This is a genomic window from Petrotoga sp. SL27, from assembly GCF_002924605.1.
Taxonomy (GTDB): Bacteria; Thermotogota; Thermotogae; order Petrotogales; family Petrotogaceae; genus Petrotoga; species Petrotoga sibirica.
The window spans coordinates 57,672-115,342 of sequence record NZ_JAIP01000001.1 but is presented as its reverse complement, the minus strand read 5'-3'; the positions used below and the strand labels follow the sequence as shown (position 1 = coordinate 115,342).

Annotated in this window: 53 protein-coding genes, 1 pseudogene and 1 CRISPR repeat array (2 of these 55 cut by a window edge); of the genes and pseudogenes, 13 read left to right on the top strand and 41 right to left on the bottom strand. The window is 32.0% G+C overall.

From position 1 onward, the window contains the following. Together wecB (AD60_RS00550) and AD60_RS00545 are read right to left on the bottom strand one after the other, a co-directional pair. Positions 1-643: the 5' portion of a non-hydrolyzing UDP-N-acetylglucosamine 2-epimerase gene (gene wecB / locus AD60_RS00550; protein ID WP_103875929.1), read on the bottom strand. Its footprint begins 425 nt before the window's first position; 643 of the gene's 1,068 nt are visible here — the first part of the coding sequence; the start codon lies at positions 641-643; its stop codon lies off the left edge, out of view. After that, positions 640-1,836, bottom strand: coding sequence for a glycosyltransferase (locus AD60_RS00545; RefSeq protein WP_103875928.1), 1,197 nt, complete (start codon positions 1,834-1,836; stop codon positions 640-642). The genes wecB (AD60_RS00550) and AD60_RS00545 overlap by 4 nt, the downstream gene beginning before the upstream one ends. A 226-nt stretch (positions 1,837-2,062) precedes the next feature. On the opposite strand from AD60_RS00545, the gene AD60_RS00540 reads away from it, so the two are divergent. Together AD60_RS00540 and AD60_RS00535 are read left to right on the top strand one after the other, a co-directional pair. Further along, complete coding sequence (locus AD60_RS00540) at positions 2,063-2,578, top strand: hypothetical protein (protein ID WP_103875927.1); 516 nt, start codon at positions 2,063-2,065, stop codon at positions 2,576-2,578. Next, entirely contained in the window at positions 2,575-3,576 is a 1,002-nt protein-coding gene (locus tag AD60_RS00535; protein ID WP_103875926.1) for a Kiwa anti-phage protein KwaB-like domain-containing protein, read from the top strand. Before AD60_RS00540 ends, AD60_RS00535 begins: the two co-directional genes overlap by 4 nt. Here AD60_RS00535 and wecB (AD60_RS00530) read toward each other — a convergent pair. Further along, a complete protein-coding gene (gene wecB / locus AD60_RS00530; protein WP_103875925.1) occupies positions 3,567-4,670 on the bottom strand; it encodes a non-hydrolyzing UDP-N-acetylglucosamine 2-epimerase in 1,104 nt (367 codons plus the stop codon). The two genes, AD60_RS00535 and wecB (AD60_RS00530), sit on opposite strands and share 10 nt — an antisense overlap. A 260-nt stretch (positions 4,671-4,930) precedes the next feature. On the opposite strand from wecB (AD60_RS00530), the gene uvrA reads away from it, so the two are divergent. After that, on the top strand, positions 4,931-7,777 hold the full coding sequence (uvrA, locus tag AD60_RS00525; RefSeq protein WP_103875924.1) for an excinuclease ABC subunit UvrA: 2,847 nt from the start codon (positions 4,931-4,933) through the stop codon (positions 7,775-7,777). Positions 7,778-7,804: 27 nt separating this feature from the next. Here the strand turns inward: uvrA and AD60_RS00520 are convergent, their stop codons facing one another. The 4 genes and pseudogenes from AD60_RS00520 to AD60_RS00510 all read right to left on the bottom strand — a co-directional run bounded on the left by AD60_RS00520 (position 7,805) and on the right by AD60_RS00510 (position 12,285). Then, positions 7,805-8,581: a carboxylesterase gene (locus AD60_RS00520; RefSeq protein WP_103875923.1), complete on the bottom strand. Its 777-nt coding sequence runs from the start codon at positions 8,579-8,581 to the stop codon at positions 7,805-7,807. A 31-nt stretch (positions 8,582-8,612) separates the two neighbouring features. Continuing rightward, entirely contained in the window at positions 8,613-9,437 is an 825-nt protein-coding gene (locus tag AD60_RS10640) for an ABC transporter ATP-binding protein (RefSeq protein ID WP_370445625.1), read from the bottom strand. An 87-nt stretch (positions 9,438-9,524) separates the two neighbouring features. Beyond that, positions 9,525-10,382: pseudogene (locus AD60_RS10635) on the bottom strand (ABC transporter ATP-binding protein); the annotation flags it as partial. A gap of 172 nt (positions 10,383-10,554) precedes the next feature. After that, on the bottom strand, positions 10,555-12,285 hold the full coding sequence (locus tag AD60_RS00510; protein ID WP_233186762.1) for an ABC transporter ATP-binding protein: 1,731 nt from the start codon (positions 12,283-12,285) through the stop codon (positions 10,555-10,557). 281 nt (positions 12,286-12,566) lie between these two features. Here AD60_RS00510 and AD60_RS00505 point away from each other — a divergent pair, with 281 nt between their 5' ends. Beyond that, positions 12,567-13,295: an MBL fold metallo-hydrolase gene (locus AD60_RS00505; protein WP_158248339.1), complete on the top strand. Its 729-nt coding sequence runs from the start codon at positions 12,567-12,569 to the stop codon at positions 13,293-13,295. 8 nt (positions 13,296-13,303) lie between these two features. Here the strand turns inward: AD60_RS00505 and AD60_RS00500 are convergent, their stop codons facing one another. The 23 genes from AD60_RS00500 to AD60_RS00390 all read right to left on the bottom strand — a co-directional run bounded on the left by AD60_RS00500 (position 13,304) and on the right by AD60_RS00390 (position 35,848). Next, on the bottom strand, positions 13,304-13,942 hold the full coding sequence (locus AD60_RS00500) for a hypothetical protein (RefSeq protein WP_103875919.1): 639 nt from the start codon (positions 13,940-13,942) through the stop codon (positions 13,304-13,306). After that, a complete protein-coding gene (gene fliY, locus AD60_RS00495) occupies positions 13,939-15,063 on the bottom strand; it encodes a flagellar motor switch phosphatase FliY (RefSeq protein WP_103875918.1) in 1,125 nt (374 codons plus the stop codon). Before fliY ends, AD60_RS00500 begins: the two co-directional genes overlap by 4 nt. Before the next feature lies 1 nt (position 15,064). Beyond that, complete coding sequence (fliM, locus tag AD60_RS00490; protein ID WP_103875917.1) at positions 15,065-16,144, bottom strand: flagellar motor switch protein FliM; 1,080 nt, start codon at positions 16,142-16,144, stop codon at positions 15,065-15,067. An 18-nt stretch (positions 16,145-16,162) separates the two neighbouring features. After that, a complete protein-coding gene (gene fliL, locus AD60_RS00485) occupies positions 16,163-16,690 on the bottom strand; it encodes a flagellar basal body-associated protein FliL (RefSeq protein ID WP_103875916.1) in 528 nt (175 codons plus the stop codon). Between the two features lie 26 nt (positions 16,691-16,716). Next, positions 16,717-17,589, bottom strand: coding sequence for a flagellar motor protein MotB (locus AD60_RS00480; protein WP_103875915.1), 873 nt, complete (start codon positions 17,587-17,589; stop codon positions 16,717-16,719). Between the two features lie 17 nt (positions 17,590-17,606). Further along, entirely contained in the window at positions 17,607-18,386 is a 780-nt protein-coding gene (locus AD60_RS00475; RefSeq protein WP_103875914.1) for a motility protein A, read from the bottom strand. 69 nt (positions 18,387-18,455) lie between these two features. Continuing rightward, positions 18,456-18,641 carry a flagellar FlbD family protein gene (locus tag AD60_RS00470; RefSeq protein ID WP_103875913.1) on the bottom strand — a complete coding sequence of 62 codons (186 nt, stop codon included), beginning with the start codon at positions 18,639-18,641 and terminating at the stop codon, positions 18,456-18,458. A 222-nt stretch (positions 18,642-18,863) separates the two neighbouring features. Further along, a complete protein-coding gene (locus AD60_RS00465; protein ID WP_103875912.1) occupies positions 18,864-20,978 on the bottom strand; it encodes a flagellar hook protein FlgE in 2,115 nt (704 codons plus the stop codon). A gap of 39 nt (positions 20,979-21,017) precedes the next feature. Beyond that, positions 21,018-21,680: a flagellar hook assembly protein FlgD gene (locus AD60_RS00460; RefSeq protein ID WP_103875911.1), complete on the bottom strand. Its 663-nt coding sequence runs from the start codon at positions 21,678-21,680 to the stop codon at positions 21,018-21,020. Beyond that, complete coding sequence (locus tag AD60_RS00455; RefSeq protein ID WP_103875910.1) at positions 21,673-23,622, bottom strand: flagellar hook-length control protein FliK; 1,950 nt, start codon at positions 23,620-23,622, stop codon at positions 21,673-21,675. The genes AD60_RS00460 and AD60_RS00455 overlap by 8 nt, the downstream gene beginning before the upstream one ends. A gap of 2 nt (positions 23,623-23,624) precedes the next feature. Then, positions 23,625-24,296 carry a hypothetical protein gene (locus AD60_RS00450; RefSeq protein ID WP_103875909.1) on the bottom strand — a complete coding sequence of 224 codons (672 nt, stop codon included), beginning with the start codon at positions 24,294-24,296 and terminating at the stop codon, positions 23,625-23,627. A 301-nt stretch (positions 24,297-24,597) separates the two neighbouring features. Beyond that, positions 24,598-25,434, bottom strand: coding sequence for a mechanosensitive ion channel family protein (locus AD60_RS00445; protein ID WP_103875908.1), 837 nt, complete (start codon positions 25,432-25,434; stop codon positions 24,598-24,600). Positions 25,435-25,450: 16 nt separating this feature from the next. Then, positions 25,451-26,149: a 16S rRNA (uracil(1498)-N(3))-methyltransferase gene (locus AD60_RS00440; RefSeq protein ID WP_103875907.1), complete on the bottom strand. Its 699-nt coding sequence runs from the start codon at positions 26,147-26,149 to the stop codon at positions 25,451-25,453. A 6-nt stretch (positions 26,150-26,155) separates the two neighbouring features. Continuing rightward, on the bottom strand, positions 26,156-27,430 hold the full coding sequence (gene serS / locus AD60_RS00435; RefSeq protein WP_103875906.1) for a serine--tRNA ligase: 1,275 nt from the start codon (positions 27,428-27,430) through the stop codon (positions 26,156-26,158). Positions 27,431-27,483: 53 nt separating this feature from the next. After that, the gene (locus AD60_RS00430; RefSeq protein ID WP_103875905.1) at positions 27,484-27,702 is read right to left on the bottom strand and encodes a DNA-directed RNA polymerase subunit omega; all 219 of its coding nucleotides are present in this window, start codon (positions 27,700-27,702) and stop codon (positions 27,484-27,486) included. An 18-nt stretch (positions 27,703-27,720) separates the two neighbouring features. Next, complete coding sequence (gmk, locus tag AD60_RS00425; protein ID WP_103875904.1) at positions 27,721-28,335, bottom strand: guanylate kinase; 615 nt, start codon at positions 28,333-28,335, stop codon at positions 27,721-27,723. A gap of 1 nt (position 28,336) precedes the next feature. Next, a complete protein-coding gene (locus AD60_RS00420; protein WP_103927197.1) occupies positions 28,337-28,624 on the bottom strand; it encodes a DUF370 domain-containing protein in 288 nt (95 codons plus the stop codon). A gap of 113 nt (positions 28,625-28,737) precedes the next feature. Further along, entirely contained in the window at positions 28,738-29,622 is an 885-nt protein-coding gene (locus tag AD60_RS00415; protein ID WP_103875902.1) for a YicC/YloC family endoribonuclease, read from the bottom strand. Between the two features lie 37 nt (positions 29,623-29,659). After that, the gene (locus AD60_RS00410) at positions 29,660-30,793 is read right to left on the bottom strand and encodes a cysteine desulfurase family protein (RefSeq protein ID WP_103875901.1); all 1,134 of its coding nucleotides are present in this window, start codon (positions 30,791-30,793) and stop codon (positions 29,660-29,662) included. Positions 30,794-30,806: 13 nt separating this feature from the next. Next, entirely contained in the window at positions 30,807-32,162 is a 1,356-nt protein-coding gene (locus AD60_RS00405; protein WP_103875900.1) for a cell wall metabolism sensor histidine kinase WalK, read from the bottom strand. Next, positions 32,125-32,799 carry a response regulator transcription factor gene (locus AD60_RS00400; protein ID WP_103875899.1) on the bottom strand — a complete coding sequence of 225 codons (675 nt, stop codon included), beginning with the start codon at positions 32,797-32,799 and terminating at the stop codon, positions 32,125-32,127. The genes AD60_RS00405 and AD60_RS00400 overlap by 38 nt, the downstream gene beginning before the upstream one ends. A 170-nt stretch (positions 32,800-32,969) precedes the next feature. Further along, a complete protein-coding gene (locus tag AD60_RS00395) occupies positions 32,970-34,316 on the bottom strand; it encodes a hypothetical protein (RefSeq protein ID WP_103875898.1) in 1,347 nt (448 codons plus the stop codon). 20 nt (positions 34,317-34,336) lie between these two features. Next, entirely contained in the window at positions 34,337-35,848 is a 1,512-nt protein-coding gene (locus tag AD60_RS00390) for a hypothetical protein (RefSeq protein WP_103927196.1), read from the bottom strand. A gap of 113 nt (positions 35,849-35,961) precedes the next feature. Between AD60_RS00390 and AD60_RS00385 the strand changes: the two genes are divergently transcribed. The 9 genes from AD60_RS00385 (at position 35,962) to AD60_RS00345 (ending at position 44,736) form a co-directional block, all read left to right on the top strand. Continuing rightward, complete coding sequence (locus AD60_RS00385) at positions 35,962-36,552, top strand: DUF2179 domain-containing protein (RefSeq protein WP_103875896.1); 591 nt, start codon at positions 35,962-35,964, stop codon at positions 36,550-36,552. A 114-nt stretch (positions 36,553-36,666) separates the two neighbouring features. Further along, a complete protein-coding gene (locus AD60_RS00380; protein ID WP_103875895.1) occupies positions 36,667-37,137 on the top strand; it encodes a YbhB/YbcL family Raf kinase inhibitor-like protein in 471 nt (156 codons plus the stop codon). A 74-nt stretch (positions 37,138-37,211) separates the two neighbouring features. Next, complete coding sequence (locus AD60_RS00375; RefSeq protein WP_103875894.1) at positions 37,212-37,703, top strand: adenosine-specific kinase; 492 nt, start codon at positions 37,212-37,214, stop codon at positions 37,701-37,703. A 39-nt stretch (positions 37,704-37,742) separates the two neighbouring features. After that, complete coding sequence (locus tag AD60_RS00370) at positions 37,743-38,267, top strand: class I SAM-dependent methyltransferase (protein WP_103875893.1); 525 nt, start codon at positions 37,743-37,745, stop codon at positions 38,265-38,267. Positions 38,268-38,278: 11 nt separating this feature from the next. Further along, positions 38,279-39,178: a cation diffusion facilitator family transporter gene (locus tag AD60_RS00365; RefSeq protein ID WP_103875892.1), complete on the top strand. Its 900-nt coding sequence runs from the start codon at positions 38,279-38,281 to the stop codon at positions 39,176-39,178. A 29-nt stretch (positions 39,179-39,207) separates the two neighbouring features. Next, positions 39,208-39,795, top strand: coding sequence for a hypothetical protein (locus tag AD60_RS00360; RefSeq protein WP_103875891.1), 588 nt, complete (start codon positions 39,208-39,210; stop codon positions 39,793-39,795). A 91-nt stretch (positions 39,796-39,886) separates the two neighbouring features. Then, on the top strand, positions 39,887-40,393 hold the full coding sequence (locus tag AD60_RS00355) for a ferritin family protein (protein ID WP_103875890.1): 507 nt from the start codon (positions 39,887-39,889) through the stop codon (positions 40,391-40,393). An 87-nt stretch (positions 40,394-40,480) separates the two neighbouring features. Continuing rightward, positions 40,481-41,605, top strand: a complete 1,125-nt coding sequence (locus AD60_RS00350; RefSeq protein WP_103875889.1) for an exonuclease SbcCD subunit D — start codon at positions 40,481-40,483, stop codon at positions 41,603-41,605. Further along, the gene (locus tag AD60_RS00345) at positions 41,602-44,736 is read left to right on the top strand and encodes an AAA family ATPase (RefSeq protein WP_103875888.1); all 3,135 of its coding nucleotides are present in this window, start codon (positions 41,602-41,604) and stop codon (positions 44,734-44,736) included. The genes AD60_RS00350 and AD60_RS00345 overlap by 4 nt, the downstream gene beginning before the upstream one ends. A gap of 19 nt (positions 44,737-44,755) precedes the next feature. Next, a CRISPR array of direct repeats spans positions 44,756-47,017; the repeat unit is 29 nt; unit sequence ATTTAAATTCCTCTTTGGTTGATTAAAAC. Between the two features lie 153 nt (positions 47,018-47,170). Here the strand turns inward: AD60_RS00345 and AD60_RS00340 are convergent. The 11 genes from AD60_RS00340 to recA all read right to left on the bottom strand — a co-directional run. Then, positions 47,171-49,585 carry a CRISPR-associated helicase/endonuclease Cas3 gene (locus tag AD60_RS00340; RefSeq protein WP_103875887.1) on the bottom strand — a complete coding sequence of 805 codons (2,415 nt, stop codon included), beginning with the start codon at positions 49,583-49,585 and terminating at the stop codon, positions 47,171-47,173. A 4-nt stretch (positions 49,586-49,589) separates the two neighbouring features. Next, on the bottom strand, positions 49,590-50,381 hold the full coding sequence (gene cas5b / locus AD60_RS00335; protein ID WP_103875886.1) for a type I-B CRISPR-associated protein Cas5b: 792 nt from the start codon (positions 50,379-50,381) through the stop codon (positions 49,590-49,592). Beyond that, positions 50,378-51,436: a type I-B CRISPR-associated protein Cas7/Cst2/DevR gene (cas7i, locus tag AD60_RS00330; RefSeq protein WP_103875885.1), complete on the bottom strand. Its 1,059-nt coding sequence runs from the start codon at positions 51,434-51,436 to the stop codon at positions 50,378-50,380. Before cas7i ends, cas5b begins: the two co-directional genes overlap by 4 nt. Continuing rightward, positions 51,433-52,800, bottom strand: coding sequence for a hypothetical protein (locus AD60_RS00325; RefSeq protein WP_103875884.1), 1,368 nt, complete (start codon positions 52,798-52,800; stop codon positions 51,433-51,435). The genes cas7i and AD60_RS00325 overlap by 4 nt, the downstream gene beginning before the upstream one ends. Further along, complete coding sequence (gene cas6, locus AD60_RS00320) at positions 52,797-53,531, bottom strand: CRISPR-associated endoribonuclease Cas6 (protein ID WP_103875883.1); 735 nt, start codon at positions 53,529-53,531, stop codon at positions 52,797-52,799. The genes AD60_RS00325 and cas6 overlap by 4 nt, the downstream gene beginning before the upstream one ends. A 39-nt stretch (positions 53,532-53,570) precedes the next feature. Continuing rightward, entirely contained in the window at positions 53,571-53,858 is a 288-nt protein-coding gene (cas2, locus tag AD60_RS00315; RefSeq protein WP_103875882.1) for a CRISPR-associated endonuclease Cas2, read from the bottom strand. 2 nt (positions 53,859-53,860) lie between these two features. After that, positions 53,861-54,832 (bottom strand): type I-B CRISPR-associated endonuclease Cas1b, encoded by a 972-nt coding sequence (gene cas1b / locus AD60_RS00310; RefSeq protein WP_103875881.1) that lies wholly within the window; start codon positions 54,830-54,832, stop codon positions 53,861-53,863. 12 nt (positions 54,833-54,844) lie between these two features. Next, entirely contained in the window at positions 54,845-55,345 is a 501-nt protein-coding gene (gene cas4 / locus AD60_RS00305) for a CRISPR-associated protein Cas4 (protein WP_103875880.1), read from the bottom strand. Positions 55,346-55,414: 69 nt separating this feature from the next. Beyond that, entirely contained in the window at positions 55,415-56,962 is a 1,548-nt protein-coding gene (gene rny, locus AD60_RS00300) for a ribonuclease Y (RefSeq protein ID WP_370445624.1), read from the bottom strand. 8 nt (positions 56,963-56,970) lie between these two features. Beyond that, positions 56,971-57,441, bottom strand: a complete 471-nt coding sequence (locus tag AD60_RS00295; protein WP_103875878.1) for a regulatory protein RecX — start codon at positions 57,439-57,441, stop codon at positions 56,971-56,973. Further along, a protein-coding gene (gene recA / locus AD60_RS00290; protein WP_103875877.1) for a recombinase RecA crosses the window boundary here: on the bottom strand, positions 57,419-57,671 show its 3' portion. Its footprint extends 854 nt past the window's final position; 253 of the gene's 1,107 nt are visible here — the last part of the coding sequence; its start codon lies beyond the right edge, outside the window — the gene reads right to left on this strand; it ends in the stop codon at positions 57,419-57,421. The genes AD60_RS00295 and recA overlap by 23 nt, the downstream gene beginning before the upstream one ends.

Here is a 57,671-nt window from a genome sequence, read left to right as displayed (position 1 = left end):
TCTCTAGTTTTATTTTATTGTCTGTATTAAAATCTCTATGAATCGTAGTCACTATATATTTGTTTTCTTCCAAATTCAATTCGTCGATAATATCTTCTTTGAAATATGGTCTCATCTTTAAAAAGAGATCGTACATTATATCTCCTGTGAAGGATACTCCCTCAGTGATACCTTCCTTTTTTAAGTTGTTTACAGCTAGTTCAGAAGGGCAAAATAGGTATTTTGATATTCTATCTGTTAATACTCTATTTATTTCTTCAGGCATGTCCTTTGGTTCTTGTCTTATCCCTGCTTCTACGTGGGCAACAGGGATCTTTAATTTAGCTCCTACTATTGCTCCAGCTAATGTTGTATTTGTGTCTCCGTATACTAATATAATACCAGGATGTTCTTTTAATACAACCTTTTCAAATTCTATCATTGTTTTAGCCGTCATCTGGGCATGAGTTGCTGAACCTACTCCTAAATTGTAATCAGCTTTTCTTATATTTAAAACTTTAAAGAATACATCTGACATATTGAAGTCGTAATGTTGCCCAGAATGAACTAAGATTTCTTTTATACCTTTTTTCTCAAATTCTTTATTTAGAATCGCTTCTTTTATTATCTGAGGACGAGCTCCTATTAAACTGATTAGTTTCATGTATTAATGTTCCTTTCTCTTGCTAATTCTTTGATTTTTTCTATTACAGGTTTCATCTTTGCATCCCAACTTAAATTTTCTTCAGCATATTTTCTCATCTCTAAAGAATAATCAGGATGTTTTTTCGATAAGTCTTCATACCAATTAATTACTTTATCAATGTCAACAGGACTATCATCTTGTGGAATTCTAAAAACATACTGAAAAGATTCTGGAAAATCCCAATCATCATAAGCAATTACAAAAGGAATTCCCCTGGCACAATACTCTCTAGCCTTTAAAGGGGAACCTCCCCTAAGGCCACTTCTATGAAATCCAAGACTACCCAAAGCAATATCTGATTCATCTACAATTTTATCTAATTCTTCACCAACTTTTGTCCCATGAAAAATAACATATTTCTCTAATTTAAGTTCTTTTACTAAATTCTTTAAATTCTCTAATACCGATCCTTCACCTACGCAGTGATAGTAGACCGCTTTTTTTGGATTTTTTTTGTAATATTCATACAGGCCCTTAATTATTCTATCGTATCCATGCCAAAAACGAAGATTTGCTATAGATAGCAAATGAATGGAGGCCTTTTTGTTCTGATTCTGATTTTTTATTTTGATGTCTTCTAATCGAATACCGTTACTTATTAGAACAAATTTTTTATCTACCTTCAACGTATTGTCTGATGAAATAGCAACAATTATATCTGCGAAATCTTCGACTTTTTTTTCTCTGTTTTTCCACAATAGGTTATATTCAATTTTATTTGTCGCCTTTTTAATTTCATTTTCAAATGGATACGTTGGAATTTCAATGATTTTTATTAATTTTTTTCTTTTCGACAATTTAATTAATTTGTTTGTAAGCTGTAAATTTCTAGAGTATAATGTATTTATTTCATATGAATTAATTATTTTATATAAAAAAGCTAAAAACGACCTATATCGGATAAAACCTTTAATTTTTCTAATTTTACTCTGTTCATTATAAGCTGCCAAAGTAGGATATGAAAAAGTTTTGATTTCTTTCTTTACGCCAAAATCTTCAATGCTATAAAGCACCGCTTCTGATTGCCTTGAAATATATAAGTAAACATTATCAAAAACCTTTTTAAAGGTTAAGCATTGACTGATCATTTTTGTTAAAATACCTTTTTCTTCAGATTCTTCTCTTATGAATCCTGCATATAATAGGTTCATTTTTGCTCCTTTCCTCAATGATTCGTTAATATTAACACTCGTTTCTTATTTTAGTTAACGGCTTTTGCTGTTTTTATTATCCACCGATTTATTATATCATAAGAAACAACTGCTTTCCACATAAAGCTGATATGAGATACAGAATTAAAAGATGGATTTATTTGTTATAATTATGAATATGTGATTTATTAAGATAAATAGATTTTCTCACTGGGGAGGTTTTTATATGATCAATACGTTGTTTAAATCGTTTTTGTTTTTACTTTCATATCTACCTCTTTTTGTTATCTTTGCCATTAATAATTTTGGGAACGTTTTGTTCTTATTTTTTAGTGTTTTTTCGATTTTTGTTTTTGTTGGTTCATTGATCCTTTTTATTTCTGCCAAGAAGAATGCCGAGGTAAAATTCATTCCATTTGAGAGAGTAGAATCGCAGAACGTGAGATTGTTGGATTATATTTTTGTTTATATCTTGCCTTTTATAAGTTTTGGTGGCATAAAAGAATTAATTTCTTTTGCTCTAATCGTTTTTATTGTAGGTAATATTTATGTAAAGACGGATTTAATAGCTATAAACCCTGTTCTTTCTTTATTTGGTTATAGTATTTACAAGATTTATTTTATGGATGGAAGTGAAAAAAGTATGCGACCGGTTTGGTTGATTTCAAAGTCAATAACCGAAGGAATGAAATTTAAAGAGTTTTCCAAGGATATTTATGTGGGGATGGCTGGCAAGAAATGAATAAAGTTAATTGGGATGAGATTTTAGAGAATATCTTTTTAAAAGAGAATTTAGAATCTCTTAGGGAGCTAATAGATACTTCAGGGGATTTCATAATGGATGTTTTTATCCAAAGTGAGAATAACGAGATATTTTGGTTAAAAAATGAGGATCCCTTGTTTTTCAAGAGCATTTTTCTGGCCTCTACTGACGAGTTTTTAAATGATTTACGCTTCAAAGAATCAAACAAGGTAGATAAGTACGAAACAGTCATTCATGATAAGAGTTTTTTGTATCTAAAAGATGTTAAAGAGAATGTAAGGGATATTGGAAATATTGTTGAGATTATTCGTGAAGGTAAATATATAAAAAATTATTCTAATAAAGACTTGGAAGCGATTAAGAAGTTCAAATTGATAGTAAAGTTGTGTAGTGAAGAGTTTAATGATTTTTTGTTGGGTATTCAATATTTAACAGCTTCCAAAATCTTTAAAGATAAAAGGATTTTAGCCCTTACTGCACGTAAAATTCAACCTTTTAAAGAACAGTTTTTTATAGTTCCAAAAAATACTTTTGATTACATTGTTGTTGGTGATACAGTCTTAATTAGAAATCTGACTTATTTTGAAAGAGATTTTGGGTTTTACAAGAAATATGAAGAGGCTAAAGATGAAGTTATCGAGGAAATAAAGAGAAAGGGGAATCTTTTTGGCAAGGATGTTAAATTAAAAGGTATCGACGATTTTAGTAGGAAAATCAAAAATAAACCATTGTATTTGAAGAGGTTTTATAAGGTTATCAAAAAAGGTAATTATAAGAAATTTGAATTTTCTAAAGTTAAGGGAGTGATAAAAGATTTTAATCTAAAAGTTAAGTTTGATGAGGATAATAAATGTATCAATTTGAGCGAAGAGACTTCTATTAAAGATTTTTTGCAACTTTACGACGAACTGTATTATAGGTCCGATTTGTCAGGGAATAGAATGGTGGCAAGTGAAAATAGTCCTTATCAAGAGTAATATCTTTCTTTCAAAAATTCAACGATTCTTTGAGATGCCTTTCCATCTCCAAAAGGATTGCTTACTTTGCTCATTTGTGCATATTTTTCTGTTTCTAGTTCTTTCATGGCCTGATAAACTTTTTCTTCTTGCGTTCCTATTAATTTTGCTGTTCCTGCTTCTATTGCCTCTGGTCTTTCCGTTGTTTCTCTTAACACCAATGTTGGTTTGCCTAATGTGGGTGCTTCTTCTTGTATTCCTCCTGAATCTGTCATTATGTAATAGCTTTCATCCATTAACGCTATGAATTCTAAGTATTCAACAGGGTCTATTAGTATAGCTTTTTCCTCGTTCCCAAGTATTTTATACACAGTTTCTCTCACTATCGGATTTAAGTGGACTGGAAATACTATATGCATTTCTTCGTTTTCGTGTAGATACCTTTTTATCGCTTTCATTACGTTTTCTATCGGTTTTTCCCAGTTCTCCCTTCTGTGCATGGTTATTAAGATAAACTTTTTGTTTTTTATGTTGTATTTTTCTTTTATCTTTTCCATATCTTTGTTTTTGTTTTCTTTTACCCATAGTAATGCATCAATAACCGTGTTGCCTGTTACTATTATTCTTTTCTCTTCTACACCTTCTTTTAGGAGGTTATCTTTTGCCTTTTGGGTAGAAGCAAAGTGGTGCTTTGCAATTGTGCCTGTTAGTCTTCTGTTCATCTCTTCTGGGAAGGGGTTGTATATATCGCTCGTTCTTAAGCCTGCTTCTACGTGCCCAACAGGTATTTTGTTGTAAAAAGCAGCAAGGCTTGCTACAAAAGTGGAGGTTGTATCGCCTTGTACTAATATGTAATCGAATGGTTCAATTTTTAGTATTTTATCTATCTCTGTAACTAGTTTTGAAGTTAGTTGTGGTAGGGTTTGATTTTTGGTCATTATATTTAAGTCATAGTCTGGTTTTATTTCGAAGAGATTCAACACTTGATCGAGCATTTCTCTGTGTTGAGCGGTTGCTATTACTTTTACCTCCATATTTTCTTCTTTCATCTTTATGTATAACGGTGCCATTTTTATTGCTTCTGGTCGTGTTCCAAATATCATCGCTGTTTTCATTTGGAGAGCTCCTTTTTTAGAAGTAGTGTCTTTAAAGGCTCTGAAACTTTAAATATAGCGCTTCCCCCGCTGCCCACCCAGTTGTTAATCATATAATGTAATTATATCATATGTGTTTTTTATGTGTGAATCTAGAAGAGAAGATACTTTAAAGCTTCTTTGTTAAAAAATATAAAAAATTCTTTTAGCGTTAATTTTTTGATTGTATAATATATATGTATAAAAAAGGTGAGAATATTTACCTTTCCAGGAGGATATATATGGATAATAAATGGATTAGGATAAAAGGTGCTAGAGAGCATAATTTAAAAAATATAGATGTTGAGATACCTAAGAATACGCTTTCAGTTATTACTGGATTATCTGGTTCAGGGAAATCAACTTTAGCACTTGATACTATATATGCGGAAGGTCAAAGAAGGTATTTGGAATCTGTTTCTTCATATGCAAGACAGTTTTTAGGCAATTTGAAAAAACCCGATGTAGAATTAATAGAAGGGCTTTCTCCTTCAATTGCTATTGAGCAAAAATCTGTAAGTCATAATCCGAGGTCTACGGTAGGTACCATCACAGAGATTTATGATTATATTCGGGTATTGTTTGCAAGGGTTGGCAAGGCTTACTGCCCAAAGTGTAACATACCATTGCAAAGTTCTACAGTGGATGAAATTGTGGATAATATTTTTAGGAATTTTAAAGAGAATGCAAGATTGTATATCTTTGCTCCAATTGCTAAGGAAAAGAAAGGTGAGTTCAAAAAAGAACTACATAACATGAAGATCTCTGGTTTCAAAAGGGTAGAAATTGACGGAGTTATATACGATTTAGATGAGATAGACTCACTTGAAAAGAGTTATAGGCATAATATAAACCTACTTGTTGATAGAGTTAAGTTGAGAAAAGATAATTTTGAAAGAATCTTCGAAGCCGTTGAATTGTCACTTAAAGAAGGTGATGGCTTTGTAGAAATTAGGGAAATGGATAGTGATGAGAACGTCATTTCTTCTCAAACTTTTTCTGAGAATTTAGCTTGCCCTAAATGTGGATATAGTTTTCCAGAAATTAACCCGAAATTGTTTTCATTCAATAGTCCTTATGGTGCATGTTCTGAATGTCATGGATTAGGTTTTAAATTAGAGATTGAACCAGAATATATATTTGATATAAATAAGTCATTAGAGGATGGGGCTGCTTTGAATATGGGGAAGGATACTTTCATGGTGAGCATGATGAAAGATGTTGTTAGAAGTTTGGGAGAGGAGCCATCAAAACCTTTAAAAAACATGCCTTCGAAAGTTTTAAATACCTTGTTGTATGGGACTGACAAAGAAATAAATTTTTCCTTTTCAAAAAGGAATGGGGACAATTATGAATTTACTAGAGAGTTTGAAGGAATGGTGAATTGGTACGAAAGAAGGTACAAGCAAACGGATTCGCGGGATATAAGGGAATGGATTGAAAGGAATTTCATGATTCAAAAGACGTGTCAAGCCTGTAACGGTAAAAGATTGAGGGAAGAGACATTAAGCGTTAAGATCGATGGATACAATATATATGATCTGACAGAAATGCCAATTAGTGAAGTAAAGCTTTTCTTTGATGCCTTGAAACTTACTGATTTTGAAATGGAAATTGCCCACGAACTTCTTAGAGAAATAAATAGAAGGTTAACTTTTTTGATCGATGTCGGACTTGATTATTTGACACTTGGAAGGAATGCAACAACGCTTTCTGGAGGAGAGTCTCAGAGGGTTAGATTGGCCACACAGATAGGATCAGGATTGACAGGGGTGACATATGTCTTGGATGAGCCGACTATAGGGCTTCACCAAAGAGACAACGATAGGTTGATAAATACATTGAAAAAATTGAGAGACCTTGATAATACGGTAATAGTTGTCGAACATGATGAGAACGTAATTAGATCCTCTGATTATATAATAGATCTCGGACTTGGCGCTGGTGTCAACGGCGGAAGAGTGATCTTTCAAGGTCCTACTAGTAAATTGTTAGAGAATTCTAATGGCTCCCTTACAGGGAAATATTTAAGAGGAGAAACAAGAATCAAAATACTTGACAAAAGGCGAGTTGAAAAGAACGGTAGTTTAAAGATAATCGGTGCCAGGCACAACAATTTGAAAAATGTGACGGTTGAGATTCCATTGGGTAAGTTTGTTGTTATAACCGGAGTTTCTGGTTCTGGTAAATCTTCATTGATTATGGATACATTGTATCCAGCTTTACAAAAGGAGCTGTATAATTCTAGGGTGAGACCTGGAGAATATGAAAAGATCGAAGGTTTAAACTACATAGATAGTGTGATCTCTATAGATCAAAGTCCTATTGGTAGAACTCCAAGGAGCAACCCCGCTACATATACTGGAGTATTCGATTATATTCGTGAACTGTTCGCAGCAACACCTGAGGCTAAGATTCGAGGATACGATAAGGGAAGATTTTCCTTCAACGTTAAAGGTGGAAGATGTGAAGCCTGTAAAGGTCACGGTGTTTTGAAGATCGAGATGCAATTCCTGCCTGATGTGTATGTAACCTGTGATGTATGTAAAGGTAAGAGGTACAACAAAGAGACATTGAAGGTGACTTACAGAGGTAAAAATATTTCTGATGTTTTAGATATGACCGTAGATGAAGCTTTGGACTTTTTCAAGAATTTGCCATTAATAAAAAATGTTTTAGAGCTATTGCAAGATGTGGGCTTAGGATACATAAGATTGGGGCAACCTGCAACTACCCTTTCTGGTGGAGAAGCTCAAAGGATTAAATTAACCTCCGAGTTGAGAAAGAAATCCACGGGTAATACCGTTTATATACTCGATGAACCTACTACGGGTCTTCATTTCGAAGATATAAAGAAATTAATAAAAGTTCTCAATATTCTCGTTGAAAAGGGTAATACTGTTATAGTGATAGAACATGAGATGGACATTATAAAAAATGCAGATTACATTATAGACTTAGGTCCAGAAGGTGGAGAAAATGGGGGCTATATTGTAGCTGCAGGCACCCCAGAAGAAATAGCTGAGAGTGGTACTTACACCGGGTACTATTTGCAACAGGTTTTCTCAAAAGAAAGAATTTCAAAGTAGAAATAATTGTGTTGTTTTGTACGTTGACTATTCTTTCTTAAGCCAAGTTATCGTTTGTTCTGCCACTTTTTCTTTTTCGATATCGTTTACAACCACGTGCCCACTTTCTTCCAATATCAGAAATTCGGTTTTTCCTTTAATATTGTTTTCAATAATTTCTTTTACGGAAAAAGGAACTGCTTCATCTTTTTTTGATAGTATTACATAAGTTTTAGATGTAACTTCTGAAAGATTCTTAAGAGCCATTTTTTGCAGTTTATAAAGATCTGCTGCCTTTGAGGGCCAGTCATAATTCCAGTATTGGCTAGCAAGATAAGCAAGCTTTTCGTCATTGAATGTCTGAGGATTTTTTCTTTTTATTTTCTTAACAAAAGCGCCAAAGAATGGAGTTAATTTTATTCTCCAATCTTTTGCTTCTAGTGCAGGAGCAGCTAAAACAATTTTTTCTGGATGAAATTTAGCTGCTAAAAGAGTTGCTATTACACCACCCATAGAGAGGCCTAAAATGTAGACTTTTTGGTGGTAGGTTTTTAAATTAATATAAGAATCTACTGATTTTCTGAGCCAATCTCTCCAATTAGAGTTTAAAAAATCGTTCGAATTCGTGCCATGCCCAGGAAGTCTAGGTATGTAAATAGAATAACCGGATTTATGAATCTGTCTTCCTATGTAGTACATATCATGAGGAGAACCCGTGTAACCGTGTAGAATCAAAACGGCAACATCTGAATCATTTTTTAAATAGAGTTCTTTTGATATAGGTGAAACAGATGTGCTTGGTGGTATATTATCAAAGAAGTTCAAGGTATAAACCCCCTTCATAGTCTGGTTATTATTAGCTATTTTCGAACTGAAGTCTGTAAAGATCGTAATAAATTCCGTGGTTGTTGATAAGTTCTTCATGTCTTCCTTCTTCAACAACTAGCCCTTTATGCACTACTATTATCCTGTTGGAGCTTTTCACAGTCGAAAGTCTGTGTGCAATGGAAATTATGGTTGAACGTTCAGATATTTTATTCAAAGCTTGTTGTATTAAAAATTCAGTTTCTACATCCACGTTTGCTGTTGCTTCGTCTAAAATTATGATCTTTGAATTAAAAAGTACCGCCCTCGTTAAGGCTACCAATTGTCTTTCACCAGATGATAAAGTTCCACCTCTTTCTGTAATGACTGTATAGTAATTTTGGGGCAACCGCGAGATAATTTCATGGGCATATACGGATTTGGCAACCTTTTTTACTTCTTCATCAGGAATGTTTTGATTAAATAATCTCATGTTGTCTAAAATAGTTCCAGAGAACAAGAATACGTCCTGAGGTACAACCGCAATTTTTTTGCGTAATTCGTTTAGATTGTATTCATATAATTCTTTATCGTCTAACAGTATTTTACCACTTTGGTATTTGTAAAGACCACTTATCAATTTAATTATTGTAGTTTTTCCTGAGCCTGTTTCTCCAACTATGGCTATTCTTTCATTAGGATTTATTTTGAAACTTACGCCTTTTAAGACTTCTGTATTTCCATCGTAGGAGAATTTAACGTTTTGAAATTCGACTTTACCTTCTTGAATAGTATCATACTTTTTCCTCCCAAAATCTTCCTGTTCTTGATCAAATATCTTAAAAATTTTTCCAGCTGATGCAAATGCGTTTTGCATTATGTCATACTTTTCTGCTAGGTCAAACAAAGGTCTAAAAAACATATCTATGTAAGAAGTGAAGGCATAGATAGTTCCAAAAGTTGTTTGTCCATCCGTTAATTGCAAGGAACCAAACCAAAGCAAAATACTAATCGTAAAATACTGCAAAAGACTCATCAGGGGTCTAAAGATTGCAAATACATATATTTGTTGCAGATTAGCACGATATACCTTGGTACTCATGTAATCAAATTCCTTTTTCTTTCTTTCTTCTTGATTGAATAATCTTGTAACATTACTTCCAGCTAAATTTTCGGCTAAGTAGGAATTTAAGGCAGATATTCTGGTTCTGACTTTGTCGTAGGCTTTTCTATCAAAATGTCGGAATAACACAACTGAAACGACAATAACTGGGAACATAGACATTGTATACAAGCTTAGTTTAAAGTCTAGGACCATCATTAAAATGATCACCCCAATTATTATGGCTATATCTTTTAGGAAACTTGTTACAACGTCACTGAAGAAATCTGATAAATTTTGGGTATCATTAACTACACGGGTTGTCACTTTGCCTGGAGGATTTTTTTCAAAATATGTATATTTGAGTTTTAATATGTGACTGAATAAGTCTTTTCTAAGATGGAAAATAACCTTTTGGCCAACTACGTTGGCAAAAAAAACTTGACCATAATTTAAAAGAAATTGTCCTACAAGTACTGATATAAAAATAAGGCTAAAAATCTGTATTTTTCGAATAGCTGTGTCAAAGTATTGGGAATATTGTTCCCCTGAGACTTGTATTCTTTCGCCTGTTTGATTGTTAACCATATAATAGTTGTTGTCTCTTTTTTCTAGATTATATGCTCCATTCTCCTGTTCAACAAATTGCGTTCGACTCTCAGGGACCATATCGAACGAATAATTTACATTTATTACATTATCAATCCCATACCGTATGAAAACTGGCAACGCTAACTCTATTATCGTTGCTATAGCCAAAGTTAAAAAGGTCAAAAAAAGGAGTAACTTGTATTTTTTTATATACACCCACAGCCTCAGGAATGTTTTGAGATCGCCTTCGCTTTTTTCTTTTTCTTCTAAAAATATTTCCTCATGAACAGAAGCCATTACTCTACTCCTCCAAATTTTTTTCTATTAATTGTTTCAGGTACATAGAATAGTAAATACCTTCTTGTGAGATTAACTGATTATGATTACCATGTTCAACGATTTGTCCATTGTCGAATACATAGATCTGGTCCGCATTTTTAACCGCTTTGAGCCTGTGAGATATAACAAGGATCGTTTTGCCTTCCGCTTGTTGCCTAAGTGTTTTGATAATTTCTTCTTCGGTCTCTGTATCTACAGCAGAAAGACAATCGTCCAATATTATCCATTTTGATCTTTTGGCTAGAGCTCTTGCTATGGTAACCCTTTGCCTTTGACCACCTGAAAGTGTGGCTCCTCTTTCTCCAACAATTGTGTCGTATTTATTTTCGAAGCTCATTATGTCATCATGTACGTGAGAAAGTTTTGCAAATTCTTCGACTTTGTCTTCCATTTCTTCATTTGCAAAAGCTATATTTTCTCTTATCGTCATTGAAAATAAGAAACTATCTTGTGGTACATACGAAACATAGTCTCTTATAAATTCACCATTCAAACCGTTAATATCCTTACCGTCTAAAAATATCTGTCCTCTTTCAACTGGGTATAGTTTTACAAGGAGCTTAGCTAATGTAGATTTTCCTGAACCTATTCTTCCAACAAAGGCTACCATTTCTCCCGGGTTTATATTCATGTTTATATCCTTCAAAACTTCTCTTTGTGAACCTGGATATTTGAAAGTTAGATGGTTGATTTGATAGTGGCCCTGAAATTCAAAATCTTCTCTTGGGGGTTCTTGAATAGAATTTTTTTGTTCTAAAACTTCATTAACCCTTTTTAAAGAAGCTCTTCCTCTTTGTATTAGGTTGATTAAGTTTCCAACCGCCATCATTGGCCATATCAACATTCCGATATATTGATTTGTCATTATGAAGTCTCCAAGGGTTATCTGGTTGTTTATTACCATGGGCCCACCAAAATTGAAAACAAAAATAGTCGCTAATTGTCCTACTAACATTGCTAAGGGAAACATCAATCCCCAAACTTTTACCAAGCGGATGTAAGAATTATAGAACTCTTGAGACTTGTTGTCAAATAACTCTTGCATCGTATCATAGTTAGAATATAACTTTACAACATCCACGCCAGAGACGTTTTCTTCGGTTATATTAGATAACTCAGAAGTTTTTTCTTGTAATTCTCTGAATCTTCTGTGAATGAATCTTCCAAAAAAGAGTGATATAATTGCTATTAAAGGAAGAGGCAGTACCGATATAAAGGTCAATCTCCAATTCACAAAAGTACCCATTGCAAAAACGGTCAAGGTTGTCAACACTATTGTATCAACAAGCATTATAACCAGAATTCCCAGCATACGCATCAACGTAGAAACATCAGAAGTGAACCTAGTCATCAAATCTCCAGTTCTCCATTTGTCGAAAAAATCTTGGTCTAAACCGATGATATGGTCGAACATTTTTTTCCATGTTTGATATTCAAAAAGTCTAGCGGCTCCAATAATTGAAATTCTCCAAAAAACTCTGCCAATTCCTAATCCTAAAGTTAACATGATTATTCCAAAGATCAGTGTTTTAACTTGATTAAGGTTCGGAGATTGAGTGTTTAGTATATCTACTATGCTTCCAATTTCTCTTGGAATAAATAGTTGAATAATGTCAACAATTATGAGAAAGAGAATCCCGATGAGGTATCTCCACCAGTACTTTTTTAAAAACTCTTTAATCAAAAGACTCACCGTCCCAAATTGATTAGTATTCCTAACAAAATTATATCACTTGGTTCAAGGAATATCAATTTTTTTTATAGAAAAAATATAATAGAACTTAAAAAATAATAAGATGATGGGTTGCAAAATGGGGCGATAAAATTTTTTGTCGTAATGGGTTGGGAGTGTTTGCCGCAGTGTGCACACAATGTTTTTAAATGGTTTTGATCTTGAATTTGGGGTTTTTAAGGGGCAACCCCCTTAACGTTCGGCAAAGGGGAGCTAACTGTTTACTTTTAGAGGTGATTTGTATGTTCGAAAGTTACGATAACGTTTACAATTTTTGGTTTGTAAATGGCGCAAGCTCTGTTACATTTTTGGAGTATGATGATGGATTGATAGCCTTCGATAGCTCTCTTTATCCAAGAAAATTTGAAGATATGGTCAAAATAGTTGAAGAGCGTACTTCAAAAAAATTAAAAAAGGTTTTTTTCACTCATTTTCACCCTGACCACACTTTTGGAGCTGTTTTTAGTAAACGCAAATTTGATCTGTATATGAACAAAAAAACGTTGGATTTTCTTAATACCTTGGATGCCACTTTTCTTAAAGAAAGTTCAAAGATTGCTGACTATAATTTTAACAATTTCAAAGAGGCTTTAAGAGAAAAAGATATCGTCATTTTTGAAAATTCTATTTTTCTTCTCCTAAGAGACCAAATTTTATCAGCAGAAAATATTGGTGGACATACTTTAGATTCAACAATCTATATCCTTAAACCGCAAGGATATTTGATAAGTGGTGATCTCGTATTTTCTAAGGTACACGCAGAAATACTCAATTCAAATGTTGATGAATGGATATCTAGATTAAATAACTTATCTTCCTTAGATATAGAAACTGTTTTTCCAGGACATGGGAAGCCAGAAAGCAAAAAGGTCCTAAAAGAACAACTAACCTATTTAAAAAGGAAGAAAAACGGAGAGAATTTGGAAAAAAGGTACGCAGATTACTCCCTGTCAGATTTAGCTCATTTATAGCAAAATTATCAAGATAACAGAACTTTTTTCAGTTCGGCATCTGCTTCTTCATCAGACAGAGGTCTTATTTCTTTGATGTTTATTATGATCTTTTTATTCTCTTGAGAATTCAAAATTTCTAGCTTTTCAAGAATTTTTATATTTTCAAAAGGTTTAAAATAGTAAATATTGAATTTGGTAAAGTCTATATTAACCAGTTTTAAGAAATTTCTGGTTTTTGGGAGGTACTCTTGAATTTCATAAACACCTTCTTCTATGACTATTACATCAAAATTTTCTGGATTAAAAAAAGGTAGGAATGATGAAATTAAATCAGGAATAGTAGCTGTACGTATAGATATTTGATCGTATTCATCTACTTCCTCACGAATATTTGTGTAAAAAACTGACTCGAAAAAATCGTAACAATAATAAATATCTTTAAATAAAGATGGTTTTTCGAAGGAAAAAATTAAATATCTGTTGTCAATATATCTTAGTTCCGCAGAAATTTCTTTACTCTCAGTTATTTGAAACTGAATATCAACTTCAAATTTTAATTTTTTGTATCCCAAATAACTCTCTAATAGGCTTTCTAAGTTTGGTTGTGCATAAATGAATGTGGAAAAAGCAAGAAAAGAAAAAAGTAAATATTTCTTAATTGTCATTTCAAAGTTTTCATCCTTTCTCTCAATGAGACGATTTCTGTTACCCTAATTCCAAAATTCTCATCGATAACCACGACTTCGCCTCTGGCAATTAATCTTCCATTGGCATATATATCCAAAGGTTCCCCAGCCAGCTTATTTAACTGTATCAAAGAACCTTCATGCAACTCTAAGATCTCTCTAAGATTTAACTTGGTTGATCCTAACTCAACTTTTAGTTCTAAAGGGACGTCAAGCAAAAGTTCCAACTTTGATAGATCTATATTTGGGGAAATAGGCTCCTCCTTTTTTTCAAATTCACCAAATTCTACTGGTTGAACCTTGACTTTTTTTTCTTTGATCACGTTAGAATTGCTTTTTTCTTTTACATTGGAACTTTTTGAGCTTTCTTCGCTCACTGTAATCTTACCAAAAGTTTTCTCCATAAGTTCTCTAATTTTTTGAGCAAATTTCATTGGTATAAATTGCCAGAACGTTGTCTCAGCTATTCCATTGATTTTCATGTTGAACTTTATTGAGATAACATAGGCTTCTTTGTCTGTTTCTATTGGAGGAAACTCAATATTGGGATCTGAAAAGTTCATTACCTTAGTATTGGGTGGGGAAATATCGATATTTGTTTTTAGAAAATCCGATAAAGCAGTTGAAGCTGTACCCATCATTTGATTCACTGCTTCAGAAACAGCGCTTAAACTAATATCATCTAATTCTCTTTCTTCGATATTTTCTAGATCTTTTCCTAGCATTAAGTCTGCTATTATATTAGTTAAATTCAAAGGTAAAACTAACGTGTTCAAACCATACAAACCTCTTTTGTACTCTACTGTAACAATAACATTTTCACCTTCAAAATTGGTTGAGATATTTTTAAATTTAATAATATCTGTTTGGGGATATTGGATTTCTATCTTTCTTCTTAGTAAAGTTGAAAGGGTTGTTGCCCCAGAACCCATTGTGATATTTGCAATTTCACCCATCATATCCAAAAGTGGATCTAATTTTTCATTCACAGTTGCGGCTTCCTCGCCTTCTTTTTGTTCTGGATCATCGGAGTTATTTATTCCTTTTAATAATGAATCTAATTCGTTTTGATTTAAAAATCGATCTTCATTTTCAGGCATTTTATTCATCTCCTGTTTTTTCTGTATCTTCACCTTTTTCAGAAGGATCTTGCTTTTTTGTCTTTTTTTTCATACTTTCTTCGACAAGAAGTCTTTCTAAAAGCTCTCTATTTTTGTCAACTATCTTTACACTGTAAAAACCTTTGCTCTTACCTACATTTACTTTGAATATAGGTCTTTCTTCAATTTCCAAATCTATTGGCTCATCGTAAAAAGAATCTAATCGGATTACATCACCAACTTCAAGGTTCAAAAAATCGTTTAAATATATCTCTGTTTTGCCAAGTATGACGGATAAATTTAACTTTGAAAGTAGTAAAGTTTGTCTTAGATTCTCTTTAAATTCTTCGGTGTGTCTGTAAAAGGTAGTCCACATTCTTGTTGACAATTTATCGTTCAAAGGTTCCAACGAAGATGACGGGAAACAAAGATTAACAAATCCTTGTACGTTTTTTATCGTAACGGACAGCGTTATAAGAATTGTCATCTCATTTGAAGGCGCAACTTGAACAAATTGGGGATTAGTTTCCAAATTTTCTAAATTGGCGTCAAACTCCTCTATGTTTGACCAAGATTTTGATAGCATTCTTAACATAACTGAAGCTTCTTTTCTTAAAATGTTCGTTTCTATCTCAGTAGGGGATCGCATCTCTTCAAGAGTGTTCCCCGAACCGCCTAAAAGTCTGTCTATTATGACGTATCCTAAGTCTAAGCCCATTTGCAAAATAGCGCTTCCTGAAAAAGCTTCGGACGAAAAAATAACGATAAACGTGGGCGAGTTCAAAGATTTTTGAAATTCTGAAAAAGTAATTTGATCAATACTAGCATATTTTACATCAACAAAAGTTCTACATCTGCCTGAAAGATAAGTAGATAGCTCTCTCGCAAAACTTTCATGGATTAATTGTAGAGTTCTTAGTTGCTCTCTGGAAAACTTCATTGGTCTTCTAAAATTGTAATCTTTGATTCTTCTTTCTTCTTCTTGATATTCTTCAAGAACTTCTTCGGCAGTCTCGCCAGAACTCATTGATTTTAAAATGCTATCTATTTCTTCCTGTGTAAGGGCTTCATCTTCAGGCATACAAACACCTCTTTTTCATTATTGACTAGTTGTTATGGTCATTATAATCATAGTCACTTTTATAACTCCCAAACTTTTCCTTTCACCAGTAAATCCCAGCATTTCATTTATAGAATCTTTAATTTGTTTCTTAGTTAACTCTATACCCTGTGGAGTTGATAGCTCACTTCGTGTTTTATTCATAAATATCATTCGTATAGCCTCTAATACCTCTAAGCGATTGGAAGTTATTAAATCTCTTGCCTGATTACTTCCAACATCTAACTGTAAAGAATCTACAACGGCAATATCGTATCCTCCTTTTAACATCATAGTATATCTGGAACCTTCCATAATTAATACCACTCTAGCAGGAGTTGTGGAGGATACTTGTGATGATTGATCAGAACTTGAAGAAACATTTGATGTTAAGATTCTCACTATAAAAAAGGACGTAATTCCCGATATTATCAAAGCAACAACTATGACTATTATTAAAGTCATTAAAAAAGATGACCTCGATTTTCTACTTTTTCCTTCTTCTGAATTTATATTTTCATTTTCCAAAATCTTTCGCCTCCGCTTTGTTGCATTTATCTTACCCTTTGTCTTAGTATAAGAATATCTATTCTTCTGTATTTTTGTCTTAATTCATACAATTTTGTATTGTATTCGCTTTCTAGTTCTTTTTCAATTTGCTGCAACTGAGCAGAATTTATTTCTCCTTTTGTGAATTGATCTAAAGCAAGGGATTTTCGTGAGTTAATTTCTGAACTCAGCAGGGTGATTTGTTTCATTATTTCACTATCTCCCAGACCAATTGGGAAGAACCTATCTGAATTGTAAAAATAATCTATATCAAACTGTCCAGAATTGATCTCAGGCATCTTTTCTACTAACCTTCTATTTTTCAACTCTCCAGTAAAAAAACTAACTACACTTGCTGCTCTGGCTGAACTCAAATGCCAATTAGAAGGATATACACTTGAAGGTAAAACTGGTCGATCATCCGTAAAACCATAAACTTCGATAGCGTTAGATGTGTGCTCTAATATTATTGTACCTATCCTATACAACAGCTCTTTTGCTTCGGCGGTTAATTCAGCACTACCCGTTCTAAAAAAGGCAAAGTCTTTCATAGATATTATCGTCCCTTTATCTGTGTCCTCAATAGTAATTTTTCCCTTATATCTTTCGTCTTCTATAATTTTTAATAATTCTTGCCTAATTCCAGGATTAGAAGTAATCAACGGTTCTTCGGAAATACTTCTTCCACCTACTAGTATCCCAATTGGTTGGCCTTCAAATATACTTTGTAAACTAACAACCGCCTGTTGAAATTTTCCAGGTGATATAGTTGCCATAGAAAACAAAGCGATAAACATTGTCAACAACAAAGTAGTCATATCGCTGAAAGTTGTCATCCATTTGGCTTCACCTTTTTTCTCTCTTTTCTTTCTGGGCATAAAATATCACCTCTAAATTACAAAACAGCTTCACCTTTTTCTGCCTCATAGGTACTTCTTTCTTCTTCACTGAGAAATGCCTTAAGTTTTTCTTCCATCAAATGTGGATTTTCTCCTTGTACTATCGATAGTATACCTTCCAACATCATTCGCATTTGATTGATATTTTTATCCACCCTTTTTTTTAGTTTTTCAGCAGGTGGTAGAGCGATGGTATTTGCAATAAGAGCACCGTATAACGTTGTAATAAGAGCAAGAGACATCCTTGGGCCAATAGTTGTCGGATCACTGAGAGTATCTAACAATAAAACTAATCCTATCAAAGTTCCTATCATACCAAAGGCCGGAGCCATGGCTCCCCAGGTGTCCAAAACTGAGATCTTATCTTCTTCAGTTTCTTGGTACATGTCCATTTTCACTTCTAATATCTTTTTTATTTCTTCTGGATCCGTACCATCAACGGCGGCTCTCAAACCGTCTCTTAAAAATTCACTTTGAACACTTGCTAAATCTTCTTCTAAAGATATCATTCCGTCACGTCTTGCTTTTTCAGAAAACGAGTACAAGGTTCTTAAGGTTTCAAGGTTGTCTATCTTAGGATTTTTAAAAGATTCAATGATAATATTAAACATTTTAAAAGACCTTGAACTTGGATGAGCAATGAAAGTTGCACCAATAGATCCCAACACGGTTATAAAAAAAGAAGGAATATCTATTAAAGTTGTAAATTCACTTCCTGTACCCACTACTATTGCAACTATTGCTAAAGATAATCCGATTATTGTTGATATATCCACAACTATCCCACCTCTTGCTTTACACTATTTCACTCATAAAAAGGTTGCACAAAATTTATAATGCTTACTTTATTTGCCAAAAATCTCTTTATTTAATTCTACCACTTTTTTATTAACTTCTTCAATACTTTCTTTAACGACGTAAACATGTCCGTTCATCATTGTTATTGTCGTATCAGGGTGACACTCTATTTTTTCAATTTGATAAGGGTTTATATAAAATTCTTCATCGTTTAATTTTGTGAGTTTAATCATCTTAACCTCCAAATATTATTCACTTTAGAAATCCTAAAACTTGCTTTACCGCCCCTTCGCCCAAACGTTAAGGGGTAAACCCCTTAAGATCCCCAAATTCAAAATCATACTTTATTAAAAAACCTTTTTGCATAAGACTGCAAAATGCGTAGCAAACAAAATTTTGGAAAACATATCTAAAGCATTGCAAACAAACCATTTTGCACAGTTCGGCAAAAATAATTATCTCTTGATGTTTACAAGCTCGTTAAGGATCGCATCTGCCGTGGTTATACTTCTTGAATTTGCTTGAAATCCTCTTTGAGCAATGATCATGTTGGTGAACTCTTCTGCCAAATCTACATTCGACATTTCTAAAGCCCCTGGATTAATACTTCCTCTTCCTCCAACACCAGAGACACCTATTTGCGGAAGTCCACTGTTTGAGCTCATAACGTACATAGAGTTACCTATAGCTGATAAACCTTCAGGGTTGTTAAAAGTGGCTAGAGCTACTTGTCCTAATGGGGCTGTTAAGCCGTTTGTGAAAGATCCTATAATCTGTCCATTGGTGTTTATAGCAAAAGACTCTAAGGTTCCTTGAGAGTTTCCATCTTGTTCAATAACAGCTATGGAATTTTCTGCAAAAAACTGAGAAAGTTCTTGAAAATTAATCGAAACGTTAACAGGGCCCGCACCAGCCGCTGATTGAGGGTCTACACTTGGATTTAAAGCAGCGCCCCGCTGAGCTGGGTCGAACCAGAAACCCGCTGCTCCATCGTTACCATCTCCGATAGTTTGATCTATGGTACCATCAGTTTTGACTCTCCATTGAGTGGCAGCTATGTTACCGTTTGAATCAAAAGCTATAACTCCTTCGGCGGGATCATTGAGTAATTGACCATCAGCGGTACTTTTATACAATGGGGTGCCGTCTTCTAACTCTGCCTTCCAATACCAAGTGTTAGCATCTATTTTTGTGAATTTTAAATAAGTATTGTAAGGGTTACCTAAAGAATCGTATACAACTGTGGATGTTGTTACAGATGGGCTGATATAGTTAGCTTCTGAAAAGTTGGTTGGATTGTTAAGATCGGTGAATCTTATAGCTCCTCCTGAAGGTGGTTGAATCATTTCTCTGACCGATTTTAAATTAGGAAAAGACTGAACGTCAATAGTATCAGTATCAGAGGCACCGGTTAAACGTAACCCTGTGAGGGTATGTCCAGACCCATCATCTATTCCAGTTGTTAGTAAATTGTTGAATTCACCAACTGTATTCCCAGTTGCAGTTCCAGTAAAATCTACTTGGGAACCATCGATATTCAAAGTTATTGTTAGATTTCCAGAACCATCAAAACTAATATCAATATCTTCTGGATCATAATAAACCGTTTCTCCCGTTGTATTATCTGTAACTCTAATGCTTCCTGTGAGAGTTGCGGGGGTCCCGGATGTAGTTACAGTGACAGGATCGCCATTAGTATCCACTATTTCACCGTTTATGTCGTATATAGAAATCTTACTTTCTACTAGTGGATCTCCGCCTCCATCGTAATTAACCCAATTAATTACATTTCCTGTGTCGTCAAGCTCTACTTTTCCACTAATTTGGGTAGTTGAAGTTAAAGCGCCCGAACCATCATCAACTGCAAATTTGTAATCAGAACCAACTACACTTGCCGTCCAATTGTAAACATTTTTATCCTTGTTGTTTTGACTCATATCTCTTTTGAAAGAAAACTTGACGGGTATATTTTCACCTGTTGTACTCTTAACCACAATTGTTGTGTCCTGAATACCTGCACCTGCATTTAAATTATGTGCAAGTCTGACAAAAGATGTTTGTTTTGCCGCCATTACTTGTCCACTAGATACTTGGATATCTCCTATAGGATCGTTGGTGTCAATAATTCTTTTTCCTTCTTGATCGATTTTTGCTGTCCAACCTTGTAATTTCATACCAGATGCAGGATCTACAAAGAATCCGTTGTAATCTCTAGTAAAGTTGCCAGCCCGTGTATAGTATTGACCTGTTCCGTCTGAGAGTATAAAAAAGCCTTCCCCTTGGATCATTAGGTCGGTAGCTTTACCTGTAGACATAGGAGAACCTTGTGTCATTAATTTGTCTATAGAAGCTAATCGAGAGCCTAAGCCAATTTGCATAGGGTTTGTTCCACCCAGTTGGTTTTGTGGTGCGTTTCCTGCACTTAATGTTTGAAAAAGAGTTGTTTGAAATGTTGCCCTTGAACCTTTGTAGCCTACTGTATTAACGTTAGCGATATTGTTTGCAACTATATCGAGTTGATCCTGAAAATTCCTTAAACCTGTGATTCCAGAGTACATTGATCTGAGCATGTTATACTCCTCCTATCTAGTCGTATTGATAATCAAAATTTAGGCGCTAATTTCATTCACTACTGAATAAGGATACATTTCACCGTTGATAAGTAGGTAAAGTTCATTGTCTAAGAACTTCACTGCTTCGACAGTTCCACTTTTTACACCGGTATTTGCTACCAATTGGCCATTTTCTACGGTGTAAATCCCATAAAGATATTCTCCATCAGGCATCATAGTTCCATCGTTGTTTCTTCCGCTCCAAACATATGAGTGTAACCCTGCTTCCTGCACGCCCAAATCTTCTGTGTAAATTACTTGTCCCTTTGAATCATAAATCTCTAAATATACTTGGGAGCTGTTATTTAATCCATAGTTTAATCCTTCTGCTACCCCACTTTGCAAGTCAATCGTGTTGTCATTCACCACAACGGTTTTTCCTATCAAGCTTGCAGCTTGCAATTTATTGAGTGACATTTGGAAGTTAACCATTTCTTGAATTGCTTGGCTCATATTTGTTATTTGTTCAGTGGTAGATAATTGGGAAAGTTGAGCTACAAGATCTTTGTTTTCCATCGGTTGAGTCGGATCTTGGTTTTGTAATTCTGCAACCAACAGTTGTAAAAAAGCTTCTTTGTCTAATTCTTTTTTTATTTCTCTGCCTTTTTTTGCTTCATAGGTACTTTGATATATAGAATCCATCGATACTGAGTTAAACACTCACATCACTCCTTAAATAATCATCAAAGGTGTAGTAAGTTCCTTCTTTTGGCTGATCGTCATTCTGGTTATCTTCATCGTATTTTTTCTGCTCTTGCTCTTGTTGATGTTGTTTATTTTGATCGGCTAAATAATGTTCTTCTTGTGTGACATTCACTTTTATATTGATGGGTTGGTATCCTTCATCCCTTAAATTTCCAATTAAAGACTGTAATGTTTTTGATATAATATTTTTTGCATTTTCTGTTTCCGTTGATATATTAACAGTTACAGCTTGCCCGTTTTTTAAGATTTGAATATCCACTTTTCCTAAGTCTGGAGGAGATATTTTGACTGAGAAACTTTCGTTTAAAAAAGTTTGAGTGTTTTTAGAGATAATTACTTCCTTTATTTGAACGTTTAAATCTTTTAGATTGGTTTCAGGGATACCGTCTTGTATACTATTTTTATTGATTTGTAGAGATTTTAAATCTATTTCATTAGTACTTTGATTGGTTTTTAGTTGTTCGATATTTAAATTCTTACTGACGTCTCCTAAATTGCTGGTTGGTATAAGTTTTACTGTATTATCTTTTTGTAATTCAGAGTTTTTATCTTTATTGATGTTGTTTTTTCTGGTTTCATATGGATCAAAATACACATTTTTTCCAAAGTTGTTTTTTGTATTTAAAAGATCTGATTTTTGATCAAATTCCATTGATTTTATGAAATTATTATTCTCAATTTTATTATTCTTTGTTTTATCAGTGTTTCCCTTAATCAAGGAATTGGTTATGAGAGTTGCTTCTTCAATTAGGTTTGACGAAGAATTTCCCATCTTTGAATTATTGTTGGTATTTATACCAAGAGCAGTTTTAATTATATTTAATTCATCAGGTGTAAACTCTGTTTTAAAAGATGAGAGTATTTTTTGAGCTTGCTCTAATGTATTGATTTCATCTTTGTTTTCTATATTTTTTGAGCTTTCTTGTATTGTGGATAATAATTTTTGGATATCAGAGTTGACAATCTGACCAGCTTCTTGTGAACCTTTTGATTGTAGGTTGTTTTGTGACAAAGTGGAGGGGGTTTCTTCTATAGATTTAGAATGCTTGATTAAGCCTACTAAAGGTATTTCACTATTACTAGCTTTACTTTCTTTCATGATAATACTAAAAGCTTTTTGCAATACCTCTTTATCTTCTTCTGTGAGTTCAGTTTTTGAAGAAATTAGAATTTTCTGAGCTTGCTCTAATGTATTGATTTCATTTTTGTTTTCTATACTTTTTGAAGTTTTTTCTATTAACTGTAATAATTTTTGAATGTCTGGGCTGACAATCTGATTTGTTTCTTGTGAACCATTTGAATGTATGTTGTTTTGCGACAGAGTGGAGGGGGTTTCATCTATGAATTTAGAATGCTTGATTAAGCCTTCTAAATGTATTTCGGTATTACTAGCTCTTTCTTTAATGATAATGTTAAAAGCTTTTTGTAATACCTCTATGTCATCCTCTGTAAACTCTGTTTTAGAGGAGGATAATATTTTTTGTGCTTGAATTAATAATTCCTTTTTATCTATGTTTTTAGCGTTTTTGATAGAAGTCTCTATGAGTAATAGTAATTGATCGACATCCAATTTGATGTTTTTGTTTTTTTTAGTGTTTGAAATTATTAAATCTTTCGAATCATTCACATTCAATGTGACTAATAAATTATTATTTGATTTTTCAATAGTTTTAATTAAAAGTTCGTTAGAACCGTTGTTTTTTTTATTATTTTTTAATACTTCTTTTTCTGGCATTGGAGAGTTTTTAAAACCGAGATTTTCTTCTATGTTGCTAAAGATATCTTGAAGTTTTTGATCGAAGGATTCCAATTTAGCATTAGATGCATATGTAGTAAAATTATTAATATTATTAGATTTAGGTAAATTTGTTATAAGATCAGTTAAGGCAATGTTCAAAATTATTCGCTCCTTTTTTCTCCCATTTTGGCTATTACTTCAGCAGCTTTTTGTGGGTTAACAAGCGCAAGAGCTTGCAGTATTTCTGCGGCTGATTTTGATTCAAGCGTTGCGAGTGCATCAACTAGTAATTCCACACTTACTTCTTCTCTACTTAAAGCATTGGCAATTTGTTGAGGGGTTGATCTAGCTAGCCAATTGGCTAGGGTGTTAATTCTGGTATTGTAATCGTTGTATTGGGCAATTTTTTGTTGATAGTCTTGATTCAGCTTTTCTAATTCTTCTCGCTGAACCATTAGACTTGCACTTTCTTGTGAAACTTGGTCTAAAAGTTTTTGTAATTCATTTTGTTCTGCAATTAATTTTTCTCTTTTGTCTTGTATAGCTTTGAGTTTGGTATCTAACAATTCCTTTTGTAAATAGAAAGGATCTGAAATCTCTAGATATTCATAATTAGATAAATTTCTTAATCCTGGTATAAAATCGATTAAATAAGCCAAATAACTTCTCCAACCATTTTGAAGATTCAAATTGAAGTACGAAAGTCTATTATATTCAAAGTAGATGTAACCAACTCCAAGCAGAAAAATAGCCACAATTAAGGAAATTAGTATAATCCTTAAGAATCTTTTTCCCGATCCTTTTTTTGGTTTTTCCTTTTGTTTATTTTCCATGGAAAAGTTCCTCCTTACACTCATATTTTTCTATATGAAGGTTAGATGTTCCTAAGTACAAACATCATTTGCTTCGCAAATGAGAATTTGGAAGTATTTCAAGGCATTATGAAAACACTTTTGCACAGAACAGCAAAAGACGTTTTGCAAAAGGCGGCAAACAATATTTTAGCGTCCCTTCGCCCCGCAACCCGCCCATTTAAGGAATGTTGGATAATGGTTTCGCCCCGCGTCCTACCCTGCATATGGTTGCAAAATTAAGAAAGGCGGTTTTCACCGCCTCTTTAAAAATTTGTACAATTTAAATTTTTTCTTTGTTTTTTGTTATTTCATTTGGGACATCTTTTATGTGAAGGTCTAATTGATTGAAAGGTATCTCGACTTTATTTTCTTCAAATTTTTGTTTAATCGACTTTGCTACATCCATCGACGAAGCAAGGAAATTTTCACGCTTTGCCCAGAACCTTACAATAAAGTTTATAGAAGAATCGGCGTATCCATCGAAAAGAATCATTGGTTGATGGTCATCATCTATATGCACTAATTTGGCTGATCGTACCGCTTCATCTATTACGTTTATTACCTTGTTCAGATCAGACGAATAAGATACCCCGACTTTTACCTCGTTTCTTCTTATGTTGGATGGCCAATAATGTATGATCTTGCTTGACCATACTTCTTTACTGGGAAGATTAATTCTTCTTCCATCCCACGTTCTTATGATGACATGATTAACGTTTATCTCTTCTACTGAGCCAGATATTCCGTTTATTTCCACAGCTTCACCATCTACTACTAGATGGTTCAACATTATTAAAAATCCACAGATTAAGTTACCAAGAGGTTCTTGTACTGCAAAGGCTACTATTATACCGCCAATACCTAACCCAGCTAAAAAAGCGCTTAGGTTGGTAAAAATTACGGAAATAATGATAAAACCACCTAAGGTATACATAGCTATATTTAATATTGTCATTAAAGATTTCTTGTATTGAAGAGTAACTTTTCCGCTTCTTTCTGCTGTGTTTATTATGATTCTATGTAAAAGTTTTGCTAAATACCTAGCTATAACAATGATTAAAATACTGATACCGATTCTTATCAAGTAGTTTATCGTTGTTTGTAACCATTCTGGCATTTTAACTACCCCCCCTTTAAATAAATAATCTATTGTATTCGTAGTTAATGATACTCATTGCATATATAACCGAGGTTTCAAAGCGGAAAATGCTTTTACCTAAATTAACAGTTTTGAATGAGTTTGTAGAAAAAAAGTCTTTTTCTCTTTTTGAAAATCCATACTCTGGGCCAACAACTAAGTTTATTTTTTGTCTACCTTTTAATTCTTTTAAGACTTTTTTTAAAGTATTATTTTTTCCATCTAAATCCAGTACTATAGTGTCTTTCTTAGGAATCTCCTCGAATTTTATAAAATTAATTTGAGGGATGTGGGCAAAAATAGTTTGTTTAGAAGTTTCTATTATAGTCCTTTGAAACTTGTGCAAATTTTTATAATTTATCTCTGATTTTTCTCCGCGGTAAAGATAAAAGCTATTTGCCCTTAATTCAACCATTTTTTCTAACAACAAATGCATTCTATCCCATTTACTCATGCCTAAATATACCGATACATATGGTTTATAATCTTCTCGTTGTTTTTCTTTGTCTATAATTTCAAGGATCGTTTCTTTTCTTCCAATTTTTACTATTGTTGCAGTGTATATTAACCCATCTCCCGTTATTACTTTTATTATTTCTCCCTCGACCTTTCTAGTTATTTTTATGTGCGCGGTTTCTTCTTCGTTTAAAATAATTTCTTTATTTGCTTTTTTTCCGTAAAACGTATTTGGCATTTATAATCAACCTATGAGCTCTTTTCCCATGTAAGGTACGAGTTTTTCAGGAATTTTTATCTTGCCATTAGCTATTTGATAGTTTTCCATTATCGCTACTAAAGTTCTTCCAACTGCTAATCCAGAACCGTTTAGTGTGTGAACGAAATGTAGTTTGTTCTCTTTGTCTCTGTACCTAATGTTTCCCCTTCTTCCTTGAAAATCTTTTGTATTCGAACATGATGATATTTCTTTATAATCATTGTAACTGGGTAACCACACCTCCAAGTCATAAGTTTTGGAAGCTGCAAAGCCTAAGTCCCCAGTGCATAGAGCAACCACTCTATATGGTAAATTCAATAGTTGTAGCACCTTTTCTGCGTGACTTGTTAATTCTTCCAAAGCTTGGGGGGATTCTTCTTGGTTGGTATACCAAAATAATTCTACTTTATCAAATTGATGTTGCCTGATCATCCCTCTTACGTCTTTTCCATAACTACCGGCTTCTCTTCTATAACAGGGTGTATAAGCTACATATTTTAAAGGGAGTGAATTTAATTCTAAGGTTTCGTTTCTATGTAAACCTGCAAGAGAAACTTCCGCAGTAGAAATTAGATACATTTGATCCAAAGAAGTTTTATATAGGTCATCTTCGAATTTTGGTAGTTGACCGGACGAGGTTATAGTTTCTTTTGTAACTAGATGTGGAGGTAGTATAAAGGTGTAACCGTGCTCTTTTGTATGTAAGTCGATCATAAAGTTGATTAAGGCTAACTCTAAACGGGCTATGTCTCCTTTTAAGATGGTGAATCGAGATCCGCTTAGTTTAGCTGCTCTATCGAAATCTAATAGGTCTAATTCAGTGCCTAAATCCCAATGAGCTTTTGGTTCAAAGTCAAATTCTCGTGGTTTCCCCCATTTTCTTAATTCAAGATTTTCGTTTTCATCCTTTCCAATGGGTACACTGCTGTCAGGGATATTAGGCACACATAACAATTTATAATATAAATTGTCTTCAATTTTTTTTAAATCTGATTCTAAATTTTTAATTTGTTCTGAGATTTCCTTTCCCTTTGTAATTATTTCATCGGCTTCATCATCTTTCTTTTGGGCTTTCAATTTAGCAACTAATTTTGAGTTTTGATTTCTTTGGGACCTTAGAGTTTCGATTTCTTTCAACAATTTTCTTCTCTCTTCATCGAGAGAGATGATTTCATCTATTATAGATGTTTCGTTGTTTCTTCTTATTAAAGCTTCTTTTATTTCTTGCGGATTTTCTCTGATATACTTTAAATCTAACATTTTACCCTCCCAAAATGAATGTTTTAAAAAGTATTATGAAAGTTAGAATTAGACTATTTACTTAAACTATCCAATAAAGTTGGATTTTTAACTTGTATCTTACCCTCTTCTAATTCTTTTAAGGCAATACTTACGTAGTCTTTTTTTTCAGTAACCCCTTTCAATTCATCTAAGTTTTTTAGGGTTTCGGCCCTTTTTGCTGCGATAATAGGAATAACATATTTGTAATTTATTCTTTTTGATATTTTATCGTAATTTATTCCTAAATTCATTTGATTTCACCTCTTATTTTAAAAATTCATATTTTTTTTAAAAAAAAACGGAGTACTTTCATTGAATCTTTCTCTTTTAAGTTGTTCTGCCACAAGGATTGATATCAATTGATTTGTCGATTCTTCGATTTCTTGATTTACAATTACATAATCGAAATATTTTATATGAGAAATCTCCCATTCTGCGTCTTTCAGTCTTTTTTCCAAAGAATTTTTTGATTCGGTACCCCTTTTTTTTAGCCTTTTTTCTAGGTCCTCGTGAGAGGGGGGTAAAATAAAAATGTATATAGCGTTTTCATAAATTTTTTTTATGTTTAGAGCTCCTTGAACATCGACATCTAAAACAAGGCCCCGGCTTTCTTTTAACGTTTCCTCAAGGGATTTTTTTGATGTGGCATAATAATTTCCATGAACCTCAGCCCACTCTAGAAATTCTCCGCCTTCTTTCATTTTAAAAAAGGTGTTTTTATCGATAAAAAAATAGTCTTTTCCGTCAATTTCTCCAGCTCTTTTTTCTCTTGTGGTATAGGAAACGGAGAAAGAAAAACCAATAACTTTGTCCAACGAATTTTTTATCAATGTAGATTTTCCTGCACCTGATGGGCCGCTAACAATATAAAGCAATCCATCCATGTTATAATACTTCCTTGCGTATTTTGTCTAAAACTTTTTCAATGTCATAATAGTTCTGCAAAAATCTATTGGTAATTGTTTCTGGTTGAATTGCACTGGCTATAATATGACCAGAGTCGGTTATTATAAAAGCTCTAGTTTTTCTTCCGTGGTTTACTTCTAGTAACTTCCCTTGCTGCTCTGCGATTTCTTTTAATCTTTTTAAGGGTTGAGAAGTAGGGGAAACAATGGCTATAACCCTATCACCAACAACAATATTTCCGAAACCTATGTTGATCAATCCATACATAAAGAGCACCTCCACCAACTAAAATATTTACCTTAGATCGTCATTCACTCAAACACCTTTAAAATACAATTTATAAATAGTTTCCTAACATGTTGTTAAATGCTTACAATAGTTCAATGAATATTTTGAGCCTGCTCCCGAATTTTATTAACTAAGGTTCTCCCTTCCAAGGAAAGGTTAGTTATATCTAAAATTTTTGATTTGGAGGCGATCGTGTTGAATTCCCTATGCATTTCTTGACAAATAAAATCTAGTTCTTGTCCTATACTGTCGTTATTATTTTCATTTTCTAAGAAGTTTTTGAATCTTCTAATGTGGCTTTTTAACCTGTCTATTTCTTCGCTAATGTCGGCTCTTTCTGCTAATAAGACTATTTCCATTTCCAATCTATTTTCATCGATATTATCTATATTACTAATCAAAGAATTAATGTTGTGTTTTAACTGTTCTCTGTATTTTTCTTTGATTTGGTGAGCATCTTCTTCTATTTTAATAACAATATCTTCAAGTTCATTCAAATAACTATTAAGAAAATCTTTTAGATCTTTACCTTCTTCTTTTTGATATCTCAAGACTGTTTCGATTACTTCTTCTAAAACTTCTTTCATACCTTTCCAAATATCATCGATAGTTTTTTCATCTATGGAAATTTTAACTATATCTTTGAATTTTAACAAATCTTCTAAATTAACATCATCAGCTAAATGCAATTCGTTTATCAAGTTATTGAGGGCATTGTAATAAGCCTTAGCTAATCCTAGGTCTACATCTATTATGTTGTCTGTTTTCAATAATTTTATATCTATAGAGATTCTCAAGGTTCCTCTTTTGAAGTATTTTTTTACAAGATTTTGAATATTTAATTCTAATGGAGAAAATAAAGGTGAGATTGAAGCGTTGATGTTTAGATTTTTGGAGTTGAGAGATTTTATTTCTACATTATAGCTGTAATCACCAATATTTTTTGTTATTCTCCCGTAACCGGTCATACTTCTCATATTTTCGCCCCCTTTATGTTTATTATACATTAAAAAATCAATAATTCAAAAATTTCAAGACATTTTTTAACTTAATCAAGAATAATTCTGCCTCATCGTCTTTATTCAAGTGAGATAAGCTAATACGTATCATACCACTTGCCTCGTCATTCTTGTATCCCATACTTTCCATAACTCTACTAAAAGATTTAATTTTACTTGAGCATGCAGAAGTGGTTGATACATAAATTTCTTCTTCTGAGAGGGCGTTTACAATAATATCTCCTCGTATATTAGGAAAGAAAAAAGCTAATGTATTGGGAACCGAGTTTTCTAAGGGAGTGACTATCTTTGCTCCTATTTTTAGTAATTCTTCGGCTAGATGATCCCTAATATTTTTTATATTCGAATTCATTATGTCAAGATTTTCAATAGATTTTTTCAAAGCCATAGCCGTACCAACGATTCCTGGAACATTTTGTGTTCCTGCTCTCATCCCATTTTCTTGGGGACCTCCTGTTATGAAGGGAAATATTCTTGTTCCTCTACGTTTGTAAAGAATGCCTACACCTTTTGGACCATGAAATTTATGTGCAGAAAAAGAAGCCAAATCACATTTGTATTTGTACAAATCAAAGGGTATCTTACCAATAGCTTGTACAGCATCAATGTGAAAGTATGTTTCTTCATTTTTTTCTTTTATTATTTTGTAGGCATCATCAACAGGTTGCAAGGTACCTACTTCGTTATTTGCAGCCATTAAGCTGACTAGTATGGTGTCCTGTCTTATATTTTTTGACAATTCATTTAGATCTATTACTCCTTTATCATTCACATTTATATAGGATACTTCAAAGTCTTCCCTTTCTAGTTGTTTGAGTGTGTTAATAACAGCAGAATGCTCCACGGTAGAAGTTATAATGTGTTTGCCTCTATTTTTGTTGGCTTTAGCAACTCCTCTTATAACCCAATTTATTGATTCAGTAGCACAAGAGGTGAAAAAGATCTCCGTAGGTAAAGCTTTAAACGCTTCGGAAATTTGCTCTCGAGCTTCTTCTAAATCGTTTTCAATATCTACTCCAAATTGATGAATAGAGTTGGGATTTGCATAGTATTCTGTCATATATTTCAAAATCAAATCAGCAACGTCTCTATCAACTTGGGTAGTTGCGTTGTTGTCGAAATAAACCACGTTAGCTTCCTCCTCACAGTTGATTCAAAAAGATCAAGGTAAAAGTACTACCTTTACCTAATTCTGAATAAGCTTTTAATTCAATATCTAACGCATCAGCTAGTTTTTTTGCTATTGATAATCCTAATCCATGGCCTTTATCGCTTCGAGAAGAGTCTACTTTGTAGAACCTTTCGAAGATGTTTTTTAATTTAGTTTGTTCAATACCGATACCATGGTCTTGTATACTTATACTCTTTTGATCTGGGTCTAATTTTATTGTTATTTCTTTTTGATTTGATGAGTATTTTATTGCGTTTTCAATGAAAATTTTGAGTATTAAAGAGAGATATTCTTTAGAGCTGTTCACTGAGAAACTTTTTCCTTGCATATCTATTTTGAATTCGTTCAGTTCTAATTTAAAAAGATTCAAAGTTTCTTTTACTACGTTTTTAATATCAATATTTTCTTTTTTGATTTGGTAATCGTTTTTAGTCAGAAGCAAGAGCTGTTCAACTAGATCCCTTAAATATTCGCTGGATGCTTCTATACTGTTCAGTGATTCTTCCATAATTTTGGGATCGTTTTTTCCCCATCTTTTCAGCATTTTAATGTAACCATTTATAGAAGTTAAAGGTGTTCTCAGCTCATGAGAAACATCGGAAACGAATTGATTTTGTATTTCAAAAGCATTTTCAATTCTATCCAACATAGAATTTAATTTTTGTGCGAAGATATCAAATTCTTGTGATTTTTGTTCTGATATCCTCTTATCTATGGTCTGGGCATCTATTTCAGATATTTGTTTTGCCATTTTCACCACTGGTTTGAGAGTGTTTTTAGCTAAAAAATACGATACTAATAATGATATAAAAAAACCAGTCGTTATTATTACAAAGACTGCTTTTTCAAAGTTTCTCAAAAGAGCTGTTAGCTCAAGAGATGGTCCGCCGACTATTAAAAGAGATGAACCAAATATAGGAACACCTGCAAAGATGTAGTACATTCCATCAGATTCATAAAGATACGGTAACCTAGGAATTTTAAAATTTTCCTTTATCAAACCATAAGGGTCTGAAATCAACTGTCCGTCTAGAATAACGATCCTGTTTGATAATAAACTTCTTCTCAATACACTTGAATCTTGCATAATTTGGTAAAGCAAATCTAGAGGTTTCTGAGGATTGTTAGCATTTCCCCTATTCAGTCCACTTACATTCAATTGTGCAATATATATGTCGTTGTAACTTTGAAGTGTGAATTGTACAAAAACGATCCTCACTATGCCAACAATTGTCAATACTATACTCATAGTAATGGCTGTAAAAACTATTGTTTGCCTAAAAATTGCACTATGTTTTACTTTCTTTCTCCCTAATAACGTAACCAACACCTCGCACAGTTTCTATATTTTGTGTGGAATCTTTCAATTTTTTTCTTAAATAATTGATGTATACTTCAACTAAGTTGTTGTTCTCTTCATCGTAGTATCCCCAAATCTTTTCTAAGATTTTTTCTTTTGAGACAACTATATTTTTATTGATAGCCAGTAACTTTAGTATGTTAAATTCCGTGAGGCTCAAATGAACATTTTTTTTGTTTACAAGAACTTCCATGTATTGAGGATAAATCTCTATGTCTCCGACTTTTATCAGTTCTTTAGTTTTTCCCATTCTTTTTAACAAAGCCTCTATTCTTGCCAATATTTCTTCTATTTCAAAAGGTTTAACCACATAATCATCTGCGTTTTTTAAACCTTTAACTTTGTTTTCTAGCTCTCCTCTGGCTGTGATCATTATTATTCCAATATCACTGTCATGGTCTCTAATTGCCTCAGCAACTTTAAATCCATCTCTTATAGGCAACATTATATCCAATAATATTATATCAGGCTTAAAATTTTCATAGAATTTTAAGGCTTCGTCTCCGTCTTTTGCTATTTCTACGTTGTAGCCGGCGTGAGATAATTCCAACTCTAAAAGCCTTGAGATGGATCTATCGTCTTCTACTACTAGAATTCTAAACATTTGTAATCCTCTCCAAAGTTGAAATTTATTTCAGCGCCCTTTCACCCTCTAACGTTAAGGGGTAAACCCCTTAAGATCCGCAAGTTCACAATCAAAATTTATTATAAAAAGGCCTTTTGCACAAGGCTGCAAAAACGTACTTTGCATACTGCAGCAAACGCTCACCACGGTTAAAATTCAATTGATAAATTTATAGTGTGTGAGTATTGATGGTATAAGTAAGAAAGCAAAATCGCGCTTTTTTGAAAAGGGAAAGCATACTGCACGCCGAAATTAAAATATATATTTGCTTGATCTTTCTTACTTATTGAGAGGCCAATTCCAGGGTATAAAGACAATTCGATTGTTTGTTTATCTCCAAAGGTATAAGTTTTTGCAGCAACTAAATCGTAGGTTAGTTGATTTAAATCTACTAAAATACTTCTGAGATTTTCTATCTGACTGTTTATCTGAAGAATACCGTATAGACCAAAATTATTGAAATCTTCGTAATCGTCTAATAAAAAAGATATATTTATCTGATCTTCTTCATTTTTCAGTACTGCTCCAATTCTTACTCTATCTTTCAACGCTGTTTTATATCCAAATTTAAAGTTGTTATTAAAATCAAAAGAGATATCAAAGTAAGATTTGTTGAATTGCCAAGAAATACTAGACATAATCTCGTTAGAATCGAATTGATAACTTACTCCAAATGACGTTTTTAGCTGTGAGAAAATGTTTGTTTTTTCTTCGACTGTTAGATTTTCTAAGTTAAATGTAGAAGTAACTAAAACAATGTACTCCCTATCTTTTTCTACCAAATAATAATTGTTAATGTTATCTTTAAAGTTAACACCTGTTTCATTCACATCAAAGCTTTCATAAAATTCAACTTTTTCTAGATCCGTAAGCAGTGAAAAGTTTGATTCTAGAAATCCAATAGCATCTTGATTTTCAATCGGAGAGCTTTTCTGGTTTTTTTCTAAGCCGAGTAAATAATCATAAACATTTTTTGAAATTTTATGTGAAGATGAATAAGTGATTTCCTTGTTTTCTCCTGCGTTATCTTCCAAAAAATTAAATAAATTTAATATTTCAAATGACAATTCGTCTTTACCAAACAAGATTATACTATTCGAGTTGGGAACTCTTCTAACTCTCTGGTTTAAAAGCTTCAAAATATTTGATATTTTTGTTATTTCTAAAATTTTGAAGTCAATCTCAGTAGCGTTTTGTACAGATCCCTGAATTATTAAATCGAAATCCCCTACTAAATACAAATTATGTCCTACTTTTTTGTATTCATAATCGGTAGAATGTAACACAATATCTAAAGCACTTTCCAAATCTAATGTATTTATTTCTTTGGTAATTTTCTCTGAAATATTGGCTTTTGTTAGAATAATACTTCCACTAACTTCCTCAAGTTTTTGTAGTACTTCTTGAAGAGGTGTTTCGTTAAAACTTAAGTGAATGTTTGAAAAGTAAAAAGAGGATGAAAAAACGACGAAAATTAATATTAGAGCTTTTTTCAACTTTTACCACCTTTCTTATTTTACCTTTCTATCTTTAATGAATAATTATCGACTTTAATTATTTCACTGGGATTAGTACCTTTACTAGTAACAACCTCTATTAAAATTTTATCTACTCCTAATTCGGTAACTAATTTCTCTGTAAATTCATCCGTTTGTTCAGCTAAGAGAGATTGTTGGGATTTTACTATAATTTTGTTTCCTACTTGGCTATTTGTTGTGGAATTCCATTTTTTCATGTAGATATCGTAATGAACAGATGAGTTTCCCGTATTTTTTATTTCAAAACCGATTGTTATATTGTTATAGAAATCGTTTAAAAGATTATTCTCTTTTATGTATATGTTTGATTCAGAGTTATATATATTATCTCCAAAATCTAATGTAATTGGAATATTAATTTTACTTTGCACCACTTGAGTTTCATCGTTGTTTTCTCCTATTAGGCTTAAGTTGGCGTAGTATTCGCCACTTAATTCTACCAAATTTGATCTTCGGTAATCTGCTATTAGTTTTGTTTCTACTTTTTGGTATTTAGGTATTGAAAATTCGTTAGGTGTAATAGATAAATACTTATCGTTTGTTTTTCTATTAAAAAAGTTTTGCTCCTCATCTTCCTCTTCAAAATCCAAAAAAACGTTTATATCTAAAAAATCATTATTAACTACATCCAAAGAAAATTCTAAGGGAGTCGTGATATACTCCCTAGGAGTCATTAGTTTAGGTATTTTTATATAAATTTGATCTGGATATGTATTTATATTTAGCATGTTTTTTTCTTTGTACAAATCCTCTGTTATCTTGAACTCTTTCTCATAAACATATTTTTCCTGAAAATAATTTTTATATCCATAATATATCTCTGCTCTAATCTTGTATTCTTCGGGAGCTAAATATTTTTCAATAAAAATATCGCCTTCTTTACTAGTATGAGGTAAAAGATTTATAGATTGGTCCTGAAAAAGGGATTTTTGAAAAATCAATTGGTTATTACTTAATTTATACAAAGAAAAAGTTCCCCAAACGTCAATTTCCCATTTGCTATTGTTAGCTAATTGTATAGGGAAAAAAGTACCTAGGTTCTTTTGATTTGAAATAAAGGGGAAATCACAATGCATATCTAAAGAAATTTGCATATTCGAAGTATTCAAATCCACAATTTTAATAATAATTGGGAAGCTAATTTTAGATACCTTCGAATCAACAGGTAAATTATCCTCAACCGTTATAGAAAAAGTAAGAATATGAGTACCTTCTGAAGATTTTGAACCTTTAACAAAAAAATCGGCTTTTTTTGCTTCATAGGGTAGTAAGCTAATTTCATTTGGATAAGATATTTCAAAGAGTGAATTCTCAAAAAACGAACTAATGTATATAATAATTTTCCTGCCGGAGTCATTAGTGAAATAAAATGATACAATCTCTTCTCTACTGTTTACCAGTTCAACAGACTTAAAGAATGAATCAACGTTCAAAGAAAACATCAAATTAAATATATTCAAAGAAATAATTAGTAAAATTATTTTTCTCAAAAGAATATCTCCTTTCCAAAATTTTATTTATTTTTCTATATTATATCATCTTAATATGATAAGATATTTTATATTATTAAAAAATAACCTATTTTAGAAGGAGTGAAGTTATAGTGCAAGTTTCTTCTTTTATGGATTCTACCTTTTTTTCTCTGGTAATTTTTCCCATTATAATTTTCGCCATGAGGCTTTGTGATGTAAGTTTGATGACTATAAGGATCATCTTCGTCTCAAAAGGGATCAAGTTTTGGGCATCCGTATTAGGATTTTTTGAAATAATGGTATGGCTTGTAGCTATTTCGCAAGTTATGAATAATTTAGATAAACCTCTTTATGCAATCGCTTATGCCTTGGGATTTGCTACTGGAAACTATCTAGGTGCTTTTTTGGAAGAGAAAATAGCTATTGGAGTAAATTTAGTTCGTGTCATAACCAATAAAGAAGCTCAGCCTTTAGTTGATTATTTGAATAAAGGTGGTTTTGGAGTGACAAGTTTAGACGCGGAGGGATCTAAAGGTCCTGTGAAAATTATATACAGTGTGGTTAGAAGAAAAGATTTAAAAAAAATTATTGATATAGTTAATGAATTCAATCCAAATGCATTTTATTCAATTGAAGAAGTTAGGGCTATCAACAAAGGAATTTTTCCTCCACAAAACGTTAATTTCAAATTTAGAAACAAACTAACTCGAAAAGGCAAATAACTGATAGAGTAGTAGTTTGGTTGAAGACATCAGAAGTAAAGTATTTTTATGGTATAATTGCATTGTATATTTGTTAGTTGTTTTTAAATTATTAGCATAAGGAGGGATATTGATATGGCTTTAAAAATTTCCTCACCAGTTTTTAAAAATAACGATTATATTCCAAGTACCTATACTTGCGAGGGTAGGGATGTTAGCCCCACATTGCTAATCGAAGGAATCCCAGAAAAAGCGAAATCTTTGGCGTTGATAATGGATGACCCAGATGCTCCGATGGGAACATTCGTGCATTGGGTGGCATGGAACATTGAGGTGGTTGAAGAGATTCCTGAAAGAATCCCAAAAGAATACTCTGTAACCCATCCGCTTTCATTAAATCAAGGAAAAAACAGTGCTCATCAAACTGGATACATGGGGCCTTGTCCTCCTGTTGGGCATGGAGTTCACCATTACCATTTCAAACTTTACGCATTAGATACAACGTTGGATTTACCTCAAAATACCAAAAAAGAAGATCTATTGAAAGCTATGGAAGGTCATATAATAGAAAAGGCAGAAATTGTAGGATTGTATAAAAGAGATTAAGTTTTTTGAGGGTTGTGATATAAATTTTAGAATTTCTAAAAACACTATTTCAAAAAATAATCAGGAGGGGAAAGATGGATTTAAAACTCGATGTCGTACAGTTAGATATTCCCGAAGATACGAATATAATAGTGGGGCAATCGCATTTCATAAAAACTGTTGAAGATATCTATGAAGGTATAGTTACAACAAATCCTTCTTTAAAATTTGGTTTAGCGTTCAACGAAGCCTCTGGTCCTCGTCTTATAAGATACGATGGGAACGACGATGAATTAATTAAAGTAGCTATCGATAATGCTCAAAAGATAGGAGCAGGTCATTGCTTTGTATTAATGATAAAAAACGGTTTTCCAATAAATATTAAAAATCAACTGTTGAATGTTCAAGAAGTGCTTAATATTTTTGCTGCAACTGCAAATCCTCTCCAAATAATTGTAGCTGAAAGTGATCAGGGAAGGGGCATATTAGGAGTAATAGACGGGAATCCCCCAGTAGGTGTTGAAAAAGAAGTTGACAAAGAAAAAAGAAAAACGTTCTTGCGAGAAGTAACAAAGTACAAAAGATGATAAGCTCACTATATAGTTTATTAAGATGAAGGAGAAAGCATGTGGGTATTTTTTATAATTCTAGCAGTTTTACTATTCTATTTACTCTTTTTCTGGATAATTCCTTTTTCATTAAAAGGCGCAATATTCGATCCAAGTAGAAAAAAAGATGTTGAAAAGATGTTGGAACTGGCCGAAATAAAAGGAGAAGAGATCTCAGCAGATTTGGGTTCCGGAGATGGGCGTGTTGTCATAGCTTTTGCTAGAAAAGGTATTCAAGCTCATGGTTTTGAGATAAATCCTTTGTTAGTAATTATTTCAAAGATAAATATCAGAAGAGCTGGCTTAAAAAGAAAAGCGTTCATTCATTGGAAAAACTTTTGGAAAGCAGATTTATCTAAATTTGATATCATAACAGTTTTTCAAGTGGATTTTGCGATGAATGAACTAGAAAATAAGTTAAAAAAAGAACTCAAACCTGAAGCAAAAGTAATTTCAAATCAATGGGCCTTTCCAAACTGGAAATATTCAAAATATGAAAACGGTATATATGTTTATGAATCAACCGAATTTCCAACAAAATAGAGGATGGTTTTATGGATCTAAATTATCAAGAAGAAAAGGCTCTGGATTTTAAGCTTCTGGTGTCGGTTATACTGAATTTTGGTATAACCATAGCCGAAATATTGGGTGGAATCTTTTCGAACAGTTTAGCTTTGTTATCAGATGCTATACATAATTTGAACGATACTTCTGCTATTTTTATAAGTTATATCGCAAGAATTTTATCAAAAAAGCAACGAGACCCAAAAAGAACATATGGTTATAAAAGGGTAGAGACACTTGCCGCTTTTGTAAATACAGAGATTTTGATATTTATTGCTGTTTATTTACTTATTGAAGGTATTAATAAATTATCAAATCCTACAATCATACAGGGGGAAGTTATGTTAACCGTGGCTTTTATTGGTTTAGCAGGAAATTTAATAACCGCTTTTTTATTACATTCTGGTTCAAAAACGAATCTAAATATCAAAGCCACTTTTATCCATATTCTTAGCGATACTATTTCGTCTATATTGGTAATCATAGGAGCATTTTTGATCATTTATCAAAAATTTTACATTGTTGATCCTATATTCACTTTTATGATAAGCGGGTATATTTTTGTAGAAAGTATACCATTGCTTAAGAATACTATAAATATACTACTACAAGGAACTCCGACGGATATTGAAATTGAAAAACTGAAAGCAAAGTTAGAACAGTTTGATTTCGTAAAAGATGTTCATCATATTCACATTTGGACAACCGATGGAAAAGACAAATATATGGAAGCCCATATAAGGCTCCAAGAAAAGTTTGACCAAAATAATTATGAGTTGGATGATTGTATAGATGAATTAAACGAACTTTTAAAAGAAGAATTTGAAATCAATCATACAACTTTGCAATTTGAAAAAAATAGATGTTTAGAAGAAGAAAAAATTATATAAGTGTCTACAAAATTGGAGGGGGAATACGAGTGAGAATAAATCTAGGTGATGTTTTTACAGAACCATTTAAAATAGTTGGTAAAAATCCTATCATACTTATACCTGTCTTTATTGGAATTATCTTATCTTTACTTTTTGATGTGGTGGGGTTTATAGGCCCCATAGCTAATTTAGTATCTTCTATTATTATTGGGATTATTACAGTTTTTTTCTTTGCTTGGACCACCATCTTATTTGACCAATATAAAAAAGGTGAAGAAATAGATCTTAAAAAAAGCTATTCTCAAATTAGTCAAGTTCTCTTAGAGATAATCGTGCTTTCTATTGTGATAGGTTTTCTGATATCTCTTGGAACCTTAGCTTTTGTTATTCCAGGATTAATACTAGCTCTTTTCCTAATTTTTTCACCGTGTGCGTTAGTGGTTGACAACCTTTCAGTTACCGATTCTATGAAAAGGAGTTTTTCTTTCGTTTTTAAAGGAGAAAACTTTTTACAAATATTTCTAGTTTTACTTGTTATTTTTCTTTTGGGAATAATCCCTGTTGTCGGACTTTATTTATCAATTATTTTAGAATTTATTCTTATACCTTACATTTATGTAGAGTATTCAAAATAGTTGGCACCTGAATTGCGAGGTGAAGGGGCGCAAAAACACGTGTTAGAGTTTCTAAAGATAGTATAAAAATAAATATTTGGAGGTGTTTTCTTTGAATCAAAAAAAGGCTCTTGGTATATTAGAATATGCTTTATCAAAAGAAACAGAAGGAATGCAATTTTACGAATCAAAAGCAAAAACTGTGAAGATTCAACAGGTTAAGGAAACCTTTGAAGATTTAAGTAAGATGGAGAAAGGTCACGTAGATTATATAAGTAATCTTATAAAAGATGTAAAAAGTCACGATTATGTACATTTCTCACAACCCACTGACGTGGGGCAATCTTTTTCCAAAAGAGCTGCCCAAGAAATTGTTTACGGGGGCGATTTTACTGCCTTAAAATCCGATATACCGGTATTAAGAATGGCTTATCTTATCGAAGAAGATTTTATGAACTTCTATAACAAGGCTGCTGAAAGTGTTGAAGACGATGAGTTAAAAAAAATACTGAATCATCTAGCCGAATGGGAAAAAGACCATAGAGATAGGATTTATACACTCTATCAAAAAATATCCAAAGATTATTGGGAACACATGGATGTTGAACCATTGTATTGAAAGATTTAAACAGGAGGGATGCAACTTGCATCCCTTTTTTAGATTTAATGCTAGAAGATCTAATTATTTAGGTATTCGGAGGTCACCATGAAATTTATTCATACTGCAGATTGGCATCTTGGAAAGATAATATATTCCAATTATATGACCCAGGATCAAAAATATGTTTTAGACAATTTTTTGGCATATTTATCAGAAACTCCACCAGATGTACTATTGATATCAGGAGATTTATACGATAGAGGTATCCCTCCTTCAGAAGCAATTAATCTATTGAACGAAGTACTCTCCAAAGTTGTACTAGAATTAAAAATTCCCACACTTATAATCTCAGGAAATCACGATAGCGATGAAAGGCTTGAGTTCTTAAACGGCATACTCTCTAATATGAACCTTCATATCGAAGGTACTTTAAAAAAAGAAGTTAAAAAAGTCACCTTTAAAGACGAGTTTGGCCTCGTTAATTTTTTTATGCTTCCATATGTTGATCCTCAAAAAGCCAGTGATATATTTAAGATAAATTTTGAAAATAAAACCCAGCTTTTGAAGCATTACATAGATAGTATTAATGTGAATGAAGATGAAAGAAACGTATTGATAGCTCATGAATACATAATGGGTGGATTGAATAGCGAATCCGAAAGGCCTTTATCAATTGGAGGAAGCGAATATATTGATCCTTCGGTTTTTGATAAATTTGATTACGTTGCCCTTGGACATCTTCACAGACCTCAAAAGATCAAAAATATATATTATTCAGGTTCTCTTTTAAAGTACTCATTCAGTGAAGTAGACCATAAAAAAGGGATGAATCTAGTAGAAATGAAAGAAAAGGGCAGTATACTAGTTGAAAAATTGAGCTTTAATACTGCCAAAGATATGAAGGTGATAAGAGGATATTTTGATGACATAATGAAAACGGAGAGTTCAGATGATTATCTTCAAATAATATTAGAAAATTCTAAACCTGTATATGATGCTATAAACAAACTGAGAGCGAAATTTCCGAATGTTCTGTCCCTGGATTTTCCTAATTTAAAAACAAATGATGAAATAAAGACAAAAGATTATAACATAAAGAAAATATCACCAGTGGATCTTTTCGAGTCGTTTTACAAAGAGGTCAAGAACCAAGAACTTTCTTTTGAGGAAAAACAGATAGTAACAAGTATTTTCAATGAACTCCTAAAGACAAGTGGTGAAGAAAGATGAGACCCATAAAATTAAAATTCCAAGCGTTTGGTCCTTTTTTAGAAGAGCAGGAAATAGACTTTATCAAATTAAGAAACGATACTTTATTCTTAATTACCGGTCCAACAGGTGCGGGTAAAACTACTATTTTCGATGCTATCTGTTATGCATTATACGGAAATGGGTCGATGGGGGAAAGAGGAGATGCGATAGCGAGGTCTCATTTTGCAGATGAAAACACCGACACATACGTAGAATTTGAGTTTCAATTCAAAGATAAAAGGATAGAAATCTCAAGGACGCCTTCTTACGAAAGATCCAAAAAAGACGGTGAAGGGACCACAAAACAAAATAGTCAAGCTAGTATAAAAATATATCAAAATGGTGAATTGATATTACATGAATCAGGGGTGAAAAAAGTAAATAGTAAGGTAGAAGAATATTTGGGCCTTAACTATGAACAATTCAAACAGATAATAATGATTCCGCAAGGGGAATTCAGAAAGTTTATAACAGCAAATTCAAATGAAAGAGCAGAGATTTTTAGGAAGATATTTGACATAAGTATATATGAAAGTTTTGAACAAAAAATAGACGAGATTTTTAAAAATATAGAAAAAGGATTAAAAGACCAACGACAAAAAGTCAGAAACATACTAGAATCAATAAATCTTGAATCAGAAGGATACAAACAATTATTGCAGTTAGAAAGCATCGACCCTGAAAATTTAATTGACCAATTAAAAAAAGAAATTAGGCGTAAGGAAATTTCAAAAGAAGAAACCAAAAAACAAAAATCTCAAAAACAAGATGAACTTCAAAAACTAAACACAGAGCTTGAGAAGATAAAAAAAGCTAACGAACTAATCGAAAAGAAAGAAACCCTTAAAAAAGAGATCGAGGAACTTCAACAAAATTCCAAGTATATTCAAGGAAAAGAAGAACTCCTTAATAGCTTAAAGAAAGCAAAAGAGATGCTTCCATACGAAGAAAGATACTTAGAATACCAGCAAGAATTAAACGATAAAAAGAACCAACTCAAAAATCAACAAAGTATATTAGATAAAAGTATGGAAGAAAAGCAACGAATCAACGAAAAATTACCAGAAATTGAAAAGCAATACCAAAATATATCCGCTGTTGAAAAAGAAATTGAAGATCTCAACCAAAAATTAGATAAATACGTTAAGTACAAAAACTTAATAAAAGAATATAACACAAAAAAGAAACTTTTGGATGTAAAGGTTAATGAAAGTCATGAAAAGGATAAGAAACTTTCAAAAGTTCAAGAAAAATTGGAACAAAATGAAAATTATATATCAGAAAACGAAGATATAAACGTTGAAATACTTAAAAACGAAATTAGTACAAATGAAAAATTATTATCTGCAGCCGGCGAATTATTGAAAAAATACACAGAATTGGTAGGTTTGCACAGAAAATATCAGAAAGTAAAAAAAGAAAAAGAAGAAATAGAGATAGAAATCCAAGATTTAAGAGAAGAACAAAACGAAAAGACGGCCGATTTTATAAAATCACAGGCATACCATCTCGCATCCAATCTAAAAGAAGGAGAACCATGTCCCGTTTGTGGATCTACCGTTCACCCTTCTCCTGCCAAAAGTACTGGAAAATTAATAACAGAAAAAGAACTAGAGGAAATCAACCAAAATATGAATAAAAAAGAGAAAGAAAAAACAAAGATACTAAAAAATTACGAAGACATCTCAACCAAATATTCACAAGAGGTATCTTTATTTAAATTGGAATATAAAAGAATCTGTGAAGGATTACAAATTCCCCAAGAAAGTGAGCATATATACACTCATATACAAAATTTAATAAAAATGCTCGAAGATAAATTAGACCAGCAAAAACAAGAATACGACCAAAAAATAAAAATATACGAAAAAGTCAAATCACTGAAAAACCTTAATAAAAAAATAAAAGAAGAAATTAAAGAGTTAGAAGAGCAAAGGGAAACGTTGAGAAAAATTATAGATGAATCGAAATCAGAAATTATAGAACTAACAACTAAAATTACAAATCTCAAAGAACAATTAGAGAACAAAACTGAAAATGGAATAACAAGCGAAATACAAGAAAAGAGGAAATTTATTCAAGATATCAAAACCACTTACGAACAAAAAAGAGAAGAATCTAACAGAATCTCAGAAATAATAAACTCTTCAAAAGGAACAATAAAAACATTAACCGAAGATATAACTAAATTAGACGACCAAGTAAAAAATGCTGAGCAAAAGTTTGATCAAATGCTAGGAAGAATGGGACTAGCGAACCAACTAGAATATCAAGCACTAAAAAAACAAATTAATTTAATAGAAAGTTTGGAAGAGAAAGTTCAAAGATATAAAGAAGAATTAAAGGATAAGCAGACTCTTCTTATTGATTTAGAAGAATCCACTAAAAACCTAAAAAAAACTGATGAAACACCTATAGTAAATGAAATAGATCAATTACAAAAAGAAATTGAAGAGTTAATTAAAAAGGAAACAAATTTAGAATATGAAATAAAATATCTGAAAAGCACAAAAGCTAATTTAGAAACAGTAATAAAAGAAATAGAAAGACAAGAAAAAGAATATTCAATTATAAAGAACTTAAGAGATGTCAGCAAAGGGGATAACAACACAAGAATCAGCCTTAGTAAATATGTACTAGCCTATTATTTTGAAGAAATATTATCTCAAGCGAATCTAAGATTAAACAAATTAACAGATGGAAGATATCAATTGCATAGATCTTCTAAGGTACTTGATGCAAGGAAAAGTGAAGGTTTAGAAATCATGGTTTTTGATATATACACTGGAAAAGAAAGAGAAATAAAGACACTTTCAGGAGGGGAAAGTTTTAAAGCAGCACTAGCTCTTGCTTTAGGGTTAGCCGATGTAGTGCAAAGCGAAGCTGGTGGAATATCTTTAGATACGATTTTCATAGATGAAGGATTCGGCAGCCTAGATACAAACTCTCTTGATAGTGCGATTGAAGTATTAACAGAGTTAAATAGCTCTGGAAGGATGGTGGGCATAATATCTCATGTAAATGAATTAAAAGAAAGAATTAATTCAAAAATCGAGGTAATACCAGGAAAAAATGGCAGCTATATACAGACAAGGTTCTCCTTCTTTTAAATTAGCTGCCAGCTTTTCAATTTAAATTCCTCTTTGGTTTATTAAAACCATTGGGGAGAAGAGAGAAAAAAAAGGAGGAAAAAAATTTAAATTCCTCTTTGGTTGATTAAAACCTGCACTCATTTTGGCGAGCGTGTATATGCTTCGTGATTTAAATTCCTCTTTGGTTGATTAAAACCAAGATCGCAAACCTTGATGCGGCCAAGATTACAAATTTAAATTCCTCTTTGGTTGATTAAAACCTCCTTGAGAACCGCGCATAGACTATATTTGGATAAATTTAAATTCCTCTTTGGTTGATTAAAACCATACTCCGCTCCCGGTACCTATACTCTGAGTGTCAAATTTAAATTCCTCTTTGGTTGATTAAAACCAGAGACACGAGCTTGAATGAGAGTGATTGGTCTTATTTAAATTCCTCTTTGGTTGATTAAAACGATGAAAAGTACCAAAAGGAACTTCAGGAATGGCAAATTTAAATTCCTCTTTGGTTGATTAAAACCCGAACTTGTCGGGTTTTGAGAAGGTAGCAGCGTCCATATTTAAATTCCTCTTTGGTTGATTAAAACTCAAGGAATTCATCCAGTATTGCAGAAAGGTGAAAGAATTTAAATTCCTCTTTGGTTGATTAAAACAAAACGTATGCGATCGTTGAGATATCTGTTTGCGACATTTAAATTCCTCTTTGGTTGATTAAAACCTTAAGGTTGAAGTATAAAGAGGAAGATAATAAAAATTTAAATTCCTCTTTGGTTGATTAAAACCCTGTGAATATTTTGATAGAAACTTCTTTTCTTGAAAATTTAAATTCCTCTTTGGTTGATTAAAACAATGAAATCTGGATCGGGGATTATCAACGAATGTCAGATTTAAATTCCTCTTTGGTTGATTAAAACAAATTTACACTGATATAAAATACATAATGAATTACGAATTTAAATTCCTCTTTGGTTGATTAAAACATGTGCTACAACTGGGGGTATGGGAACGTTATCAAGATTTAAATTCCTCTTTGGTTGATTAAAACGCTGCTATGGAAATTGATGCGTCATACTACGCCTCGCAGATTTAAATTCCTCTTTGGTTGATTAAAACGTTCTGAACAAGTACTATTTGCGCCAGTTTGGTGACGAATTTAAATTCCTCTTTGGTTGATTAAAACATGCAAAAAAGTACGCAGTCGTTCAATAGTGTGCTGGAATTTAAATTCCTCTTTGGTTGATTAAAACAAAACAACGTTGTGCTAGTCATAGAACATGAAAACAATATTTAAATTCCTCTTTGGTTGATTAAAACGGGCAAGAATCACCGCAACCAACTACTATAGGGAGGTATATTTAAATTCCTCTTTGGTTGATTAAAACAAGCATGTATATGCTTCGTGTTGCCTGGGCCAACAATATTTAAATTCCTCTTTGGTTGATTAAAACGAAATCGACTTCACGAAATATAGAAAAGCGTTTCTGATTTAAATTCCTCTTTGGTTGATTAAAACTAGGTACGTCTTTGATCCTGCGCAGCACACAATATTATTTAAATTCCTCTTTGGTTGATTAAAACCGGATATGTGAGAATTTCGGGTATACATACGCAGAAATTTAAATTCCTCTTTGGTTGATTAAAACGTAGGTACATCTTTGATCCTGCGCAGAACACAATATTATTTAAATTCCTCTTTGGTTGATTAAAACAAAAGGAACGGTGTTCCTTTTTGGGTATGGGCTATTATATTTAAATTCCTCTTTGGTTGATTAAAACGAATTTGGGGTAGGGGGGATAATGAGGGGGAAGATAATTTAAATTCCTCTTTGGTTGATTAAAACTAGTAGGATTGCAAATGTTAAAGCCTGAATGGTTTATATTTAAATTCCTCTTTGGTTGATTAAAACCCAATTAAAAGCTCATTTAAAATATTTAAAAAAGAAATTTAAATTCCTCTTTGGTTGATTAAAACGGGAGTAATTTCAAGCTTTATAACCCTTTTATAAAGAATTTAAATTCCTCTTTGGTTGATTAAAACCCTGGAAGAAACGTCTTAGCTTCAACAGCTTTATTCGATTTAAATTCCTCTTTGGTTGATTAAAACGGATACAACCCATCTAATAAAAGTATAACATTCCAATTTAAATTCCTCTTTGGTTGATTAAAACTAATTATAGTGTATCAAGTTATACATATATTTAAAAATTTAAATTCCTCTTTGGTTGATTAAAACGGATGTCAGTGGCCTTGGCTGATCAGGCATCTGTGGAATTTAAATTCCTCTTTGGTTGATTAAAACGGTTATCAAAAATATGATTGATTAAGGATTAGAAATAACTCATATCTAACATTTTGCGTCAAACCTCCAATGATTTTTTTAGGTTTTCTTGAACATGCAAAATGTCAGTATTAATCAAGCTTTTGATTTTATCATTGTTAATAAAATATTAAATCAAATAAATGGATTTTCTACTTTGTTTTTTTCTTTATTCAAAACTGCTCCGAGTTCTTTATCGTAAGTTAGATTGGTACATAATTTTATTCCACTTAACCATTTACGAATTGTTGCACTTATTTCTCCGTTTATGGGTATTTCTTTTAGGTTTTGATTCACTAAAAAATAATTCATTGAGATAACATACTCGTTTAGTATCTTGTTTTTAAAATCTGAATAATCAGAAAATTTATAGGTTTTAAGCTCATTTACAAAATCGTCTATTTTATTTTCTGGAACTACATCAACGTTTGCAACCTGTCTGAACATACTTTGAGCTTCTAGCTTTGAAGCGCTACTGTATCCTGAATCAAAAACCTGTAGTGCATTTTGAAATTCTTGCTTAATTTTGGATTGTTCATTAAAAATCTCTGCATACATTTTAGAGACAAGGGTTTGCTTTTCCTTTTCACATAGTTTAGAATCATGATTTTTCAATATATCAAAAGTTGAACTAAGTGCTTCAGGATAATATACTTTTCCTTTACTGCTTTCAAAGATGGTATTTTTCTTTTTACCTTCCATATTTTGAGTCACAATAAACACATTTTCTTCTGTTAAATCGAATGAATCCTCTTCTTTTATTCTTCTCATGACTCTACCAAATCGTTGTATTAGTACATCGATAGGAGCGATTTCAGTTATCATATAGTCAGAATCGATATCAAGCGATGTTTCTATTATTTGGGTAGAAACTAAGATTTTTGGCTCTATTTCATCTTCGCTCTTAGGGTTTTTAAATTCTTGAATTATTGTACTTTCTTTATCTCTTTTATCGTTAAAAGTATACCGTGAATGAAGTAAAAATGTTTTTATTTTTTCATCTTTTTTTAGATTCATTATATTTTTATAGATATTCTGAGCATATTCCACTGTGTTGCATACTACCATAACCCTTTTGCCTGATTTTGCTAAATCTAAGGCTTTTTCTGTTATTTCGCTTTCGCTCATGGTTGTCAATTTAAATTTATGTTTGCAGAAGGTTGGGGAGATAGAATTATAACGATTTATAACCCGTTTAGAGGGATCAATATCAAAAGATTTCGATTCGAATCTTCTTTTTAGTTCATCAAGGAAAAAGTTTGGAAGGGTAGCGGTTATAACTATAACATTACCACCATAATCGATTATTTCTTCTATAGCTTTTATTATCATGGCAATTGCTTTAGGATCATACGACTGAACCTCATCTATTATGAATTTTGAATTTGGAAAAGTAGTATAAATTTTCTGAAAAGAAGGATATTTCATTATCGAAGGGAAAATTTGATCTCCGGTACAAACTATAAAAGGATAAGCTAAATTTTTAGCCATTTCTATGTTGGTTCTTATTTCACCTCCATATTCCGGATCCTCATCATACTTTTTTGAAAGATATTCAAACGCTTCAGAATGTAATAAAGACACTTTTTCTTTTGTAAAAATGTCAGATAATCTTTCATACATTGCATTGGATGAAACTTTCATAGGTAATAAATAAATTGTCTTTTTCCCAGTATATGTGTAAAGAGCATATTCAGTTTTTCCACTACCTGTTGGAGCGATTAAAATGGATATCTTATCATTTATAGGCAGCTTTTTTTGCCAAATTTCATTCTCACTAATGTTTTTATTTTTTAGATAGGCATCTATTTTGTTTTCTGTTTCTGTCTTAGATAGAGGCGGTATCTCTAATGGATAATCGTTTATATTATAATTATTTGTTTCAAGATAAGATGAAAAATGATCAGCTCTCATTAGACTGCCTATAGTCAAAATATGCATTTTTAGATTTTCTTTTCTTTCTTTAATTATTTGAGGTAAGAAAGTTAGTACATATGGAGGCAGTATTAAGCCCGTTCCTATTAAGGAAGAACCATGTGTAATTGCGGTATACAATTTCTCATCAAAAGCAATGTAAGTTTCTATTTCAGTTCCTTTGAAATGATTTTTTAATTTGCTTTCTATTTCTCTTAAACCTTTTTCACCTGTTGTTTCCAGAAAAAGTTTAAGAGTTCCATTGCTTTCTAAAATGATTCCTGAAAAATTATCTCTGAAATGGTGGAAAACTACGTTTGAAAGGACAATTCTTATTGATTCTTCATTCAATTTCTCCATAAGTTTTATTTTATCAATGAAAAAAAGGGATGCAATGCTATGAGGAATATTAGCAACATCAGCAATAGAATCATCCCAATTGTAATTTTTATTTTTTAAAATCTGTTTTTGAAAGTGTGGTATAGCTTTTCCCAAATCATGCAAAAAAGCACTGTATTTAAGAATATCCTCATAGTTAGAATTAGAAAAGCTTAACTTTTTGATTTGGGTGAAAACGTCAAAAGTGTGCTGCTTAAGAGTCGTTGAATTGTTGCTCTTAGCATATAAGTCTTCCATTTTTTCACCTCTTTTTTATCTTTGTAAAAAAAAGTGGCACATCATCATCTATATAAAATTCATAATTTTTGGTAGTACTATAAGGTAGATCATTATTATAGATAAGCTTTGAAGGAATATAATTGAAATTTCTCACATAGTTTACTTTTAACTTATTATCAGATTTAAAAGATATTTTCTTTATTTCATACAATGAACTAATTAAGTTTTCGGCCGATGCAAGTTTGGAATAAAATTCTTTATAGTGACTATTTTCTTCTGTCTCATATAAAGAATCGTTTGGATTAGCGACCCAAGTACTTCCTTCTAATCTTCCATATATGGGTCGTTTAACAACATCTATGACTTTTATGTTATTTATTTGCGCCCAATCTTCTGATCGGCCAAGATGCAGATGATGCAACCATTTTTCTGGTAAGGAAGAATTTTGAATTAATTTACCATAAAAATCTTTTTGTTCGGAGTATAGATATATATTTAGATGGACATCATTCAATTCTTCTAAGATTATTGGAGATTGTGAACCAATATGTTCTGTTTCTACGTGGACTCGATTTTTAGATAAGTTCCTCAACCAACTATAGGACTTACTTTTTGAGAGAAATTTAGAATAAACAGCAATATAATTTGTGGATTGCAAAAAGGAACTTATAAGACTTTTCTCCCCTAAAATATTACAGAAAAAACCGATTATAGTTGAATACGGTGGAGATATATAAGTTAACCATCTACTTTGTGAATAAGGAATTCTGTACAAAGCTGCTGGTTGATAAAGTTCAAATTTCAAAACTTTCATTTTTTATCTTCCTTAGTGATTAAATCATCTATCTTTTGAGATTTAGGGATGTTCGTTTGAAAAGGTTCTATAGTTAATTTAGAAGGACTATCTTTTAAATAAATGCTTTCTATATATTCGTTACTTAAAAGATCCTCTATATTTTCTTTTGTAATTCTCATTGGAGAAACGTCAAAATCAATGCTTAATTTGTGGTGAAAAATTGGCGCAGGTATTTTAACCTTTGCGACGATCATAAAAAGAGGAATTATACATTCATGTTCTGTGGATGCATGATAGACTAATCCATTTTGAAGAACTTCTAATATTTGCTTTATCCTTTTTTCTTTAACTTCATCATCAACTATGAAATTTATTGTTTTTTGATTATCATTCTCCTTGATTATAACTTTCCCTTTCTCATGCTTATACTCTGTCTCAGAAATTTTTTCTAAATTTCTAACAAAGAGAATCTTTCCTGAATCGTTCTTCTTCTTCTTCGTAGCTTCTAGAGAAATCTTTAAGGTACCCTCTGAAAATTCTGTTTCTCCGTTACTAATAATCCAAGAATCTTTACCTATCCTATCTTCGTCAATTGTCACAGAATATTTAAATATCCCAAAAAATTCCTCTTTTTGGTATGGATTTGGAGTAGTGCCTGACCTCTTTGCCATCTCAGGATTTGCGTAAAAAGCCATATCACCTCTCCATTCTTCGAAAGAAAGTGCCTTTGTAATTCCAAGAGGTGCTTTTCTAACCGTACTCAAAGAGCCTTCTTCGGTGGACATATATCCAAAAAAGTCTAGTTCTGCATTTTCCAATATATTAGACTTTTTCAGATCAAATTGAATTGCTTCTTTTGAGTTTTTTGGAACAGTTACAGCAGCTTCTTTCCAATCTTCCGGATACAGTCTATTCAAGGTATAGAAAAGGTAATGCCTTATTGCATTTCTAGATATAAAAGCAAGAATTTTATTACCATAAGATAGCTTTTTTATCGTTAGTATATTGTTCCCCATTTTTTCGTCGCGATTTAATTCTGAAGCTTCAAATACCATTGTAGCTGTTATACTCATAGTTGTTCTTCCTCCTTTTTTTGGGCATTTTTTATTCCTGTTAAAAAGTTATACATTCCTGCTTGGAATAAATCCTCTGGAAATTGTGGGTTAAATATCCTCGACAAGTTCTCTGGTATTTTTTCGTTGAAAGATGCAAAAATTCGAAGTATTGTATACTGAGTTTGTGCTTTTTTCCCAAGACGAACCATTTCTAAGATTTTGAATATGTTTCTCTTCAAACTTTCAATAAGATCTTCATTTTTGCAGTTTTTTCCTTCATAATACAGATTCTCTACACTTATAACTTTTTCTTTCATTTGTTCACCTCCTAAGATTTTTTGAATTTCTGTATAAATTTTTATTTCATAATAGGGTGCATAATCATTTTTTAACTCTTTATAAACTAACTTAAGAATTTTTGAAAAGTCTGATGAAATAATGTAGTCCAAAATATTTTGCTTGTTGTAAGTAATTTCTTGTAAATAAGAGATAATAATTGGAGAAACAAATAATTTTGCTGTAAGATCTGTAATATTATTAAAAGTAACATTCGACCCACTTATCTCTATAATTTCTGTATTAGAAAGAGTCCAAGAATTTCTTATTATCATTTCTGAAGTTTGAGCTTGCATTAAAAATTCCTTTCGATCAATTCTTTCCATGTTTTTTGCTAGTTGGTTTAATTTGTACATTAGATTGAACGAGGTTGAATTAATAAAAATATTTTCGAATCCTTTGTGTCTGAATAATAAGAACTGTGAGCATGTGGGACATATTAAAAGTTCTGAAATATCTTGAAAATTCGCGTTTGGGAATTTTCCATAACTACCCCCAATGTCTTGAAACAAGGCTAAGTTGAAGGAAATTTGATAATCATTTGTTTCAGAATTATTTTCAGGGACCATCCTTTGATTGCAAAAAGAACAAATTAATCCATTTTCAATAGTTTTTGGTTTAGAAAAGAAATTAATGATACTTAGTTTTTTATCTTTTATTTGAGTATTAATAAAATTTTTATAGGGACCTGCATTAGAAAATAATTTGTTAAAGTTGGCGGTGAAGCCTTCTTCCTCCTGCTTTAAAGCGATTTTCTCTTTAAATGCTTGAGGATTTACCGATGTAATAAACATCCATCCTATTTTTGGTAAAGATCTGTTTTCGTCAAATTTTGGTTCATATTCTGGTTTTAGATTATATTTTGAGGATGTATTAAAATCACTCCATAAAAAATCCTCTAAATCTTGTTCTATTTCCACGTATTCTTCACCTTTAATTAATTGATCTACAACTTCCTCCCCATTTACCATTAATTCTTTAACGGCGTTTAAAAATCCAATAACGGAAGCATTCCAAATCCAGTTTGAAGAGTATAATTTCATCATTCCTCACCCACTTTGTCAAGATAACCAAAACCAGAACCCGTTTTGACTCCCATTCCTGTTTCGTATAAAAAGGTTATAATTTGAGGAGAGGATGTAATTTTAAAAAATCCTGTAAAACCTTTTATAAATCCACCGTAGTGTCTTATTAACGTATCTTTTGTATTTATATTTTCGAATAAAATATCTTTGTAAATATTTCCTAAACCAAGTAGTTCAAGCTTTTTCCTTGTTTGCAGGTTCAATATATATTGAAAAGTTGCAAATTCTTCCTGAGGAGTTACATAAAAATTTTTTTCATCTTTGGATACAAGAGGATTAGTTAAAATTACTGGAGACATTGTTTTAAAATAGATCGAAGATTTATTGTACATTTCTGGTGGGAAAGGAATAATAGTTTTTATAGAGAAATTAACTTGAGGGAAAGATAATTTGTAAGTTTGCTTTTTGAGATCAAGTAAACCATTGAAAAGAACCATTATTAGTTGCTCATCACTAGTTGAAAAATAAAAAGTAATATTTTTTGATGTTTGGAGAGAATTATTAGTTATTTTAAATTCTTTCCCAAAATATACAGCCCATGTGTAAGATTTGAGTGTCTTCTTTTGAAAAAGTTCGTTATAGTAAGTTGTATTCATTAAAGCTGATTTAAGCATTGAAATTAAGGTGGGTCTGTAGTCTAACGGTATATAGGAGGTATCGCTTTGACTTTCAAATATCACTTTTAATCTCAAATTTATCACCCCTTTTTTTAAATTCCAACTTAATTATGATTATAAGAAATTATCATATGGATCCTTTATATTAGTTAAAATATTTCTTTTCAAATCTACTCCATCGTTGAGAAGATAGATAATCACGCTATCTTTTTCTTTATCCACTACCTTTAAGATTTCATTTTTCAATTTAAAAAGTTCCCCTTGAGTTAAATTCCCTTCAAAGACAGATTTTTGAATTTGATTGAGATATTGCCGAGATATATTTAAGATCTTTCTTAATCGCTTATTGGGATTAGTCTCTTGATCGGTCGTATCGATATCATAAATCAAGATAATTTTCATACTTACCACCAGGCTTTTAATGGTTTGTATTCTTGATTTTCAATTAATCTTTTTATTATTTTATAACATTCCAGTCTTATTAAAGAAGAGTACCTTACTTTTCTTTTTAAATTTCTATGTAATATTGTAGAATTTATAAGAGTATCGTATTCCTTTACAAATTTTTTTCTTCCTTCTTCATTTAAAAATACTCCTAACTCATTCATTTGAAAATCATTGTCTGAGATCATTTTGTTGTTTATTAGTCTAAATATTATTCTGTCGATAAAAATAGGTTTGAAAATTTCGGAGATATCTAATGAGAGAGAAAAGCGTTTTTCAAAGGGTTCGTGAAGATAACTAATCTTAGGATCTAGGTGAGTTTTGTATATTTCTGATAGTGTAGTAGTATACAATAGAGAGTATCCAAAAGATATTAGTGAATTTAAAGGGTTTTCAGGAGGTTTGTAAGTTCTTTTTTCAAATTTCCATTTTGTTATATTTTCCCACAGGGAATAATAATATTTTCTTGCAGCAGCTTCAAGTGACATTATTTCTTGAATTTCAATCTTATCTTCTAACCTTGTACTTAGTTCTGACAAATATTCTTCCGGATCATAATCAATTGTTCTTTTTTGTAGGTTTCTTTTCATATTGTGAATAGCAGATTGGACAAATTTTCTTGCTAAATAAGCTCTTTTTTCTTTGTTTAAATAATTTTCAACCTGTTTAACAACAACATGACCTGATAAATTTGTTTCTCTTGGATAGTAAGTCCCAGAATAAAAGCCATAATAGTTAAAAATATGTATTTTTATTTCATGTTTTGAAGCGAAATCTAGAAATTTTGAGTTTAAATCATTTTCTCCAAATAAATATAAAGAGTCAACATCTTGAACGGGAATACTTTTTTTCTCCTGTTTATTTTCAAATAATATAGTATTTTCTTTCCTTTTTATACGTCCTGAAGAAAATATATAATAATTTCTCTTCATGTTTGATTCACTTTATATATAACAATATTCATAATAAGCGCATTTGGAACAAAATGGTTTTTTGATTACCTGTGGTGGTTGACTTAGAGACAATATTTCTCTTATTTTTTCTATAGCTTCTTGGATCCTTGCTTGGTCCATTTCATTAAAATTGACTGATATTTTTCTTTTCAGAAGAAGATAATGAATTATACCATATTCTGAATCGATTCCTTTTTGACGAAGTTGGTAAATATAATATTTAACTTGCCAAATATGGGCACTTTCGAAAGCTTTACTTTTCTTTATTTCATGAACTACTACTTTATCTTCAATAGTGATGAAATCAATTTTCGAGTTAGCTACGGTGATACTTTTCAATGAATCCTTGAAAAACGATTCTTCTATCTCTTTACCTATCTGTATTGCATCATTTGTATTTTCAAAGGAAATTTTGTAAAAGTAGAGATATAGTTTTCTTTTACATATGTAAAAATAATCAATAAGTAAACCAGATGGTTCAAAATCTGTCATAATAAACACCTGATTTTATTATAAAAATAATATCTTAGGGGGTGTAACCCCTAAGATATTAACTGTTTTCTAACTTGCATAAGATATACTTCTTTTTTCTCTAATTACGGTTACTTTGATTACTCCAGGATATTGAACTTTTTCCTCTATTTGAACAGATATATCGTGTGCCAATTTTTCTGCGACTTCATCTTCAACTTTATCTGGTTGAACTATTATTCTCAATTCTCTTCCTGCTTGTATCGCGTAAGCTTTATCAACGTACCTAAATGATTTTGCAATCTCCTCAAGTTGCTCGATCCTTCGAATGTAATTTTCCAAAGTTTCTTTACGTGCACCAGGTCTGGATGCCGATAGTGCATCACTTGCAGCAACTAAAACAGCTTCGGGTGTCATCGGGTCAACTTCGTTGTGGTGATACTGTATAGCATTAACTACTTCCAATTTCTCTCCGTATCTCTTAGCAATTTGCCCTCCAACAATAGCATGTGATCCTTCAACTTCATGATCAACAGCCTTTCCTAAATCATGAAATAAAGCTGCTCTTTTAGCAAGTTCAACGTTCAAACCTAGTTCACTTGCCATCATTCCAGCAAATTGTGATACTTCTATGGAATGTTCCAATACATCTTGTCCATAACTGGTTCTAAATTTTAATCTACCTAGAAGTTTAATTATCTCAATATGAGGTTGTTTTATACCTGCTCGAATTACCGCTTCCTTTCCTACCTCTTTTATGTATTCTTGAATTTCATTTTTTGATTTTTCATAGAGCTCTTCTATTCTGGCAGGATGTATTCGTCCATCGGCTACTAGCATTTCGAGTGTCCTTTTTGCTATCTCTCTTCTTAATGGGTTGAATGAGGATATTACAACTATTTCTGGGGTATCATCAATTATCAAATCGGCACCGGTGAGTTTTTCAAATGTTCTGATGTTTCTTCCCTCTCTACCAATTATTCTGCCTTTCATGTCATCTGTAGGTAAGGATACGGTTGACGTAGTTATTTCGTTGGTGACATCTGATGCATATCTTTGAATGGCGGTAGTGATAACCCATCGGGCATATTTTTTTGATTCATCTTCATAATAATCTTTTATTTCTTTGAATTTTTGGGCAATTTCTTTTTCGTATTTATCTCTTGCTTCGTTTATTACTATCTGACGTGCTTCTTCTTCGGTCATTTTTGCGATTTCATTTAATTTTGTTTCCAGTTCTTTCTCTAATTTTAGGATATTTTCGTGTTGGGCTTCTAATTTTTCTTTTAGTTTTTCTAGATTCTCTTCTTTTTTTGCTAAGCTTTCCTCTTTTCTTATTAATCTTTCTTCGTTGTTTTTAAGCTCTTCTCTTTGCTGCCTGGCTTCTAAATCAAATTGTTGTCTGAGTTTATGTATCTCTTCTCTTGCCTCTAATAATTCTTTTTGTTTTAATGCCTTAGCTTCTTCATCTGCTTTTTTTAATAGCTTTTCTATTTCTTTTTGCTTGTTTTTTATTTCAACTTCCAATTCTTCTTTTTTTGTTTTTAGTGTAGAAATAATTCTTTTGTTTCCAATATTAATTCCAACAAGCAAAGATAAGATGAATATTGCTGCTCCTATAATTATATATACCAGAATTTCCAATTTTAATCACCTCTTAAGTTTTCAATAACACAGTTTATAATGTCTGGCTCAAAACCTCTTCTATACAAGTAAACTTTAGTTTTGAGAATGTCCTGTTTTCTTTCATAATAATTTTTTGCCAATTCTAAAGCAATTGTATTTATATCTACTTCGTTTTTAACTTTGTCAAGGGACTCAAAAATCAAACTTTCCTCTACTCCCAACCGCTTTAATTCATGCTGTATAAACAAAGGACCTTTTTTGTCTAAAGTTAACTTGTCATATGCATATAAATATGCAAATAGTTTGTCATCTATCAAACCGTTTTTCTTGCATTTTTCTACCACTTTACCAATAACTTCATCATCAAAGCCTTTTTCTTTTAGACGGACTGAAAGTTCCTTTTCTGATCTGGCACGATACTTTATTAAATTCAATGCAGATTTTTCGGCTGCTTTTTCATCTTTTGGATTAATTTTTTTGGACTTCTTCATTTTTCTCTTTTTTGCTCTTTGACGAGTTAGATTCGAACTTTTCTACTAGATAATCGGGAATGATTAAATTGTGCTTCTTGCGAATCGTATATTCTAAATAATCAAGTATGTCAGGATTTTCCATGAGATAACTAACTGAATTAGTTTTACCCTGTCCTAAACTAACTTCTTCACCATTTTCGTTGATATAAGAGAACCAAGCACCTTTTCTTTGAATTAAATCTTCCTCC

Coding starts and splice junctions, on each gene's coding strand:
- AD60_RS00545 (WP_103875928.1), bottom strand. CDS start 1,836: ATGAACCTATTATATGCAGGATTCATAAGAGAAGAATCTGAAGAAAAA.
- AD60_RS00540 (WP_103875927.1), top strand. CDS start 2,063: ATGATCAATACGTTGTTTAAATCGTTTTTGTTTTTACTTTCATATCTA.
- AD60_RS00535 (WP_103875926.1), top strand. CDS start 2,575: ATGAATAAAGTTAATTGGGATGAGATTTTAGAGAATATCTTTTTAAAA.
- wecB (WP_103875925.1), bottom strand. CDS start 4,670: ATGAAAACAGCGATGATATTTGGAACACGACCAGAAGCAATAAAAATG.
- uvrA (WP_103875924.1), top strand. CDS start 4,931: ATGGATAATAAATGGATTAGGATAAAAGGTGCTAGAGAGCATAATTTA.
- AD60_RS10640 (WP_370445625.1), bottom strand. CDS start 9,437: ATGCAAAACGCATTTGCATCAGCTGGAAAAATTTTTAAGATATTTGAT.
- AD60_RS00505 (WP_158248339.1), top strand. CDS start 12,567: ATGTTCGAAAGTTACGATAACGTTTACAATTTTTGGTTTGTAAATGGC.
- AD60_RS00500 (WP_103875919.1), bottom strand. CDS start 13,942: ATGACAATTAAGAAATATTTACTTTTTTCTTTTCTTGCTTTTTCCACA.
- fliY (WP_103875918.1), bottom strand. CDS start 15,063: ATGCCTGAAAATGAAGATCGATTTTTAAATCAAAACGAATTAGATTCA.
- fliM (WP_103875917.1), bottom strand. CDS start 16,144: ATGCCTGAAGATGAAGCCCTTACACAGGAAGAAATAGATAGCATTTTA.
- AD60_RS00480 (WP_103875915.1), bottom strand. CDS start 17,589: ATGCCCAGAAAGAAAAGAGAGAAAAAAGGTGAAGCCAAATGGATGACA.
- AD60_RS00470 (WP_103875913.1), bottom strand. CDS start 18,641: ATGATTAAACTCACAAAATTAAACGATGAAGAATTTTATATAAACCCT.
- AD60_RS00465 (WP_103875912.1), bottom strand. CDS start 20,978: ATGCTCAGATCAATGTACTCTGGAATCACAGGTTTAAGGAATTTTCAG.
- AD60_RS00450 (WP_103875909.1), bottom strand. CDS start 24,296: ATGGAAAATAAACAAAAGGAAAAACCAAAAAAAGGATCGGGAAAAAGA.
- AD60_RS00445 (WP_103875908.1), bottom strand. CDS start 25,434: ATGCCAGAATGGTTACAAACAACGATAAACTACTTGATAAGAATCGGT.
- AD60_RS00440 (WP_103875907.1), bottom strand. CDS start 26,149: ATGCCAAATACGTTTTACGGAAAAAAAGCAAATAAAGAAATTATTTTA.
- serS (WP_103875906.1), bottom strand. CDS start 27,430: ATGTTAGATTTAAAGTATATCAGAGAAAATCCGCAAGAAATAAAAGAA.
- AD60_RS00430 (WP_103875905.1), bottom strand. CDS start 27,702: ATGAATTTAGGAATAAATTACGATAAAATATCAAAAAGAATAAATTAC.
- gmk (WP_103875904.1), bottom strand. CDS start 28,335: ATGGATGGATTGCTTTATATTGTTAGCGGCCCATCAGGTGCAGGAAAA.
- AD60_RS00420 (WP_103927197.1), bottom strand. CDS start 28,624: ATGTATGGATTGATCAACATAGGTTTCGGAAATATTGTTGTTGGTGAT.
- AD60_RS00415 (WP_103875902.1), bottom strand. CDS start 29,622: ATGAGAAGTATGACCGGTTACGGGAGAATAACAAAAAATATTGGTGAT.
- AD60_RS00400 (WP_103875899.1), bottom strand. CDS start 32,799: ATGTTTAGAATTCTAGTAGTAGAAGACGATAGATCCATCTCAAGGCTT.
- AD60_RS00380 (WP_103875895.1), top strand. CDS start 36,667: ATGGCTTTAAAAATTTCCTCACCAGTTTTTAAAAATAACGATTATATT.
- AD60_RS00375 (WP_103875894.1), top strand. CDS start 37,212: ATGGATTTAAAACTCGATGTCGTACAGTTAGATATTCCCGAAGATACG.
- AD60_RS00370 (WP_103875893.1), top strand. CDS start 37,743: ATGTGGGTATTTTTTATAATTCTAGCAGTTTTACTATTCTATTTACTC.
- AD60_RS00365 (WP_103875892.1), top strand. CDS start 38,279: ATGGATCTAAATTATCAAGAAGAAAAGGCTCTGGATTTTAAGCTTCTG.
- AD60_RS00350 (WP_103875889.1), top strand. CDS start 40,481: ATGAAATTTATTCATACTGCAGATTGGCATCTTGGAAAGATAATATAT.
- AD60_RS00345 (WP_103875888.1), top strand. CDS start 41,602: ATGAGACCCATAAAATTAAAATTCCAAGCGTTTGGTCCTTTTTTAGAA.
- AD60_RS00340 (WP_103875887.1), bottom strand. CDS start 49,585: ATGGAAGACTTATATGCTAAGAGCAACAATTCAACGACTCTTAAGCAG.
- cas5b (WP_103875886.1), bottom strand. CDS start 50,381: ATGAAAGTTTTGAAATTTGAACTTTATCAACCAGCAGCTTTGTACAGA.
- cas7i (WP_103875885.1), bottom strand. CDS start 51,436: ATGAGTATAACAGCTACAATGGTATTTGAAGCTTCAGAATTAAATCGC.
- AD60_RS00325 (WP_103875884.1), bottom strand. CDS start 52,800: ATGATGAAATTATACTCTTCAAACTGGATTTGGAATGCTTCCGTTATT.
- cas2 (WP_103875882.1), bottom strand. CDS start 53,858: ATGAAAATTATCTTGATTTATGATATCGATACGACCGATCAAGAGACT.
- cas1b (WP_103875881.1), bottom strand. CDS start 54,832: ATGAAGAGAAATTATTATATATTTTCTTCAGGACGTATAAAAAGGAAA.
- cas4 (WP_103875880.1), bottom strand. CDS start 55,345: ATGACAGATTTTGAACCATCTGGTTTACTTATTGATTATTTTTACATA.
- AD60_RS00295 (WP_103875878.1), bottom strand. CDS start 57,441: ATGAAGAAGTCCAAAAAAATTAATCCAAAAGATGAAAAAGCAGCCGAA.